The 57,671-nt window shown below is 62.9% G+C and carries 49 protein-coding genes and 2 pseudogenes; 29 read left to right on the top strand and 22 right to left on the bottom strand.

Translation table 11 applies throughout. The features are described 5' to 3' along the window. The first annotated feature begins 616 nt into the window (after window positions 1-616). From recF to N5D45_RS09040, 13 genes and pseudogenes are all read left to right on the top strand, one after another. Window positions 617-1,711, top strand: a complete 1,095-nt coding sequence (recF, locus tag N5D45_RS09100) for a DNA replication/repair protein RecF (RefSeq protein WP_134959427.1) — start codon at window positions 617-619, stop codon at window positions 1,709-1,711. A 112-nt stretch (window positions 1,712-1,823) separates the two neighbouring features. Continuing rightward, a complete protein-coding gene (gyrB, locus tag N5D45_RS09095) occupies window positions 1,824-4,283 on the top strand; it encodes a DNA topoisomerase (ATP-hydrolyzing) subunit B (protein WP_010487426.1) in 2,460 nt (819 codons plus the stop codon). A gap of 67 nt (window positions 4,284-4,350) precedes the next feature. Beyond that, complete coding sequence (locus N5D45_RS09090) at window positions 4,351-5,196, top strand: CPBP family intramembrane glutamic endopeptidase (RefSeq protein ID WP_010487423.1); 846 nt, start codon at window positions 4,351-4,353, stop codon at window positions 5,194-5,196. Between the two features lie 71 nt (window positions 5,197-5,267). Further along, a complete protein-coding gene (locus N5D45_RS09085; protein ID WP_010487422.1) occupies window positions 5,268-6,074 on the top strand; it encodes a M48 family metallopeptidase in 807 nt (268 codons plus the stop codon). 132 nt (window positions 6,075-6,206) lie between these two features. After that, complete coding sequence (locus tag N5D45_RS09080) at window positions 6,207-7,394, top strand: tetratricopeptide repeat protein (RefSeq protein WP_010487420.1); 1,188 nt, start codon at window positions 6,207-6,209, stop codon at window positions 7,392-7,394. 254 nt (window positions 7,395-7,648) lie between these two features. Next, window positions 7,649-8,206, top strand: a complete 558-nt coding sequence (locus tag N5D45_RS09075; RefSeq protein WP_026346893.1) for an energy transducer TonB — start codon at window positions 7,649-7,651, stop codon at window positions 8,204-8,206. A gap of 93 nt (window positions 8,207-8,299) precedes the next feature. After that, a complete protein-coding gene (exbB, locus tag N5D45_RS09070) occupies window positions 8,300-9,061 on the top strand; it encodes a TonB-system energizer ExbB (RefSeq protein ID WP_004132614.1) in 762 nt (253 codons plus the stop codon). Between the two features lie 62 nt (window positions 9,062-9,123). Then, the gene (locus tag N5D45_RS09065; RefSeq protein ID WP_005411739.1) at window positions 9,124-9,549 is read left to right on the top strand and encodes a biopolymer transporter ExbD; all 426 of its coding nucleotides are present in this window, start codon (window positions 9,124-9,126) and stop codon (window positions 9,547-9,549) included. Between the two features lie 3 nt (window positions 9,550-9,552). Continuing rightward, window positions 9,553-9,966: a biopolymer transporter ExbD gene (locus N5D45_RS09060; protein WP_005411740.1), complete on the top strand. Its 414-nt coding sequence runs from the start codon at window positions 9,553-9,555 to the stop codon at window positions 9,964-9,966. Window positions 9,967-10,124: 158 nt separating this feature from the next. Continuing rightward, window positions 10,125-11,585 (top strand): cardiolipin synthase, encoded by a 1,461-nt coding sequence (cls, locus tag N5D45_RS09055; protein WP_279938791.1) that lies wholly within the window; start codon window positions 10,125-10,127, stop codon window positions 11,583-11,585. Window positions 11,586-11,626: 41 nt separating this feature from the next. After that, the gene (locus N5D45_RS09050; RefSeq protein ID WP_279938790.1) at window positions 11,627-11,896 is read left to right on the top strand and encodes a hypothetical protein; all 270 of its coding nucleotides are present in this window, start codon (window positions 11,627-11,629) and stop codon (window positions 11,894-11,896) included. Between the two features lie 9 nt (window positions 11,897-11,905). After that, complete coding sequence (locus N5D45_RS09045) at window positions 11,906-12,649, top strand: pyridoxine 5'-phosphate synthase (RefSeq protein ID WP_197650262.1); 744 nt, start codon at window positions 11,906-11,908, stop codon at window positions 12,647-12,649. A 145-nt stretch (window positions 12,650-12,794) separates the two neighbouring features. Further along, window positions 12,795-13,031: pseudogene (locus N5D45_RS09040) on the top strand (radical SAM protein); the annotation flags it as partial. Window positions 13,032-13,189: 158 nt separating this feature from the next. Here N5D45_RS09040 and N5D45_RS09035 read toward each other — a convergent pair. Beyond that, window positions 13,190-13,414 (bottom strand): helix-turn-helix transcriptional regulator, encoded by a 225-nt coding sequence (locus N5D45_RS09035; RefSeq protein ID WP_012478633.1) that lies wholly within the window; start codon window positions 13,412-13,414, stop codon window positions 13,190-13,192. Window positions 13,415-13,494: 80 nt separating this feature from the next. Between N5D45_RS09035 and N5D45_RS09030 the strand changes: the two genes are divergently transcribed. The 7 genes from N5D45_RS09030 (at window position 13,495) to N5D45_RS09000 (ending at window position 22,714) form a co-directional block, all read left to right on the top strand. Further along, complete coding sequence (locus N5D45_RS09030; protein ID WP_012478634.1) at window positions 13,495-13,830, top strand: hypothetical protein; 336 nt, start codon at window positions 13,495-13,497, stop codon at window positions 13,828-13,830. A 150-nt stretch (window positions 13,831-13,980) separates the two neighbouring features. After that, window positions 13,981-15,072 carry a PA0069 family radical SAM protein gene (locus N5D45_RS09025; RefSeq protein WP_279938789.1) on the top strand — a complete coding sequence of 364 codons (1,092 nt, stop codon included), beginning with the start codon at window positions 13,981-13,983 and terminating at the stop codon, window positions 15,070-15,072. Window positions 15,073-15,485: 413 nt separating this feature from the next. Next, complete coding sequence (locus tag N5D45_RS09020) at window positions 15,486-16,160, top strand: hypothetical protein (protein ID WP_279938788.1); 675 nt, start codon at window positions 15,486-15,488, stop codon at window positions 16,158-16,160. Window positions 16,161-16,276: 116 nt separating this feature from the next. Continuing rightward, entirely contained in the window at window positions 16,277-16,750 is a 474-nt protein-coding gene (locus tag N5D45_RS09015; RefSeq protein ID WP_279938787.1) for an NIF family HAD-type phosphatase, read from the top strand. A gap of 619 nt (window positions 16,751-17,369) precedes the next feature. Then, entirely contained in the window at window positions 17,370-18,671 is a 1,302-nt protein-coding gene (locus tag N5D45_RS09010; RefSeq protein WP_279938786.1) for a tyrosine-type recombinase/integrase, read from the top strand. Between the two features lie 90 nt (window positions 18,672-18,761). Next, complete coding sequence (locus N5D45_RS09005; protein WP_279938785.1) at window positions 18,762-20,603, top strand: hypothetical protein; 1,842 nt, start codon at window positions 18,762-18,764, stop codon at window positions 20,601-20,603. Window positions 20,604-20,647: 44 nt separating this feature from the next. Beyond that, window positions 20,648-22,714, top strand: a complete 2,067-nt coding sequence (locus N5D45_RS09000) for an integrase (RefSeq protein WP_279938783.1) — start codon at window positions 20,648-20,650, stop codon at window positions 22,712-22,714. On the opposite strand, the gene N5D45_RS08995 is transcribed toward N5D45_RS09000, so the two are convergent. The 11 genes from N5D45_RS08995 to N5D45_RS08945 form a co-directional block, all read right to left on the bottom strand. Continuing rightward, window positions 22,677-23,102: a hypothetical protein gene (locus N5D45_RS08995; RefSeq protein WP_279938782.1), complete on the bottom strand. Its 426-nt coding sequence runs from the start codon at window positions 23,100-23,102 to the stop codon at window positions 22,677-22,679. The two genes, N5D45_RS09000 and N5D45_RS08995, sit on opposite strands and share 38 nt — an antisense overlap. A gap of 245 nt (window positions 23,103-23,347) precedes the next feature. Beyond that, window positions 23,348-24,769: a UvrD-helicase domain-containing protein gene (locus tag N5D45_RS08990; protein ID WP_279938781.1), complete on the bottom strand. Its 1,422-nt coding sequence runs from the start codon at window positions 24,767-24,769 to the stop codon at window positions 23,348-23,350. After that, a complete protein-coding gene (locus N5D45_RS08985; protein WP_279938780.1) occupies window positions 24,759-26,486 on the bottom strand; it encodes an ATP-binding protein in 1,728 nt (575 codons plus the stop codon). Before N5D45_RS08985 ends, N5D45_RS08990 begins: the two co-directional genes overlap by 11 nt. A gap of 686 nt (window positions 26,487-27,172) precedes the next feature. After that, window positions 27,173-28,507: an MFS transporter gene (locus N5D45_RS08980; protein ID WP_279938779.1), complete on the bottom strand. Its 1,335-nt coding sequence runs from the start codon at window positions 28,505-28,507 to the stop codon at window positions 27,173-27,175. A 165-nt stretch (window positions 28,508-28,672) separates the two neighbouring features. Then, window positions 28,673-28,912 carry a hypothetical protein gene (locus N5D45_RS08975; protein WP_279938778.1) on the bottom strand — a complete coding sequence of 80 codons (240 nt, stop codon included), beginning with the start codon at window positions 28,910-28,912 and terminating at the stop codon, window positions 28,673-28,675. Window positions 28,913-28,951: 39 nt separating this feature from the next. Further along, the gene (locus tag N5D45_RS08970; protein WP_279938776.1) at window positions 28,952-29,590 is read right to left on the bottom strand and encodes a hypothetical protein; all 639 of its coding nucleotides are present in this window, start codon (window positions 29,588-29,590) and stop codon (window positions 28,952-28,954) included. A gap of 19 nt (window positions 29,591-29,609) precedes the next feature. Continuing rightward, entirely contained in the window at window positions 29,610-30,341 is a 732-nt protein-coding gene (locus N5D45_RS08965; protein ID WP_279938775.1) for a HupE/UreJ family protein, read from the bottom strand. After that, window positions 30,338-33,475 carry a CusA/CzcA family heavy metal efflux RND transporter gene (locus N5D45_RS08960; protein ID WP_279938774.1) on the bottom strand — a complete coding sequence of 1,046 codons (3,138 nt, stop codon included), beginning with the start codon at window positions 33,473-33,475 and terminating at the stop codon, window positions 30,338-30,340. The genes N5D45_RS08965 and N5D45_RS08960 overlap by 4 nt, the downstream gene beginning before the upstream one ends. A 9-nt stretch (window positions 33,476-33,484) precedes the next feature. After that, window positions 33,485-34,720 (bottom strand): efflux RND transporter periplasmic adaptor subunit, encoded by a 1,236-nt coding sequence (locus N5D45_RS08955; RefSeq protein WP_279938772.1) that lies wholly within the window; start codon window positions 34,718-34,720, stop codon window positions 33,485-33,487. After that, the gene (locus N5D45_RS08950; protein WP_279938770.1) at window positions 34,717-35,967 is read right to left on the bottom strand and encodes a TolC family protein; all 1,251 of its coding nucleotides are present in this window, start codon (window positions 35,965-35,967) and stop codon (window positions 34,717-34,719) included. Before N5D45_RS08950 ends, N5D45_RS08955 begins: the two co-directional genes overlap by 4 nt. A gap of 90 nt (window positions 35,968-36,057) precedes the next feature. After that, window positions 36,058-36,450, bottom strand: coding sequence for a hypothetical protein (locus N5D45_RS08945; RefSeq protein ID WP_229298500.1), 393 nt, complete (start codon window positions 36,448-36,450; stop codon window positions 36,058-36,060). 398 nt (window positions 36,451-36,848) lie between these two features. On the opposite strand from N5D45_RS08945, the gene N5D45_RS08940 reads away from it, so the two are divergent. Together N5D45_RS08940 and N5D45_RS08935 are read left to right on the top strand one after the other, a co-directional pair. Then, window positions 36,849-37,436, top strand: coding sequence for a cyclin-dependent kinase inhibitor 3 family protein (locus N5D45_RS08940; protein ID WP_279938768.1), 588 nt, complete (start codon window positions 36,849-36,851; stop codon window positions 37,434-37,436). A gap of 120 nt (window positions 37,437-37,556) precedes the next feature. Further along, window positions 37,557-38,411: pseudogene (locus N5D45_RS08935) on the top strand (PA0069 family radical SAM protein); the annotation flags it as partial. A gap of 56 nt (window positions 38,412-38,467) precedes the next feature. Here N5D45_RS08935 and N5D45_RS08930 read toward each other — a convergent pair. The 3 genes from N5D45_RS08930 to N5D45_RS08920 all read right to left on the bottom strand — a co-directional run bounded on the left by N5D45_RS08930 (window position 38,468) and on the right by N5D45_RS08920 (window position 41,842). Beyond that, the gene (locus tag N5D45_RS08930; protein WP_019337497.1) at window positions 38,468-39,175 is read right to left on the bottom strand and encodes a 2OG-Fe(II) oxygenase; all 708 of its coding nucleotides are present in this window, start codon (window positions 39,173-39,175) and stop codon (window positions 38,468-38,470) included. 108 nt (window positions 39,176-39,283) lie between these two features. Beyond that, complete coding sequence (locus tag N5D45_RS08925; protein WP_014035428.1) at window positions 39,284-40,300, bottom strand: class 1 fructose-bisphosphatase; 1,017 nt, start codon at window positions 40,298-40,300, stop codon at window positions 39,284-39,286. Window positions 40,301-40,639: 339 nt separating this feature from the next. Then, window positions 40,640-41,842, bottom strand: a complete 1,203-nt coding sequence (locus tag N5D45_RS08920) for an amino acid aminotransferase (RefSeq protein ID WP_049453882.1) — start codon at window positions 41,840-41,842, stop codon at window positions 40,640-40,642. Window positions 41,843-42,013: 171 nt separating this feature from the next. Here N5D45_RS08920 and N5D45_RS08915 point away from each other — a divergent pair, with 171 nt between their 5' ends. Beyond that, window positions 42,014-44,104 (top strand): TonB-dependent receptor, encoded by a 2,091-nt coding sequence (locus N5D45_RS08915; protein ID WP_279938767.1) that lies wholly within the window; start codon window positions 42,014-42,016, stop codon window positions 44,102-44,104. A 42-nt stretch (window positions 44,105-44,146) separates the two neighbouring features. Here N5D45_RS08915 and N5D45_RS08910 read toward each other — a convergent pair whose 3' ends face one another. Continuing rightward, on the bottom strand, window positions 44,147-44,491 hold the full coding sequence (locus tag N5D45_RS08910) for a hypothetical protein (RefSeq protein ID WP_029380149.1): 345 nt from the start codon (window positions 44,489-44,491) through the stop codon (window positions 44,147-44,149). A 145-nt stretch (window positions 44,492-44,636) separates the two neighbouring features. Between N5D45_RS08910 and N5D45_RS08905 the strand changes: the two genes are divergently transcribed. The 3 genes from N5D45_RS08905 (at window position 44,637) to ligD (ending at window position 48,570) form a co-directional block, all read left to right on the top strand. Next, complete coding sequence (locus N5D45_RS08905) at window positions 44,637-45,035, top strand: hypothetical protein (RefSeq protein ID WP_279938765.1); 399 nt, start codon at window positions 44,637-44,639, stop codon at window positions 45,033-45,035. A gap of 139 nt (window positions 45,036-45,174) precedes the next feature. After that, entirely contained in the window at window positions 45,175-46,080 is a 906-nt protein-coding gene (locus N5D45_RS08900) for a Ku protein (RefSeq protein ID WP_019338571.1), read from the top strand. Window positions 46,081-46,083: 3 nt separating this feature from the next. Beyond that, window positions 46,084-48,570: a DNA ligase D gene (gene ligD, locus N5D45_RS08895; protein ID WP_279938762.1), complete on the top strand. Its 2,487-nt coding sequence runs from the start codon at window positions 46,084-46,086 to the stop codon at window positions 48,568-48,570. Between the two features lie 34 nt (window positions 48,571-48,604). On the opposite strand, the gene N5D45_RS08890 is transcribed toward ligD, so the two are convergent. The 4 genes from N5D45_RS08890 to N5D45_RS08875 form a co-directional block, all read right to left on the bottom strand. Next, window positions 48,605-48,997: a hypothetical protein gene (locus N5D45_RS08890; protein WP_043397740.1), complete on the bottom strand. Its 393-nt coding sequence runs from the start codon at window positions 48,995-48,997 to the stop codon at window positions 48,605-48,607. 127 nt (window positions 48,998-49,124) lie between these two features. Continuing rightward, entirely contained in the window at window positions 49,125-50,153 is a 1,029-nt protein-coding gene (gene adhP, locus N5D45_RS08885) for an alcohol dehydrogenase AdhP (RefSeq protein WP_010487377.1), read from the bottom strand. 96 nt (window positions 50,154-50,249) lie between these two features. Continuing rightward, complete coding sequence (eda, locus tag N5D45_RS08880; protein WP_197656838.1) at window positions 50,250-50,888, bottom strand: bifunctional 4-hydroxy-2-oxoglutarate aldolase/2-dehydro-3-deoxy-phosphogluconate aldolase; 639 nt, start codon at window positions 50,886-50,888, stop codon at window positions 50,250-50,252. A gap of 117 nt (window positions 50,889-51,005) precedes the next feature. After that, entirely contained in the window at window positions 51,006-51,596 is a 591-nt protein-coding gene (locus N5D45_RS08875; RefSeq protein ID WP_010487374.1) for a cysteine dioxygenase family protein, read from the bottom strand. A 239-nt stretch (window positions 51,597-51,835) separates the two neighbouring features. Between N5D45_RS08875 and N5D45_RS08870 the strand changes: the two genes are divergently transcribed. Next, window positions 51,836-52,891 carry a LacI family DNA-binding transcriptional regulator gene (locus tag N5D45_RS08870; RefSeq protein ID WP_197578837.1) on the top strand — a complete coding sequence of 352 codons (1,056 nt, stop codon included), beginning with the start codon at window positions 51,836-51,838 and terminating at the stop codon, window positions 52,889-52,891. A gap of 104 nt (window positions 52,892-52,995) precedes the next feature. On the opposite strand, the gene phhA is transcribed toward N5D45_RS08870, so the two are convergent. Continuing rightward, on the bottom strand, window positions 52,996-53,889 hold the full coding sequence (phhA, locus tag N5D45_RS08865; protein WP_057502268.1) for a phenylalanine 4-monooxygenase: 894 nt from the start codon (window positions 53,887-53,889) through the stop codon (window positions 52,996-52,998). 125 nt (window positions 53,890-54,014) lie between these two features. Here phhA and N5D45_RS08860 point away from each other — a divergent pair, with 125 nt between their 5' ends. Both N5D45_RS08860 and N5D45_RS08855 read left to right on the top strand, forming a co-directional pair. Beyond that, on the top strand, window positions 54,015-54,497 hold the full coding sequence (locus N5D45_RS08860) for an Lrp/AsnC family transcriptional regulator (RefSeq protein ID WP_004153377.1): 483 nt from the start codon (window positions 54,015-54,017) through the stop codon (window positions 54,495-54,497). Window positions 54,498-54,582: 85 nt separating this feature from the next. Further along, the gene (locus N5D45_RS08855; RefSeq protein ID WP_197656837.1) at window positions 54,583-56,583 is read left to right on the top strand and encodes a hypothetical protein; all 2,001 of its coding nucleotides are present in this window, start codon (window positions 54,583-54,585) and stop codon (window positions 56,581-56,583) included. A 41-nt stretch (window positions 56,584-56,624) separates the two neighbouring features. On the opposite strand, the gene N5D45_RS08850 is transcribed toward N5D45_RS08855, so the two are convergent. Further along, entirely contained in the window at window positions 56,625-57,617 is a 993-nt protein-coding gene (locus N5D45_RS08850; RefSeq protein WP_197656836.1) for a patatin-like phospholipase family protein, read from the bottom strand. Between the last annotated feature and the right edge of the window lie 54 nt (window positions 57,618-57,671).

The raw sequence follows: 57,671 nt of genomic DNA, 5'->3' as shown, positions 1-57,671 counted from the left end.
CCTAGCTTCTAAATCTGGGTATAAATCTAAAGCATGGTGGTGATGGTAGAGCCAGATTTCGTGGAGAAATGTATTATCTGTTTGTTTTTAAAGGGATTTATGAGCCTGAAACCCCCTGTATAGAGGGCCCTCGGCCTGGGGGGGAACCTGTGGATAGTTTTCAGCGCTGAGCAAAAGGGCTTTTTTATCCACAGATTGCCCATACCTTGTGTATAAGTCATACATGCCTCCTGTGGACAGTGTGGAACTAGCGTCCTGGATTTCTTGAAATCTGTGGAACCCTCCAAGGCATCGGATCGCAGATTTGAAGGAATCGGCGGGGTCATCCGTCGGAACCACCCGCGAGGTGTCCCGCGATGGCCCTGCAGTGCTCATGAAATCGGCGAAATCTGAGGGCCTGGACTCTGGAACCCCGCGCAGATTTGAAGAAATTTCGGGCCGTTCCTGCCCGGAACGGGCGCGTCACCCGCATTCCACGTGGAACGCGTCCATCGATGGGTGCAGAAGCTGCACCTTCGGCTCGACCGGCCTGCCAGCGCGCCCGGCTTGACCGATGCAGTAAGCTGATGGATTCCCTGCCCCTCTACCGCCTCGTGCGGATGGTCTTTCGCGCCCCATGCAGATCCGCCGCCTCGCCTTGCATCAACTGCGTCGCTTCAGTGCGGTGGACCTGTCGCCCCAGCCAGGATTGAACCTGCTGACCGGCGACAACGGTGCCGGCAAGACCAGCGTGCTCGAAGCCCTGCACCTGATGGCCTATGGGCGCAGCTTCCGTGGTCGAGTGCGCGACGGTCTGGTGCGTCAGGGCCAGGAAGCGCTGGAAATCTTCGTGGAATGGGACGAACAGCGTGCCAATCAGCCGCCGCACCGCCGAAAAGCCGGGCTGCGCCACAGTGGCCAGGACTGGAAGGGGCGATTGGACGGCGAAGATGTCGCGCAGCTGGGTAATCTCTGCGCAGCACTGGCCGTGGTGACGTTCGAGCCCGGGAGCCATGCACTGGTCAGTGGTGGTGGCGAACCCCGCCGCCGCTTCCTCGATTGGGGCTTGTTCCACGTGGAACCGGATTTTCTGTCCTTGTGGCGCCGCTACTCCCGGGCGCTGAAGCAGCGCAACGCCCTGCTCAAGCAGGGCGGGCCGTCGCGGATGCTCGATACCTGGGATCACGAGCTGGCCGAGGCCGGAGAACCGCTGACCAGCCGCCGCCAGCACTACCTGGAGCGTCTGCAGCAGCGCACTGTGGCTTTGGCCGCCAGCCTGGCGCCGCAACTGGGCATCCACGGACTGGACCTGAGTCCTGGATGGCGGCGGCATGAGCTCCCATTGGCCGATGCCTTGCTTCTGGCCCGGGAACGTGACCGGCAGGCCGGGTATACCTCGGTCGGCCCGCACCGGGCGGACTGGAGTGTGGATTTCCACAGCATTCCGGGGCGTGATGCACTGTCCCGCGGCCAGGCCAAGCTGACGGCATTGGCGTGCCTGCTGGCACAGGCCGAGGACTATGCGGAACAGCGCGGCGAATGGCCGGTGATCGCGCTGGATGATCTGGCTTCGGAACTGGATCGCACCCACCAGGCGCGGGTATTGGAGCGCCTGCTCAATGGCCCGGCACAGATCTTCATCACCGCCACCGAAACCCCGGCGGCGCTGCAGGAACTGACCCACATCGCCCGGTTCCACGTGGAACATGCACAGATCGTGGCTGTGCCATAGTGGGCACACCAGGGCCGCTCGACCCCGGCTGGTATAATTCGGGTTGGAATCCTTTCATTCTCGGCGCATCGCCCCAAGCGGTGGCCGACCTGCGGAGCCTACGGCAAGCGCAATGAGCGACGAACAGAACACCCCGGCAAACAACGGCAATTACGACGCCAACAGCATTACCGCCCTGGAAGGCCTGGAGGCTGTCCGCAAGCGTCCAGGCATGTACATCGGCGACGTGCATGACGGTACCGGTCTGCACCACATGGTGTTCGAGGTCGTCGACAACTCGATCGACGAAGCGCTGGCCGGCCACGCCGACCATGTTGCAGTGACGATCCACGCCGACGGCTCGGTCTCGGTGTCCGACAACGGCCGCGGCATTCCGACCGGCAAGCACGAGCAGATGAGCGCCAAGCTCGGCCGCGAAGTGTCTGCGGCCGAAGTGGTCATGACCGTCCTGCACGCGGGCGGCAAGTTCGACGACAACAGCTACAAGGTTTCGGGCGGCCTGCACGGCGTCGGCGTCAGCGTGGTCAACGCGCTGTCGCAGAAGCTGCTGGTGGACGTGTTCCAGAACGGCTCCCATTACCAGCAGGAATTCAGCAACGGCGCAGCCGTGACCGCGCTGGCCAAGCTGGAAGCCACCACCAAGCGTGGCACCACCGTGCGTTTCTGGCCGTCCACCGTCGCCTTCCACGACAACGTGGAGTTCCACTACGACATCCTGGCCCGCCGCCTGCGCGAGCTATCGTTCCTGAACTCCGGCGTCAAGATCGTCCTTGCCGACGAGCGTGGTGATGGCCGTCGCGATGATTTCCACTACGAGGGCGGCATCCGCAGCTTCGTGGAGCATCTGGCCCAGCTGAAGACTCCGCTGCACCCGAACGTCATCTCGGTCACCGGCGAGCACAACGGCATCGTGGTGGACGTGGCGCTGCAGTGGACCGACTCCTATCAGGAGACGATGTACTGCTTCACCAACAACATTCCGCAGAAGGACGGCGGTACCCACCTGGCCGGTTTCCGCGGTGCGTTGACCCGGGTGCTCAACAACTACATCGAGCAGAACGGCATCGCCAAGCAGGCCAAGATCAACCTGACCGGCGACGACATGCGCGAAGGCATGATCGCGGTGCTGTCGGTGAAGGTGCCGGACCCGAGCTTCTCCAGCCAGACCAAGGAAAAGCTGGTCAGCTCCGACGTGCGTCCGGCGGTGGAAAATGCCTTCGGTGCGCGCCTGGAAGAGTTCCTGCAGGAAAACCCGAACGAAGCCAAGGCGATCGCCGGCAAGATCGTCGATGCCGCCCGTGCACGTGAAGCTGCGCGCAAGGCCCGCGACCTGACCCGCCGCAAGGGTGCGCTGGATATCGCTGGCCTGCCGGGCAAGCTGGCCGACTGCCAGGAAAAGGATCCGGCACTGTCCGAACTGTTCATCGTCGAGGGTGACTCGGCAGGTGGCTCGGCCAAGCAGGGCCGCAACCGCAAGAACCAGGCGGTGCTGCCGCTGCGCGGCAAGATCCTCAACGTGGAACGCGCGCGCTTCGACCGCATGCTGTCCTCCGACCAGGTCGGTACGCTGATCACCGCGCTGGGCACCGGCATCGGCCGTGACGAGTACAACCCGGACAAGCTGCGGTACCACAAGATCATCATCATGACCGACGCCGACGTCGACGGCGCCCACATCCGCACCCTGCTGCTGACGTTCTTCTACCGTCAGATGCCGGAGCTGATCGAGCGCGGTTACGTCTACATCGGCCTGCCGCCGCTGTACAAGATCAAGCAGGGCAAGCAGGAGCTGTACCTGAAGGACGACCCGGCGCTGGACAGCTACCTGGCCAGCAGCGCAGTGGAAAACGCTGCACTGGTGCCGGCCACCGGCGAGCCCGGCATCGAAGGCCTTGCGCTGGAGAAGCTGCTGCTGGCCTACGCGGCCGCGCTGGATTCGATCGAGCGCAACGCACATCGCTACGACCGCAACCTGCTTGAAGCGCTGGTCGATTTCGTACCGATGGACCTGGAAAGCCTGCGCGCTGCCGGTGAAGGCGAGGGCCTGGATGCACTGGCCAAGCGCCTCAACCAGGGCAGCCTGGGCAGCCCGCGCTTCACGCTGGAACTGCAGGAAGCCAACGACGAGCGCCCGGCCGCTGTGCTGGTGACCCGTCGCCACATGGGTGAACAGCACATCCAGGTGCTGCCGATGTCGGCCTTCGAAAGCGGCGAACTGCGCGCAATCCACCAGGCATCGAAGCTGCTGCACGGTCTGGTCCGCGAAGGCGCGACCATTTCCCGCGGTGCCAAGTCGATCGAAGTCGACAGCTTTGCCAAGGCACAGAACTGGCTGCTCGAGGAGGCCAAGCGCGGCCGCCAGATCCAGCGATTCAAGGGCCTGGGTGAAATGAATCCGGAGCAGCTGTGGGACACCACGGTGAATCCGGAAACCCGTCGACTGCTGCAGGTGCGCATCGAAGACGCTGTCGCTGCTGACCAGATCTTCAGCACGCTGATGGGCGATGTCGTCGAACCGCGTCGCGACTTCATCGAAGACAACGCGCTGAAGGTCGCAAACCTGGATATCTGACACAATCGGGACACGGCCGGTGCGCGGGGAGGCGCGCCGGCCTTCGACTCTTGAACACAGGTACCTGATGTCCGCATCCGCCCCGGTTTCCGCTCCGCCCCCGGTTCCGCCGGCTTCTGCCGCGCCGCGTGCCGTTTCGCCGTTGGCGGGGTTCTTCATCGACCTGGGTATCGCCGCCGTCACTCTGTTCGGCCTGAGCCTGATCAGCGGCCTGCTGTGGGGCCTGTACCGTGGCGTGGTGGTCGGTTACGCGAACGCACAGGCCGGCGCTGGCGCACCCGAGGCCAGTTCGGTAGCGGCGTCACTGGGCCAGCCCGGCGCGCTTGCGCAGATTCTCATGGCGCTGTTTGCCACCGGCGGCGCCGCGCTGCTGCTGTACTTCTGGCGACGTCCGGCCAACACGGCCGAGCGCCACGCGTCGCGCCAGGCGCTGCGCCGTCCCTCCACCTGGGGCTGGACCCTGCTGGTGGCGACCCTGATCGTGCTCGGCAGCAATGGCATCGCCTTCCTGGCCAAGCAGTTCGGTATCGAGCCGGTTCCCACCAACCTGGCGCTGATGCAGAGCGCGATCGCGCGCTTCCCCTTGTTCCTGGTGCTGTTCGCGGTGGTACTGGCACCGGCCTACGAGGAGCTGCTGTTCCGCCGCGTGCTGTTTGGCCGCCTGTGGAAGGCCGGGCGTCCGTGGCTGGGCGTGGTACTGAGCAGCCTTGCTTTTGCCCTCATCCATGAAATCCCTGGCACCAGCGCCAACGGCCCGGCCGAGATCGCGCAGCTGTGGCTGGTCTATGGCGGCATGGGTGCTGCGTTCTGCTGGTTATACCAGCGCACCGGTACGCTCTGGGCCGCGATCGCCGCGCACGCGCTGAACAACGGTGTGGCGCTTGCCGCACTTGTGTTCTTCGGGGCAACGTAACGCCGTGTCCGCTTGACGAAAGATTAAGCCGCTACGCTACACACTGCGCATATGAACACGGGGGGGGATCCATGAAACAACTGCTGCTGGCCCTTGTCATCACCACCCTGGTCAGCGCCTGCGCGACCACGACCTCCCCTACCGGCCGCCGGCAGATGGTGGGCGGGGTGTCGCAGGCGCAGCTGGATCAGCTCGGCGCTCAGGCGTTCGCCGAAACCAAGCAGAAGGAAAAGATCAGCACCGATGGCCGCCAGAACGGTTACGTGCAGTGCGTGGTCAATGCCCTGGTCGCGCAGTTGCCGCCTCAATACCGTGGCGTACGGTGGGAGACGGCGGTGTTCGTCGACAAGGAGCCCAACGCCTTCGCCCTGCCCGGCGGCAAGGTCGGCGTGAACACTGGCATCTTCACCGTCGCCAAGAACCAGGATCAGCTGGCTGCCGTAATCGGCCATGAAATCGGCCACGTCATCGCCCGCCACCACGAGGAGCGCATCACCCGGCAGATGGGCGCGCAGACCGGGCTGGCCGTGCTCGGTGCGCTGGCCGGCGCGGCCTACGGCGAAGGCGCTGCCAGCACCGTCAACCAGCTTGGTGGCATGGGCGCGCAGACCGCCTTCCTGCTGCCCGGTTCACGCACCCAGGAAAGCGAGGCCGACGTGATCGGCCAGCGATTGATGGCCCAGGCCGGCTTCAACCCGGCGCAGGCGGTCGACCTGTGGCAGAACATGATGGCTGCCAGTGGCGGTCGCAGCCCACAATGGCTGTCCACCCACCCCGACCCAGCCAACCGGATCCAGGAACTGCGACGCGATGCACCGGCTCTGACGCCGGTCTATCAGCAGGCGCAGGCGGCCGGGCTGCGGCCAAAGTGCGGATGAGTGCGCATTTCTATGCTGTATTGCAGCACATAAAACGATTTCTCACGCCATCTGTTTCTGATACGTTTGGCGGCTCAGATTTTTCTGACAGTCCGACTTTGCCGCTAACCGGCGGTTCGATCGAGGTGAACGATGATTTTCCGTAACCACAAAGCTGTGCTTTCCGTCCTCGTCGCGACCGCCCTGACCGGCGCCGTGGTCACCGATGCCTTCGCGCAGTCCTCGCGTTCCTCCGAGCGTGGCAACCGCGGCGGCAAGCAGGCCAAGGCCGAAGCGCTGTACCCGAACGCGACCCGCGAGGAGCCGACCGTCAAGGCATCGGCCAAGCTGGGCAGCAAGCTGCAGAAGATGATCGACAGCTACAACAAGGAAAAGTTCCCGGAGACGCGCACGCAGGCCGACGCGATCCTCGCTGACAGCGCCGCGAACGAGTACGACAAGTCGCTGGCCGCGCAGCTGGCCTCGCAGGCCGCCTACCAGACCGACGACACGCCGGCTGCCGTTGCCTACCTGAAGCAGGTCCTGCAGTTCAACGGCCTGGACAACAACGGCCACTTCCAGTCGATGCTGATGCTGGGCCAGCTGCAGCTGCAGGAAGACCAGACCGCCGAAGGCCTGGCGACCCTGGACAAGTACTTCGCCGAGAGCAAGTCGACCAAGCCGGAAGAACTGATCGCCAAGGGCCAGGCGCTGTACCAGCTGGAGCGCTACCAGGAAGCGATCCCGGTGCTCAAGCAGGCCATCGCCGGTGCCACCGAACCGAAGGACAACTGGAACCAGCTGCTGATGGCGGCCCTCGCCGAAGCCGGCCAGTCCGGCGAAGCGGTGAAGGAAGCCGAGGCCCTGGCCGCCAAGAACCCGAACGACAAGAAGGCCCAGCTGAACCTGGCCAGCATGTACATGCAGGCCGACCAGATGGAAAAGGCTGCCGCGGTGATGGACAAGCTGCGCAGCAGCGGCCAGCTCACCGAAGAGCGCGAGTACAAGCAGCTGTACTCGATCTATGCCAACACCGAACACAAGGAAAAGGACGTCATCGCGGTCATCAACGAAGGGTTGCAGAAGGGCATCCTGAAGCCGGATTACCAGGTCTACCTGGCGCTGGCCCAGTCCTACTACTACTCCGACCAGGTGCCGCAGGCGATCGATGCGTGGCAGAAGGCTGCCCCGCTGTCCAAGGACGGTGAGACCTACCTGAACCTGGCACGCGTCCTGCATGCCGAAGGTCGCATCCCGGAGGCCAAGCAGGCCGCCCAGCAGGCGCTGGCGAAGGGTGTGAAGAACCAGGCTGATGCCAAAAAAATCATCAACCTGAAGTAAGTAGGAATAACGCCTGAATGCCTGCACAGTTGATGCGCAGGCGCTCAGGATTGGTATAAGCTTGGAGGTTCCTGCGGTGTCATGCACCGCTGATCAGGGATTCCGCCCCCGGCATCCCGGCCCCACTATTGAGCTCTTGGCGCATGACGGAACAACTAGTCGTTCACCGGTACGAACAACCCGATGACAAGGGGCTGAGCTGGCCTCGCATCGTCGGCATCGCGTTTGTAATTGCCCTGCATCTGGCCGCGTTCATGATGCTCCTGATCCCCGCCGTGGCTCCCAAGGCCGTGGCTGAGAAGGAGCGCAACGTCATGGTGACGATCGTCGACGCCCCGCCGCCGCCGCCCCCGCCGCCGCCGCCGCCGCCGCCGACCGATACTCCGCCGCCGCCGGTGAAGAATCTGTCGCCGCCGAAGCCGTCGCCGGTCCCGCCGCCGCCGCAGGCGCCGGTCGTGGACGTGCCGGAACCGCGCCCGAACGACATCGTCACCCCGCCGTCGCCTCCGGCGCCGCCGGCACCGCCGACCTCGATCGAGGCCAGCGTGGACATCTCGTCGAAGGCCATGAATCCGCCGCGCTACCCGCCGGCAGCCTTCCGCGCGGGTATCCAGGGCGAAGTGATCCTGATCATTGATGTCGATGCCAGCGGCAACGTCACCAATGTCACGGTGGAAAAGTCCAGCCGTAACCGCGACCTGGACCGTGCTGCGATGGAAGCGGCTCGCAAGTGGCGCTTCAACGCCGCTGAAGCAGGCGGTAAGAAGACGGCAGGTCGCGTTCGCGTTCCGGTCAACTTTGCGCTGAACTGATGCGCCCGGGTGGCCGCCGGCCACCCCCGCTCCCGGTTCGATTGTTTAGCTTAGCTACACCCTTTATCACCACACACAACAAAGGTAAGCGTCATGCTGCAGGAAATTTTCATCGCCGCTGCTGCCGGGGGCAATCCGTCCAACGCCCTGTCGCAGATGGGCTTCGAGCACCTGATCCACGAAATGACCACCAAGCCGGGTGATTTCGCGGTTTCCTGGGTCGTGCTGCTGACCCTGGTCGTCATGTCGGCCATGTCTTGGTACTGGACCGTCATCAACATCTTCCGTGCTACCCGCCTGAAGAGCGCCGCCGATCGCGTCGTCAGCCTGTTCTGGGACACCCCGAACGCGCAGGACGCCATCCGTGCGATGGAAGAACAGCCGGCTTCCGAGCCGTTCTCGAAGATCGCCCTGGACGCTGCCCAGGCGGCTGCCCACCACCAGCGCGCTGAAGGCGGCGCCACCGGCGGCGTGGGTGAGAACCTGAGCCGTTCGGAGTTCGTCGACCGCGCCCTGCGTCAGGCCGTGACCCGCGAAAGCAACAAGCTGCAGTCGGGCATGACCCTGCTGGCCACCGTCGGTGCAACCGCTCCGTTCGTCGGTCTGCTGGGTACCGTGTGGGGCATCTACGGCGCGCTGATCAAGATCGGTGCCACCGGCTCCGCTTCGATCGACGCCGTTGCCGGCCCGGTGGGTGAAGCGCTGATCATGACCGCGATCGGTCTGTTCGTCGCGATCCCGGCCGTGTTCGCCTTCAACTTCTTCAGCAAGATCAACAGCGCGACCATCAGCAAGTTCGATACCTTCGCGCACGACCTGCACGACTTCTTCGCCACCGGCTCGCGCGTCCGCTAATTGCGGCGCGCGTCACCCAGCGACGAACGTAAGTAGTCACCAAGATCTAGACGGAGCCCGTTATGGCTTTCAGTAGTGGTAACAGCGGCGGCCCCATGGCCGACATCAACGTTACGCCCCTCGTGGACGTGATGCTGGTGCTGCTGATCATCTTCATCATCACGGCGCCCCTGATGTCCCACAAGGTCAAGGTGGATCTGCCGGAAGCCAACCTGATCCAGAAGCCGGAAGACGCTGAAAAGCGTTCCGGACCGATCACCCTGGCAGTCAAGGAAGACGGCTCGATCTACTGGAACGACGAAGAAATCAACAAGCAGACTCTCGAGTCGCGCTTGGCGACCGCCGCCCAGCAGACCCCGCAGCCGCCGCTGAACCTGCGTGGTGACCGCACCACCAAGATGCGTGTCATCAACGACCTGACCAAGGTCGCGCAGGAGCAGGGCATGCTTGACGTCGGCTTCGTCGCGACCAAAGAAAAGGGGCAATAAGCCATGGCATTCAGTAGTGGTGGTGGCAAGGGCCCCATGGCAGACATCAACGTCACGCCCCTCGTGGACGTGATGCTGGTTCTGCTGATCATCTTCATCGTGACCGCGCCGATCATGACGTACCCGATCGCCGTGGACCTGCCGCAGCGCGTGCTCAACCCACCGCCGCAGCTGGTCGAACCGCCGCCGCCGATCGAACTGAAGATCGACGCCAGCAACCAGGTCTCGTGGAACAACAGCCCGATCAATACCAGCGAGCTGCAGCAGCGGATGGAGCAGGAGGTCCAGCGTGACCCGACCAACCAGCCGGAACTGCGCATCGACGCCAGCCCGGATTCCGAGTACGACGTGATGGCCAAGGTTCTGGCCGCCGCGAAGAACGCTCAGATGAAGAAGATCGGTTTTGTGCAGCAGTAATCGCTACACCGCAACACAACAGTCATGACGCGACTGCAGACGCCCCTGGAGACAGGGGCGTCTTTTTTTATGCCCGCGGGGGCTCGTCGGGGTCAGCTCCCTTTCGCGCAGGAAGGGATCTGACCCCATCAGGTTGCACGCGCCGCTATGATCGGCGGATGCTCGCCCTCTTCGACTCCCTGCGCCACTGGCTCGACGGCATCGCCCACCTCGGCACGATCCTGGCGGTAGCCTATCTGCTGTACCTGCTCGCGCTGACCGGCTGGATCATGCTGCAGAAGCGTGAGCCGGTGGCCACGCTGAGCTGGATCCTGTCGCTGGCGCTGCTGCCCTACCTGGGTCTCTTCATCTATTACCTGCTGGGCCCGCAGAAGGTGAAGCGGCAGCGCCTGCGCCGTGGCCGCGCGCGGTCGGGCATGGAGCACTACAGCGACGTCTGCCCACCCGACGCCGACTGCACCGAGCTGGCCAAGATCGCCCAGGCCACGACCGGGCTTGCGCCGAGCAGCGCCACCGAAGTGACCTGGCTGGTGGACGGCGCGGCGACCTACGCGGCGCTGCTTGAGGCCGTCGCACAGGCACGCGACCACGTGCATCTGGAGTACTACATCTTCAACCCGGACCATGCCGGAACCGCCCTGCGTGACGCGCTGGTGGAACGTGCACAGGCCGGCGTGCAGGTGCGCCTGCTGCTCGATGCCGTAGGCTCTTCCGCCCTGCCCCGCCGCTTCCTGCAGCCGCTGCTCGACGCCGGTGGCGAAGCGATCTGGTTCCACCCACGGCAGCTGCTGAAGCCGTTCAAGCGCCCGTGGTTGAACCTGCGTACCCACCGCAAGCTGGTGATCGTCGATGGGCGCCTCGCCTTCACCGGTGGCATCAACATCACCGACGACGAGGACGAAAGCCGCAGGGCGGATGCCTACCGCGACCTGCACATGCGCATCCGCGGCCACGTGGTGCGCAGCCTGCAGCTGGTGTTTGCCGAGGACTGGCTCTACGCAAGTGGGCAGGATCCCTCGCGCATGGACATCGCCCGTCTGTGGCCGGCCGACATGCCGCTGCGCGGCGATGCTGCGATCAACGCCCAGGTGCTGGTCTCCGGTCCGGACTCGGGCTGGGAAACGATCCATCGCCTGCACGTGGCGGCGATCCAGGAAGCGCATGAGCGTGTCTGGCTGGTCACGCCCTACTTCGTGCCGGGCGAAGCGGCGCGGATGGCGTTGACCTCGGCCGCGCTGGGCGGCCTGGACGTGCGCCTGCTGGTGCCGAAGATGAGCGATTCCTGGTTCGTCACCCAGGCCGCCCGCTCCTACTTCGACGAGCTGCTGCATGCCGGGGTGAAGATCTACGAGTACGGCCCGCGCATGCTGCATACCAAGGCCTTCATCGCCGATGACGACGTCTGCATCGTTGGCAGTGCCAACTTCGATCACCGCAGCTTCCGGCTGAACTTCGAGCTGTCGATGATGATCAGCGACCGTGACCGGGTGGCTGCCCTGGCCGAACTGCTGCAGGGCGAATTCGACCGTTCCACGCGGGTGCACGACCAGGCCGGCCGTTCGCTGTGGCTGCACCGCCTGCCCGAGGCCTTTGCCCGGCTGGCCTCGCCGCTGCTGTAACGCAGCGCTACACTGCGGCGATCACCCGGGGGAGCCCGACTATGTATTGGTTGTACCTGCTGCTGGCGCTGGGCTGCTTCGCCTTCGCCCTGAAGACCCCCAGCCCCGGGCTGATGACCCTCTGCCTGCTGGCCGCCCTGGCCTTCCTGCTGGCCTGGGTGCGGGGCCGATACGTCGCCCGCTTCGGCGACCTGCAGCGCGACCCCGCCACCCTGGTCGACGCCGAGGAGCTGCGCCGCCTGCGCGAGCAGGCCCAGGCACGTCGCAGCGCCGCCCCCGATGAGCATGATCCGTCCCCTCTTTCCAAGTAGTTCCGTTCCATGACCCAGCTCAGCGTCAACGTCAACAAGATCGCCGTCCTGCGCAATTCGCGCGGCGGCGCCGAACCGGACGTGGTGCGCGCCGCCCAGGCCTGCCTGGATGCCGGCGCGCATGGCATCACCGTGCATCCGCGACCGGACCGCCGCCATATCACCGCCGAGGACGTGCTTGCGCTGTCCACACTGACCCGCGCGCGCGGTGTCGAGTTCAACATCGAAGGCAACCCGTTCGCGCCGCCGCGCGAGGGCTACCCGGGGCTGCTGCCGCTGTGCGAACAGACCCGCCCGGCGCAGGCCACGCTGGTGCCGGATGGCGATGGGCAGATCACGTCCGATCATGGTTTCGACTTCGAGCGTGATGGCGAGCGGCTGCGACCATTGGTAGCCGAACTGAAGGCGATGGGTTGCCGGGTCAGCCTGTTTGTCGACGCCGGTAATCCGCTGCTCGAGCGGGCGGCCGAAGTCGGCGCCGATCGCATCGAGCTGTACACCGGCCCCTACGCCGAAGCGCACGCCGCTGGCGATGCCGAGGCGATGCTGGCGCTGTTCGCCACCGCCGCACGCCGCGCACAGGCGGTTGGGCTGGGCGTCAATGCCGGCCACGACCTGTCGCAGGACAACCTGCGTGACTTCCTGGCGCACGTGCCGGACGTGCTGGAAGTGTCCATCGGCCACGCGCTGATCGGCGAAGCGCTGTATGACGGGCTGGATGCCACGGTGCGGGGCTATCTGGCGCTGCTGTGACCGATGGGTGCAGCCGAGCATGGGCTCGGCTCTATAAGGCACCCGCATCCACTGTAGAGCCGAGCCCACGCTCGGCTCAGGCTTGCCCTGAACCCTTCAGGCGGCCGTCGCAGCCACTGAGACAGGCGCGGCGTACCCTGCGGGCATGGGTATCGCGATCAAGGGCCGAGGTTCCACGTCCCACCTTGCCGGGCGCTTTGAAAGCACCGTCAGCGAGGCGGTGGACGACGGCTGGGCGGTCGACGAGAGCGAGGAGTTCCTTGCCCCGCGCCTGCGCACCGAAGTGCGCGCCGAAACCGCGCGCAGCATCATCACCCGCAACAACTCGCCCGACGTCGGCTTCAGTCAATCGGTGAATCCCTACCGCGGTTGCGAGCACGGTATCAATACCCCCTGATTGTTCACTAGATAAATACTTATATATCAGCAGCTTGGGTAAGAATTAGTAAACACATTGCTATCGGCACCATCCCCCACGTAGTGCCGGCCAACGCGCCCATCCTGGAGATGTTGGCCAACCTTCGTGGTCTGCAAAGAATGTTAGAGCCCTGCGGCGCGCAGCAGGGCCGACATCGAGGTACCCATGCCTTTAGCAACTCGCTCCAAGGTAGCGAGAGTGAGGTTCTTTTCGCCACGCTCGATCTTGCTGTAGTAGGCGCGGTGCATCTGGATGTGGTCAGCAAAGGCTTCTTGGCTGACACCCAGATCAATACGATGCGCGCGGATCACATCTGCAAGTTTCGCTTGGTTCGTATGCTCGACCATGCGAAGCAGCTTGTGGTTCCAGTACTTTAAAGACTACGCCTCTAAAGGTAGTCTACTTATAAGTACTAATTGCATCTCCCATGAACTTTTACCTCGTATGTCCGGAACTGGAGTTCACTCTTGAGCTTCCCTTTTCTCCCATGGGCAGGGAGCAAGTCGCTATGCAAATGCGTCGAATGCAAGAAGAGGAGGGGCAAGCAAGGGGCTTTGAGTACCGCCTGGCAGAAGAGCTCTCAAAGCTCATCCCCCAGCTAACGGATTGGGACATCAAGCCGCCCACGGGTGCACAGATGGCATACGCGACTTCGCTCTGCGCACAGTTGGGCATTCCACTGCCTGCAGCCACACGTCGATCGCGGGCATTGATGCAGATCTTTCTGGCGGAAGCCAAGGCGCTCCATGGCCAACGCAGCTGACAAAGGCCTTGCCAGCCGAAGCTGTGGATAAGCCTGGGCAGAACCTACTCGCCAAATGACCGTATGGCCTACAGCTAACTGAATTTCACGGTGTTGCGGCGCCTGTGGTTAGCAATAATACTAACGGCCCGACCTTCCCAAGTTGTCGCCATGGAACAGGATGCTCGAAAGGCCCAAGTTCCTCTCAAAGGTAGAGGGGCCGCATCGCGTGTCCCAAGCCGTTTCGATACCACTGCAACAGTGGGAGTCGACGACGGCTGGGAGTCGGTCTACCAGGAGATGGAAGACGCGCCACGGCTGAGAACTCAGGTGCAGGAAGAGCGAGCGCGCACAGTGATCAGCCACAACTCATCCCCTGACGTTGGCTTTAGCGCGTCGGTCAACCCGTACCGCGGCTGCGAGCATGGCTGTGTTTACTGTTTTGCTCGCCCTTCTCACTCCTACTTGAGCCTCTCACCAGGCTTAGACTTCGAGACGCGCCTGTTTGCAAAGACAAATGCCCCGGAGCGCCTCAGAGCAGAAATTAGCAAGTCGAACTACAAGTGCACCCCGATTGCGTTGGGGATAAACACAGACGGCTATCAGCCGATTGAAAGGAATTACCAAATTACACGCCAATGCCTTGAGGTGCTTGCTGATGCCAAGCATCCGGTGAGCTTCGTCACCAAGAGTGCCTTGATCACCAGGGACGTCGAACTGCTGGCGTCGATGGCCAAGGATCGGTTGGTTACGGTCTACTTCTCGGTCACCACGCTCGACAGGAAGCTATCTGCAAAACTGGAACCACGAGCTGCTGCGCCCCACGCAAGGCTGCGAGCAATGAATCAGCTGCAGGAGGCAGGAGTACCGGTAGGGGTTTTGATCGCGCCGGTCATTCCCATGATCACCGACCATGACCTAGAAGCCATCCTTGAGGCTGCTCACGAACACGGCGCTCGGGCAGCAGGCTACGTGCTTCTCAGGCTACCCAACGAGATTAAGGACATTTGGAGAGAATGGCTCGAGCTGCACTATCCGGACCGCGCTGCGCATGTGCTTAGCTTGATGCGACAGATGCATGGTGGAAAGGAGTATGACGCCAGCTTTGGCACCAGGATGTCCGGAACTGGCCCTGTAGCGGACTTGATCCGGAAGCGCTTTGAAAAGAAGCATCGTGAGCTCGGTTTCACTAGACTGCCAGCGCTGGCCACTCATCTTTTTCAACCTCCCCAAGAAAAGTCGCCACAGGGGCAACTTTTCTAGCCGAACGGAAAAAGAGGCTAGCATCAGTACAAAGCTATGGATGCAGTCCGAGCGGCGCCTACAGGGACAGGGCGTCCTAGGTTTCTGAGCACTGATACCATCTCCCCGAAAACGAAATAGCATCTCCTCCGCAGCGAGCTTAGACGGCTTTCCAAACATATTTGGTTATCCCGCTTCCTCATGAAAAGGACCCGCGTATGCCCAAGCAAGTGAGAGGTCTATCAGTCTACCGAAGTACGATTGAGCGGCTGCCACAGTTTCGTCTTCTTAGCGGCCCACTCACAGAACACCAAGCGGCGATGCTGGGATTCGACCACCTTCCGCTCGCAGGCGCTTCCATTGTGCCAAGCGCCGAAGGACCCGCGACGTTATTCAATGCCCGAGGCAAAGAGATCATCCGAAAGGACCTACCGATGGTCACCAAGTCTCGATTAATCAATACCTCGTGGAAGGACTGGCACGGGCACACTCACCATGGTACTCAGACAAGATCCTATGAGACCTATCCCAGGGAGTACGTTGCACCACCTGGTGAATTCCTCACTGCTGTAGATACAGACAGTGGTATCGCAATGGCTACTAGGATCATTGACCGGACGGAGCCAGAAGAGAGCATTGCAAACCTCCTCAACATCTATCTGGAATGCTTCCAAGACTTCGAAATCGTTGACCCGGACCTCGCGGTGCCGGTCAGGGTCGAGAAGATCAACTGGCGCATTCTCCCTCCGGGGAAGTTCCCGTTCGATAGAGCGATGCAGGAATTGGATAGCTATCTGAAGCAGTTGCCCGACAGCGACCGCGCAGTCGCTAAGCAGCGCATCCGGACCATCACTCGTCACGAGCCCGACTTCATGGCAGTCGGACTAGGCGGTTTCAGTGAGTACATCGTTTTTGGGTTCACGGGACGGAATCGATACGTGTTCGAGAGTCCCGAGTCAGGCAATGCCACTTACATCTTCAGGAACGAGTGGGAGGAGGTGTCTCAGCTCACCAAACGCCAGATCCTTCAAGAGCAGCTGCAGGAGACCAGGATCATCCACACCTCGCGTTGGCCCGTAGAGGTCTCAGAAGCAATCCAACGGAAGTGAAGTGGTTGGGCAAAGTTTCAGAGGGGCGTAGCCCGAACCGGTACCATGTCCCACGCCATGGATAGCTACCTACCGATGCGTTTACTCATGCTTAGAAGCTTAGATAGGAACTCCCAATGAAGCCAACCATCCTGGCACTGGACCTCGAAGGTACGCTCATCTCCAACGCAGTCAGTCAGATTCCTCGCCCTGGGCTTCACCGGTTCCTAGAGGATGTCCGATCACAGTTCGAGGAACTTGTACTGTTCACTACGGTTCCCGAGGCACTTGCAAGAAGAATTGCCGGACTCCTGGCTAGGGAAGGCAGTGTTCCGGCATGGTTTGTCGAACTTCGATACATCCACTGGTCTGGAAGGACAAAGGATCTTTCCTATGTCTCCCCCCGCGTGGGTGAAGCCCTTCTCTTGGATGACCATGGCCCCTATGTGCATGATGGGCAGGAGAAACTGTGGGTCGAGATCCCGCTGTTCGGCTCCCCGTACTCGTCAGACGATGACGGGTTGCAGATCGCAGCTGAACGCCTGACTGATCGCATCATGGAACTGCAGAGTGCATCCAACCTGGGCCACATGATCGCCGATCATGGCTGAGCAGCGCGTTGTCTCGATGGCTCGTTGAAAGAGCGCGCATGCAGCGGCCGTCCTCTCGCACATTCGGCACAGTTAGGGATCAGCACGCGGGCAGCACTCGAGAAATTCTTTGATACCGTCGCTCCGGAGAACCCGGAGGCGGCCAACCAAATGTTGCCAGCAATCAAAAGTGGTGCAGTGGCGTTGCGGCAACCTTACCTTTGCCGGCAGCAATTGAATCGGTAGCTCCAGGCGCACCCACTGCCCAACCAACACGCTTCCCTAAAGAACGCGCAGTAGCAACCGCGGAGTCTCCCAATTGGTGATGTCAACTCACTGCCAGCCTTGGGTAGCCATTGACCGCGCGCTATCGATTGCCGCGCCGAGCAGACACGAACATTGGTACTGAAGGAGCGAATCCAGCCTGCGCGACGAACGAGCCCACCTCTCTATTGCGCACTTCCCCCGTACCAGCGAGCAGGCCTTCCTTCATACCGAGCGTACCAGTAGGGTCACGATCACGCGTAAATATATGAATCAAAAGAAGTAAAAAGTTGGCATGATTCTCATTTCAGTTGTTAAAGTACCGTAAGGCTCACAGCAAAAAAAACTTTCCGCATACCTGATAGCTTTCGGCGCCATGGCCTATGACGTCGAAATATGCACCGCACGTACAATCGCTTCGGAAGCGACAGGAATCACGCGTGCGCGAGGCGTACCCTTACCCGAGGGCTTCTGCTTTTTGGTCAGCAGGTTTGATGGAACAATCGTTCAGCCCGCTTTTGAGTTCTTTGCAGATGCCCATCTAACGCTCGGTCCAAAGCCAAAGCTTGCCTGCAGCAAGAACACAACCGCAGCTATCGCGGCTGACCTCACCGACTTCCATCACTTTCTTGACGCAAGAAAAAAGCTCGTTTCCGACGTAGATGAGGATCTCCTCAGATCCTATGCGGACACCTTGACTGACCTGGACTCTGCGGTGACCTTGGATAAGCTCGCCGCCGCGACTATTCATCGAAGATGGTCGACCGTGACCAAGCTAATCGCATTCTGCGTGAAGCGGGGATACCTGAGGAAGGCACCAGCGCTGCTGAGCAAGCAGACGAAGCGAGGAACTGTTCAAGTTCTCGACGTTGGCGTCGATCTTCCCGGGCTGAACGACGCTGACGAACTCATCACTGCGCTCCATCCCGAGACCGTCGTCGGTATTCTTGACGAACTAGGTCCCAAACCTGTGCTCGAGCGAAATGGTCTGATTGAACTGGCATACGCGACCACGGCGCAGCGATTGATGGCTGAGCTTTGCTATCAAGCAGGACTGAGGCGGGCGGAAGTGTGCGATCTCAAAGCGAACACCATCCTTCAGGCCCGTACGGAAGGGCGCGATCCTCTCACTGCAGTCGCCATCCCCGTCCTCGGGAAAGGTGACAAGAAGCGCAATGTTCCCGTTCCAGTCTGGCTACTCAACGCATTGAAGCGCTATGCCAAAGGTGTTCGGCAGCGCCTCGTTGACCTACGACTGGAATACCACAAGCTCGAGGATCACGGCGTCCTATTCGTCCTCGACGCAAACAACCGCAAGCATGCGGGCAATCCGATAACCCCGCAGATCTTCGACCGGCATTTCGCCCAGGCCAAGGACAGGCTGCTCAAACGGCTCTCCAAAGAGCGTGACCTGGCTCGCTACGAATCCACGCAGCGCGAGCGAATAACCATTCACGCCCTTCGACACACCTTCGCCTTGTACACGTACATGGAGAAGCGCGCAAACGGTGACATGGATGCGATCAAGTATGTTCAGTCGGTACTGGGACACAGTCTCAGGGATACGACTGAGTCCATCTACCTGCGAAGCGCGAACGCATTCGAGAGCGAAACCAGGGAATCGATCAGGCTGCACCTTGAAGGTCAACCCTTTATGCGAATGGACGTCGAGGCCTGACGAGTTGGAGCTCACACAGCTCCACGGCCGGCATACGCACCACTCCTCGCATGTGACCGACTCACCATATCAAATCAGATTGAACACGGATTGGAGCGTTACGTGGCAGGAAGAAGGTCCGCCCACCTGCGGCACGCCGTAGTAGTTGAGGAAAAGGTGGGCAACACAAAGAAATGGGATGTACGCGAGAGCGCTGGTCGCCTGGAAGTCGCGTTCAGGCGCGCCGGAGACCTGCGCGACAACATCGTCAATCTCAGCCGGTGGAAGGGCATAGGTGCAGCGGCACCGCTCTTCGCCGAGGCGTTCTGCCGAGCTAACAAGAACAGCAGGGAGACGACTAGATCCTCTTCAGCTAACAACATCGTAAGTGGCCTGGTGCAGTACCTAACCGCAAAAGGGGTAAAGATAAGCGGCCCAGACGACACTCCGATGAATCTCGGCGAGTCATTTCTAACGTATCTGAAAGGTAGGGATACCACGCACCCGACAGCTCTCTCGGTGCAGACCCAGCGCCACTATTACGGGACATTCAAGAAGGTCATTCTTGCGCTGCACGAGATGGATCCACGGTGGAAGGTGATCCGTATTCCGCCAAAGCCATTCGCAGGACTGCCACGGAAGAGCAAGCCGAAAGAGCTGGACCGTGCGGCTTGGGCCAACGTCATGAAGGCAGCTGTCGAAGAATGCATATCGACGATGGATGAAGTGTGGCCACTTCTAGATAGGGTTCACAGTGCCCTCGCTCAGAAGAAGAAGGGCGACGCTGTATCGCTAAGCGACCCGGCAGAGGCAATTGCTCAAATCTTGGCAAACTTTGACGGTCATCTTCCTCGCCAAGGCGCGGTTCACAAGCTCCCAGGCGTAGGAAAGATCAGCGAAAGCGAGTACTTCCGTCTGAGGAGACTAGCGCACCCCATCGGCGGCGATCTGATCCCATTCTTTCTCGTACTAGCCATGCACTCGGGCTTCAACGAGCAGCCACTTAGAACACTAACCCTGAATGGCATATCGGAGCACTACCCGCTTGGACAAAAGCGAACGGTGATCAAGTCCTCCAAGCGCAGGGCTGGAAGTTCCGCTCAGGGCGCGACACAGCGAGCAGCCTTCCCCGCTAGCGATCACCCGCTAGCGCCGGAAAGATTGATCAGTTTCGTCATTGCTTGGACCAAACGAATCAGAGACTACGCTGCTGGTGAGCTTGCCAATGACTTCTTCCTCCACGCAGTTTCCGAAGGCGGGCGGCACAAGCGCCGAGGAATGCACATCGACTCCTACTCAGCCAGAACCGACGACGTGACCACGCGGGTGACCGGTTACATCACGTTGTTCTGCAAACGAAGGGGGCTTAAGTACTCTGGCTCCCAAGCAAACAGGCTTGCGTTCTCCGAAGCGGTTGATGGGCTGACCGACGGCGACGTCTTCGAGCTCCGAGCAATGCTAGGCCATCGGCTACTGTCAACTGGTCAAGACAGTTACCAGACAACCACGATGCAGCGTCGGCAAAAGGAGCAGCTGGCGGGAGCCATGACCGCACAGGAGCGCTGGGTGACTTCAAATGGAAAGATCGACACACGTTCCGCCCGAAGTGACCGCGAGCAAACGGCAGCCACGCAGGGCTTCTGCTGTGCAGATCCATTCCAAAGTCCTCAACCAGGGCAGCGCCATGGAAAGCTCTGCACCAGCTATGGATCCTGTCCTGCATGCCCGCTCGCCGCAGCTGATCCAAATGAAGCCTACGCGCTCGCGCGCTTTCTTCAACTGCAGGAGCTATACGAAGAAGCCAGGGCAGAGCTCGGCAGCGAGATCTGGAGGCGAAAGTTCGAGAATGCCTACCTCGCTCTCCGCGATTCATGGATCCCAGCAGTGAGCACAACTGCGAATCAACGATCAGCGGCGATGATCATGCTGACGACCCTGCCCGGACTTGAATAGCTGGGCGCTAACGCCAGTAGCGCGTCCATTCTAGAGAGAAGGCCATGCCCGCAGTAAGAAAGTTCGAAAAAGCACAGGCAGAGAATCTGCATCCTTCATTCCAAGTGGACCATGACAGTGATGTCTGGACCTTTGCCCAGACCACGGTCGGCCAACAGAAGGAGTTCGTCACAGTTGACTGGGCAATCCCGATGGCGCGTGGGGAATTGCTCACAGACCAGAAACACAGAGGACTGCTAGCTGAGCTGAAGTGTTACCTCAAGACCGCCATCATCGAGGACACCGTACGTATGACGGTTGGGTCTATCCCTGGCACTTACATGGGCATGAGGGAGCTGGTGAAGTTCATGGGAGAGCGGGAGATCCACTCCCTCTTCGATATCACCACGGCGATGAGCTGGGACTACGTCGAAGGTCTCGAAGAGCAGTACATGACGGCCCGAAGTGATGCCGGTCGAGACAGGGCGTGGACGCATGCGACCGCCTACAAACTCATCCATCCACTTACACAGATCTACGAGATGGCGGACAGATTGCGCGCTAGAGGCGGGCAAGCACCGTGCGAAGCGCCCTTTGACGGAAGAAGGACCTACGACGTCGTGACAGAGCCGCTCGGGCTCGCTCGAACGGGTGGATTGATGCCTGTCCCGGACGAGATCTCGGTACCGATCCTTTCCTACGCATGTGAATGGATTGAGTACGGCTCGGAGGATGTGATCAGACTTCAGGCTGAGGTCATCCCGATGCTGATCGACGCAAGAAGTGCCACGGGACCAAGACGAATCGCCTGTTTTCGTCAGATCAAACGGCACATCGAGGAGTTCCAGATGAGTCCGATCCCAGGGACACTAAAACCCTGGCATGAGCCATTGGCCACCAGAGATCGGATTGATGACGCTGGTGACGAGCGCGAGATTAGCGGAACTCAGGGCCTAAGACGCCTAATACTGATGACTCAAAGCGCATGCAGTGTCTTGCTGCAGGGATGCACCGGGATTCGAGCTCATGAGCTGATCGGCCTCTCCCTGGACCACGATCCGACGCTACAGCACGGTGTGGTCAAGTCAGTGACGTCGCTAGACGGACTAATGGAGGTGTTCTCCATCTGTGGTATTTCCGCCAAAAGGGAAGCGACTCGCCATGAGTGGACTGCCGGACTGCGCCCGTTGGGCACGAATCACCTGCCGATCGTATTGAAATCCATCGAAGTGCTGGTGCGGCTAATGGAGCCTTGGCGAGCTCTATCGGGCACTAAGTCACTGATGCTCAGCTTCTCCCACGCCAAGTCCCTTCCATCAGGTCCCGATGGGATCGGCCGAATGACAGCCTCCAGAAATTCTCTGCTGCAACGTGAGTTTGCCGTCGAAGCCCTCACGAAGAAGCGTGGCATCGAAACGACGCAAGCTGTGTACGAGGTGAGATACCTGCGCCCGCAGCGATGGAGGATCACCTTTGCGCACTATGTGTTCCGATCCAAGCCGGAACTAATGCCAGCGCTACGGACGCACTTCCGTCACATGAGTGAGCAGATCACGGATCAAGGGTACATTGGAAACGATGCGGCTCTGCTCGAGAACTTGGAAGGAGAGAGAGTCATGGAGACTTCTCGGTTCCTCGTTCAAATCACCCTTGGCAGGCCGATCGGAGGTGGACCGGCGCAGCGGCTTCTCATGCAGCATGCCGAATCAATGACCGAGGCACTGTCCGAGATGGACGGAGAGACGATGATCGATAAGGCCGTGGCATACGTGAAACTTACCGACCTACGGATATGGACAGGGACCTACGCAAGTTGCCTGATTGATATGTTGCCTGACCGTTCCAGCTGCAACCCACAAGCAAGCCTCCTCACTGTTCGCGCCTCGCCGAACTTCGGCCTACGGTCGCCCGGGCTGTGCGCGGGGTGCAAGTCCTGCATCATCCTGCCAGAGCACAAGGACTTTTGGGAGGATCGCCTTCTGAAAAATCAGGCCATTGTCCAGATGGAGCGGACCAACTCTGGGTATCAGTCTTCCAAGATTGCTATGAGCCGTGTTGTTCAGAGTCGAGCAGTGCTGAGGATGATATCCAACGCTACCGGGGACGCTTCCGATCGTTCCGGCGAAAGTTGACGACATTTGCTCCATCGGCTCTCTTGGTACTTTGCCTCTGAAGCCGGGACACTGCGAGTTGGAGAGATGCGTTGTGAATGTTGGTCTTGTAAAGCAGAGCCTTCAACCTTGCATTCTCAGCCTTAATCCTGGCGAGCTCTTCAGCCACTGAGCCTCGCTTCTCCTCTTCAGCCAGCTCCTGAATTTTAAGCCAGACGTGCCCAAGTCGAGCGTGCCTTGATCCAAAGCTTCCCCTATTTACCCCTGCCTCGGCCGCGACCGAGGTAGGCGTGATGATCCGATGACCTGCGGCCATCTTTGCCTTCAGCAGTTCATTGGTCGGGCGTCGCTTCACCAGGCGGTCAAGAGCGGCCAATGCCTTGTCCTCTACTGAGTTGGGTCTGCTCATTCTGCTGTCCGCCGACGCGTCGTTAGTCAGTAGATAGCCTACGCCACCTTCGCCGCTCAATCATCTAGGTGGAACAAGGAGAACCTTGGAATCAATCCTGACGCAACAGCTGCACAGCGAGAGTCACTCTTCTTCAGACCCATATGTTCAGCAACGACTTTGGGACAAGGTCTACCGTGACCATCGCAATGATGAAGCGCCGCAAAGCTTCGTGCCTGATAGGGCGCAGAATGGTTGGGTAAGGGCTATGGGGTCGGGGTCAGCGTTGGGATGCTGGAGCAGATCACCAGCCCTTTCGCACCACGCGTGAGGGCTACATAGAGGTTCTGCACGCTCATGCTCTCCGGATAGAGGACCACGGCAATGTCTGCCTCGAGACCTTTCAGCAGGAGAGTGCTGCCGACAGCTCTGCGCGGAATGGGACGGCTGAGGTGACGATTTCGCTCGCGGGCTTGAAGCGCGGCTCCTAATAGATCTTGCTCTCCATGGATAACGCTTCGCATGGCTGATCGACAGCAGTGCAGAATCTCGGGCCGATAGACCCGAGTGCCTGTCTGTTCGGCCAAAGCGTCCACCAGACGCAAGGCGCGCGCCATGGTGCGCGCGGACTCAAAGGCGACTGCCTCGGCTTCTACAGGAGTTGGAGGCGTCCTGGCTCTCCCTCTACGAATGGTGCCGACACGCGTCACTAGATTCGGTGTGCCGACGCCCGTCATCATGAGAGCGGAAAAGGTGGCCAAGTCTTGCAGCGCACTAGGAGCCTGAAGATTGAATTGCCTGGCGAAATTGATGAGGTCTCGCATGTCCACGGCTTCTACTGCCATTGCCCCAGGCGTTTGGCTGGTGAGTTGGTGGCGGCCTTGAACATTCATGGACTCGCCAATTACCAGAACCGTTCCTTGGCTACCAGGCGCGTTGGTTCGTGCCGCAGTCAATCTTTGCTGCACCTCACTACCGGCAACCAGCTGGATCCAACGAACGGATGACGGAGCCGTAGTCAGATCAATGGGTAGGCCGGCCGTAAGAGCATGCCTTTGGGAGAGCAGCCACTGGCCCAACTCTTCGTTACCTGCAATTTGCCAGCGCCAAGGAGTTCGAAGGCTACCCGCGGCTGGGAAGGATGATTGAACGTCCTGTTCCCAGTGAACCAGCCGATTTCCGCCAAATCCGAAGACGGCCTGTAAAGGGTCTCCGAGGACGCAAGTGGGCAAAAGGGCAGCGAGGGCGGACACGATGGAGTGTTGGACGGTGCTGCAATCCTGATACTCGTCAACCAACAGCCGGGCGTAGGTGGCTGCGATGGGTTGAGCGATATGCCCCGACTCCAAGAGTCTTCGGACTGATTCACGGATCGCGGGATAGTCGCTACTCGCGTTGTTGAGCTCCAAGAGTTCGGGATGATGGCCACTGCGCGTCGGGAACTTGGCGATGAGACGCATAGCGAATCCATCAATCGTCGACAGCCGATAGGCAGAGCTGGGCACCCCCGCGCGTTTCAAGCGTGTCCTCAACGCGGTGACGCCAGCATTTGTGTGAGTCAGAACAAGGACCGGCCTGTCCCCAGAGTGGGATGCCAGCGCGTCGGCAATCAGCTGGGTTTTGCCGCATCCTGCTGGGGCGGTGATCGATCCGCGTTGGATAGCTAGCAGATCGATTTCAGGCGGCACGGGTAAAGGCCCAGAGTTGGTCTACTACTGCCTTAAAGCTGGCGTCCGCATTTGCGTAGCCCCGAGAGACGATATCCAGGACGATTGACTGGTAAGTCGTAAGCGACTTGAACCAGCTGTTCTTTTTGGTGCGCGAGACCTCGCCAAGCAGTACGCGAATGTCCGGCGGATAGGGCGACTTCGGCCTCACTGCTTCGATGGACGCCAAGCTTGTTAGACCGTTCGATTTGGCAACCAGCTGTTGGTTCATAAGATCTTCGCCAACACGTTCTTTAGCCTTTAGCAGAAGGGCATCAATCGATGTGTCGGGAAGGCAGAGGAACAGCTCGTCCTCCAACGTCATTCCTGCCCGCCAAGTCACAAGGCTGCCACCTGATTGAAGATATGCCTCTGCAACACCTGGCGCGGCGGGCTTGTCAGCGTCGATGAAGACGAGGACTCGGTAACCCAGCTTCATAAGCGCAGTCGCACGGGCAAAAGCATTGTCCGGAGTGCCCCCGCCTGCATTGACGTATGCACCACCTAAAGCCAAAAATGATGGCTCTTTGCTGGCTACTCCCCATAGATCGAGGCCACGCACAAACCCCACCTCGCTTGCACCCTCGCACACAATCACAGACTTCGCCAAGAATGCTTCCGGGTCAGTGCGCAGCGTGCTTTGAATTTCGTCAGTTGAGCCAGCGGAAATGACGACATGGCCAGCCGGTCGTGGCCGAACTACAAGCAGCTGTTCACCTGAAAGCTCACGAAGTGCCACAGGGGAGTGTGTTGTAAGAAACGCTTGGAGAGGCGGGGGCGTCTCCTTGGCTCCCAAAGAATCCAGCAGCCGCATGAGCCGATGGGGCTCTAACCCATATTCCACCTCATCCACCAAGGCAATCGGCGCTGACTCCGCCGCGGCCCGTTGAAGTCCCGTCACCAAGAGTCGAGAAGAACCCGTACCAAGGGACCGAAGGGGGATGCCTGCCTCGCTGTGAAGCGCGATGGCGCCTTCGCCGATGGACACGGAGTGCGAGTCGAGTAAGGCCTGCGGCATCGATCCGACGTCAACTCCAAGGCTCTGAGCAGTTGTCCGGACGATTCCGAGTGTCTGACTCAGGTGGGGCGATGCTTGAGCGCCAAAGTTGGCGCGTGCCTGACGCGCTGCGAGAGCGAGCTGGGCTCCCAATTCTGCGCGTTCGTCTGTTAGCCGGTTGAGCACCGACCCGCGGCTCCAAGATAAGTTAGAGCTTGTAAAGCTGCCGATGCGTGCCGGAGCCAACGCGATGCGTTCTTTCCAAGGCAGGCTTCGTTCCAAGCCTTGTTGAAGCGACCTATCGGAAACCAGCGTCCAGCTGGGCTCAAGGTCCGCCCCGACTTGAAGCAGCAGCGTAAGCACTGTCTCCAACCCCGCGGCGGGTTCGTCTTCCAGGGTGTCAAATACCGCATCGAACCCTCGCAAGAAGTCCCCATAGACATCAATGTCCATCAGCGATGCCGGCAGTTCCCCGAACGTCACGGCAATACGAATGGGCTCTGAAACATCGAGGTCAAAGAAGTCCATGTCGCCGAAGGAAATGCTTCGTCGAGCACCCAGGCACAGGTCGATGGCATCGAGGATGGTGGACTTGCCACTATCGCCAGGACCAATCAAACAGTTGATGCCCGGGGCGGGCGACCAGTCAAGCGCCTTGATGGATCGAAAGTTCCGAATGGCCAAACGGCGAATTCGAGGCATGGGGCGTCCTGTAAGAGGCTTGGTCAACGGTCTGTGTAGGACGCAGACTGACACCAACTCCTACTACGCCCCTGAGGCAATCCTAGCTCTAAAGCGTTCTGCCAGTCATTGGCTCATTGGTGGAACTTGTTGCCAAGCCGAGCCGCTTCGCGAACTTCCCCAACCTGTAGCGCGGCAACACTGAAAGAGCGGTTCCAGGTCGCTTCTTCCGTGGTCACCTGCCCGGCTGCAGGCGACGGAGGTCCGTTCATCGCCGACAGCGGACTTCCCTGAGCGAAGGAAATTGGTTCGCGAAGCTGAATAGGCTTGAGCTCGTGTCCGCCCTGCGCACGGCGGTGCTAGGATTCGGCCATGGACATCGGTCGGACAACCTTAACCGTCGGCGTCGCCATAGTCGCGGTTTCTTGCGGCGGGTCCCAGGGGCGCTGGACTGCCTTTGTCTATCCGCGCGGCGCATCCACTCAGGAAGTCCGTCACGCTGTTTATGGCGATTACGAGACCTTCGAGCATTGCCAAGCGGCTGCAATAGCCGCCCTGAGAGATAGCCCTCCACTGCCAGGGGCGCAGGAAGTGGGATCTTACGAATGTGGGCGCGCGTGTCGATATGACGTCGACATGGACTTGTACGTCTGCGACCAAACTCGCAAGTAGGTAGCCCCGTGCTCGCCGCCCGCCTGGCGCCTTGGTCAGCCTGGCCAGCGTGTGTGAAGTTGATCGATGACAAACCGGTGACGGTGCGTGCCATCCACGTCTCGGTGTGCCAAGAGGTGCGGGTCGTCCTCAGCAAGATGTTCGTGCTTATGCGCTATCTCCTCTGGATCGTGCGCCGGCCATCTGCGCCACGCGGCGACCAAACCGAGTGCGGCCAGAATCCCCAAGGCGGCCAAGGCAACATGCAGGCCGTAGCGCGCACCAACCCAGCCGGCCAGTGGATAGGCGATCAACCAGCAAACATGCGATAGGGAAAATTGGGCAGCGAAGAGGAATGGTAGATCGGCGGACTCAGCCGAACGCCGCAGCAGACGCCCGCCGGGGGTAACCAAGCCGGCATACGCCATGCCCAGCAGCGTCCAGGCCGGAATGACCGCCGTCCACCCGGGATGTCCCTTCAGGGCAAACCAGACGCCAAGGAAGGTGACCAGGACAACTGACATGAACAGTCCTGCAGCCAACATTACTGCCCTGTCCGAAATGCGGTCGAGAACCTTCGGAAGAAGAAGTGCGACCAGCATGGACCCGCCTCCGAAGGCCGCCAGCGCCCATGCAACCTGTTCCTCCGCCCCGCCCAGAATGGTGCGGACCATAACCACCGTATTGACGAATACCATCGCGCCGCCGGCTGCGGCGCAGAGGTTCAACGCGAGCAGGCCCTGCAATCGCGGTGTGCGGAGGTAGATTCGCATTCCACGGATGGCTCGGGCATAGGGACCGTCCTTGGAAGAGACCGCAGCGAGGGCCGGGAAGGTGGTGGACGCGACCAGCAGCGCCGAGAGGATGAAACCTACCGAGGTACCAGCGAACAGCCCGTGGAAGCTGATGATCGTCAGCAGTGCGGCAGCAAGCGCCGGGCTCAGCAGGCTTTCAAGGTCATATGCCAATCGGGAAAGTGAGAGCGCGCGGGTGTAATCGCGCTCTTCTTGAAGAATTTCGGGGATGGTGGATTGAAATAGCGGCGTGAAACATGCCGATGCCGACTGCAGCACAGCGATGAGGACATACACCTGCCAGATCTCGGTGACGAAGGGCAGGCAGACCGCCACAACGGCACGAACCAGATCGAGTGCGATCAGCACCCGCTTGCGCAGCCGTGCCGGGACCAACGCTCCTGAAACGGGCGCCAAAGTCACGTACACGACCATCTTGATCGCCAGCGCGGTGCCCAACACCGCTCCCGCTTGGCTACCGGCGAGGTCGTAGGCCAGGAGGGCAAGGGCGACAGTCGCCAAGCCGGTTCCGACCAGGGCGACTATTTGCGCACCAAACAGGCGCCGAAACGCCTGGTGACTCAGTACTTCGAGCATGGGATTGTCCTGGTAGCAACGTTCTGACGGCACCAACCCGTGTGCGCCCTTCTGCCCGGATTCAGGGCAAAGGCGGCAGACAGGCGGAGTGTACGCCCACCACTGTTCGGGTCGAGGTGACGACCCCGCCGGAATGGCAGGGTCGTTGGCTAAATCCGAGTGGATTTACTTCTTCTTCGGAGCTGCCTGTGCGTCGCAACGTTCCTTCAGCGCCTTGGTCTGGGCATCATTGAGGTCCACCTTGTACTTCGAACGGTCGGCAAGCTGTTCGCAAGTTGTCGGCTTGGCCTTGGGAGCAGCCGGGGGAGCCGGATCGGCATGGAGGGCAGGATCATGGGCGGATGCCGTGGTGAAAAGGGACATGCTGAGAAGCAGGCCGGCAATTACTGCGCTATGAGTTTTCATGTTGTTTCTCCTCGGGTTGGATCGGCGAAGTGCCGGGTGTTACGGCTGATAGATGTCGGCTTGGTAGCCCACAAGTTCGATGCTCACGGTCACCGGCTTGTCGCCTCGGTTCTGCCAGTACCACCCATGAGTTCCTTCAAATGGCGCGACGAAGGTGCCGTGCGCCTCCCGCTGCGCACCTTCGACGGCGTAGCTGGTCCATGCACCTTTCACGTCGGGCCGCTCACCATGCATATCGACTGCTACATCACCGGTCGCCTTCCAGCTGAACAGCATTCCCGCGCCAGCAGCCATGTGGGATTTGACCTCTTTGCCTTTCCCCGGCTCCAGCGTGATCGTTATCGCGTCCTGGCGAAGCTCACCGTTGGTGAGCGATACCGCAGCTGGATCAAGCGATTGCCCCTTGTTCGCCCCGAACGCAGCCGCGGCCTTTTCCGCCAAGGTGGTCGCTGCGTCCGATGCTGTCGAGGACGTCGGCGTGGCCGGGTCTGCGGCGGTGCTTCCGCCGTCTGCCAGGGCAGTCAGGCCCAGCGCTCGGCCGATCCCGGTGGGATCAATGCCGTACTCCGCCGGCAGAACGGCCGTAACGAGAAGCGCGCCGGCAATGGCGGCAGCGACAAGGGTCGACTTCAGCAGGCGGCCAGTCGTGGGAAGTGGTTGATTGATAGTGATTGACATAATGGGTCTCGGTCAGAAATCAGGAAGCGAAGTAGCCGGTGAGCTGCATGCCGATGAGCACGAAGCCGGCGGTCATCAAGATGGTGTTCACGCCGTAGGCTTGGCGGCTGAAGGAAGGCAGCCGACGCCAGAAGCCCATCACGATCAGGATGCCGGCAAGCGCCAGAAGTTGGCCGAGCTCGACGCCCACGTTGAACGCAAGCATGTTGGGGACCAGCCCGTCCGGCGATAGCGAGAAGTCCTGGAGCTTCGTGGCCAGGCCGAAGCCGTGGAAGAAGCCGAAGACAAGGACCGCAATCTTGGTGTTGGGTTCCACGCCGAACCACCGCTTGAACGCGCCCATGTTGTCCAAGGCCTTGTAGACCACCGAGAGACCGATGATCGCGTCGACCAGATAGGCGTCGACGTGAAGGCCGCCGAGCACGCCGAGCAGCAGCGTCGTGCTGTGGCCAATGGCAAATAAGGTGACGTAGATGCTCACGTCCCGCATGCGGTATAGGAAGAAGATCACCCCGAACAGGAATAGAAGGTGGTCGTATCCAGTCACCATGTGCTTGGCGCCAAGGTAGGTAAACGCGATCAGCTGCCTACCGGTGCTTTCTTCAAGGAAGGCCTGGTCTCCCTCGCTTACACCGTGCGCGAACGCCGCAAACGGCAGGAGTACTGCGGCAAGCATCGAAAGCCAAGCAAATAGCTTGTTGGAAGAAGTCAAAGACAAGTTCCTTGTGCGGAAAGGGGATGGGTGGTTCATGAGGAGTGACTTTCCAGAACAGAATCTTCGCGGTGAACCAATCGATACAGCGCCGGCAGCACGAGAAGTGTCAGCAGCGTTGAAGAGATGATTCCGCCGATAACCACAGTGGCGAGCGGGCGCTGAACTTCCGCGCCAGCACCGACGTTCAGGGCCATAGGAAGGAAGCCCAGACTCGCCACCAAGGCTGTCATCAGCACCGGCCGGAGGCGGGTAAGAGCACCTTCGGTGACAGCCTTGTGCAGGGGGACGCCCTCTTCCCGCAGGTTCTTGATGAAGCTGATCATTACCAGGCCATTGAGCACGGCAACGCCCGAAAGAGCGATGAAGCCCACACCTGCGGAGATGGACATGGGGATGTCGCGAAGCCACAGCGCCACCACGCCCCCGGTCAGTGCAAGCGGCACGCCACTGAATACGATCGCAGCGTCCTTCCCTGAGCCGAATGCCATGAACAACAATCCGAAGATCATCACCAGAACCACTGGCACGACGACGGATAGCCGCTTGCTTGCCGAGATCAACTGCTCAAACGTGCCGCCGTACTCGATCCAGTACCCTTCCGGCAGCTGGACCTCCTGTCCGACCTTGGTGCGCAACTCCTCGACAAAGGACCCTAAGTCGCGCCCGCGCACATTGCTTGTGATCACGACCCTGCGTTTACCATTCTCACGGCTGATCTGGTTTGGACCAGGCGCGATCTCGACCTTGGCCAACTGGCCCAGCGGCACGAAGCTGCGCTCTTGGCCTGTGCTCACCCCGGGCGCGACGGCCACAGGTAGTGACGCCAGTGTCCGGACGTCCTGGCGAAGGTTCTCCGGCAGACGAACCACGATATCGAAGCGGCGATCGCCTTCGAACACCTGGCCAACCGATTCACCTCCTAGCGCTACCGAGATGGTCTTCTGCACGTCGTCAATGGCTACGCCGTATCGTGCAAGTGCATCGAGGTCGGGCGTGATCGTCATCAATGGCAGACCGGTGATCTGCTCAAGTTTCACGTCGGCCGCTCCTTGGATCTCACTGGCAACGTTCTCTACCTGACTGCCGATGGTTGCCAGTTGCTCCAGGTCGTCGCCGTACAGCTTGACAGCAACCTCAGCCCGAACGCCCGCAATGAGCTCGTTCATCCGCATTTGCACCGGCTGGGTGAACTCATAGTTGTTGCCAGGAATGGCGCGAACCACTTTCTCGAGCTCGGCAACAAGCTGTGCCTTCGGCTTGCGCGGATCCGGCCATTGGTCCCGATCTTTGAGCATGATGAAGGTGTCGGCTACGGAGGGGGGCATGGGATCGGTGGCCACCTCGGCAGTGCCGATCTTTGCGACGACTTCATCTACCTCGGGGAACTGTTTGATCGCCGCTTCCAGCTGACGTTGCATGCCGATCGCCTGGGTCAAGCTGGTCCCTGGAATTCGAAGCGCATGCAAGGCGATATCGCCCTCATCCAGGTTCGGAATGAACTCGGTGCCGAGGCGACTTGCAAGCAGGCCCGCCAGGACGGTGAGCACCGCGGCAGAGGCCACCACTACCTTGCGTGCATTGACGGCACGCTCAAGCATCGGGCCATACACTTTAGTGACTCCACGCATGGCCTTGGTTTCCTTCTCCGAAACCTTTCCCGTTACGAACTGAGCCACAGCGGCAGGCACGAATGTCAAGGACAGTGCCATGGCACCGGTAAGCGCGATGACCACGGTAAGCGCCATCGGGTGGAACATCTTCCCTTCCACGCCGGAGAGGGCAAAGATCGGGATGTAGACCGCCGCGATGATGAAAAGGCCGAACAGGCTTGGCTTGATCACCTCTGCACTGGCACTTGCCGCCAAGGAGAATCGTTCTTCCCGAGTCAACAAGCGGCCCAGAAGGTGTTGCCGCTCGCCAAAGCGACGGAGGCAGTTCTCTACGATGATGACTGCCCCATCGACGATCAAGCCAAAATCCAGTGCGCCCAGGCTCATCAGATTCGCAGAGACGCGATTCTGGACCATGCCTGTGATCGTCAGCAGCATCGTCAATGGAATGACCGCCGCAGTGATCAGTGCCGCACGAAGATTGCCCAAAAGCAGGAAGAGGACCGCGATGACGAGCAAGGCGCCTTCGAGAAGGTTCTTCTTCACCGTCTCGATGGTCCGATCCACCAGTTCGGTTCTGTCATACACAGGATGCGCCCGAACTCCGTCAGGCAGGGTGGCGTCGATGTCCTTGAGCTTGGCCGCGGTTCGCTGAGCCACGTCTCGGCTGTTTTCGCCGATGAGCATGAACGCCGTACCAAGTACCACTTCGTTGCCATCCTTGGTTGCCGCGCCTGTACGAAGTTCGGTGCCTTCTACAACTTCTGCCAGATCGCCAACACGCAATGGCATGCCATCACGGTTAGCCACTACGATCTTGCGCAAACCCGCCATGTCGGCCACTTGGCCCGGCACGCGTACCAAGTACTGCTCACCGCTTTTCTCGATGTAGCCGGCACCCACGTTAGCGTTGCTGCGGGCCACGGCTTCGAGCACATCCTGCAGCGTCAGTCCGTATGCTTGGAGCTTCTTCGGGTCCGGCGTGATGTGAAACTGGCGAACATAGCCTCCGACGGTGTTGACCTCAGTTACGCCTTTCAAGTGGCGCATCTGCGGTCGGATCACCCAGTCCTGCAGCGTACGAAGCGCCATTGGTGTCCACGTCTCTTCAGCACCGGACTCCGCTTCCACGGTGTACATGAAGATCTCACCCAGGCCCGTCGCTACCGGTCCAAGGCTTGGCTTTAGTCCCACGGGCAATTGGGATCCCGCTTGCTGAAGTCTCTCTGCAACCTGCTGACGGGCGAAGTAGATATCCGTGCCATCTTCAAACACGACCGTGACCTGAGACAGGCCGTAGCGTGAGATGGAACGGGTGTATTCCAGCTTTGCCAACCCGGCCAACGCTGTTTCGACCGGGAAGGTGACCCGTTGCTCGGCCTCCAGCGGTGAGTAGCCCGGAGCTTCGGTGTTGATCTGCACCTGGACATTGGTAATGTCAGGAACGGCGTCGATGGGAAGCTTGCTGTAGTTCCAGATCCCAAGGCCTGAGAGGGCCAGGACCAGAAGGAGCACAAGCCATCTGTGCGCGATAGACGCGCGAATGATTCGCTCTAGCATGGTGCGTCCTTAGTGGTCGTGGCTTGCGCCGGACTTTTCGATGTCGGCACGAATCAGGTAGCTCTGCTCGGAAACGTACCGGGTTCCCGGCTTAAGCCCTTTCAGTACCTCCACGCGATCGCCATCGCGCCTACCCAGTTCAAGCATCCGCACCTCATAGCTGTCGCCCACTTGGGCGAATACCACGGTGAAGTCCCGAAAACGCTGCAGGCCCGATTCCTTTACTGTTAATGGAACCTCCGTTTCCGCGATGACGACTTCGGCGGATACGGCCATTCCTGGTCGCCACCTGCCCTCGCTGTTGGTAAGGGCCACACGTGCCACCACGGCCTGGCCAGCGCTGGCCAACGGAAGGATGCCCTGCAGCTTTCCCGTTGCTTCCAAACCGCCTGTTGCCGAGCGAATGGTCACCATCTGGCCTGGCGACAGTCGCTCGGCATCGCTTCCCAGCGCTCGCAGGTCCACCCAGACCTCCGAAAGGTCGGCAATTTCAAACAGCGTGTTGTCGGCAGCGACATCGCCTACCGACGTGTTGCGTGCGAGTACGACTCCGCTGAAAGGTGCCGTGACGGAGTAGGTCCGCATGCTGTCATTGCCCTCAACTGTGGCCAACGTCTGACCAGCCGAGACGCGTTGTCCCATCTCGACCGCCACACTGCGGACCACGCCAGGGAAGCGTGCCTTGACCGCAGCAAATCGGCCGGTGTCGACCGCGACGTTACCCATGAGGGAAACGGTGTCCCGGATGGTCCCCGGTTCGGCGGACTCGACCACGACACCTGCGGCGGCAGCGGCTTTTGGATCTATCGTGGTGCGCCCTTCATAGGAGGCGTATGACCAGGCGTAGTTCTTTCCACCCACCACCGCATCGGCTTTGACATCAAAGGAATGCGGCTCGACCACCTCCCCGCTACCGACCAGGTAGTCCTTCTCTGGAACAAAGCTGAAGCTGTTGACTTCGCCGTCCAGACGCTTGAGTTGTATCGTCGCTTTGACTTCTCCAGGTGCCAGCGGTTTGTCGTTACGATAGGCATACAGCCGGAAATGAGGCGGGGTATTGGTTTCGTAAACAGTTACTTCAAGGGCGAAGTCGCCGTCGCGAAGCATGCGACCGCGATGCGGCCCTCGCTCATAGTCGCTTGCGGTCGCAGCAGTGTCCTCTGGCTTTGCTCGTTGCGACGATTCGTTGCCACCGCACGCAGCGAGGGCAATTGGAAGCAGGACCAGGAATACGTATCGGTTCATGGGTGAATGTCCAAGGCAGAAGCGGTGAGGCGGTCGGCCTCGACCAGGAGACGGAGATAGCGTGCGGCGGCTTCGACTTCCCGTTCGCGAAGATCGAAGAGCCTTTGCTGAGCCTGGCTGAGTACCAGGAAGGAGAAGCGTCCTTCCTCAAAGCCCCTGCGGCTCTGATCAAAGGCCTGCTGGGCCTTTGGCAACTGACGCCGGCGCACTGACTCCACTTCCGATTGCGCTTGCTTGAGCTGTTGGTAGATGCCAAACAGCTCCTGACGCATTTCCAACATCTGCGCCTGGCGCCGGTATTTGAGAGAGGTGAGTTCGTAGTCCGCTTCAGCCACGGAGAAGTCCGATCGCCGACGGCTCCCCAACGGCACGGAGACGGACATCACCAGGCCGCTGTCCTTGGTGGCTTCCAGTCGGCGAATCCCGAGGCCAACGCTGACATCCGGTTTGGCGCTAGCGCGGGCGATCTCCCTCCTTGCATCTATAACTCCGGCTTGAGCGTCCAAGGCGCGCTGTTGTGGTGTCGTGGCGAGGCGCCGGCTCAGATCATCAAAATCATCCAGAGGGGGAAGGACCGCGGTATCCCCTGCAACCGAGCCGAAATCCGGACTAGGCGCCCCCCACGTGGCAGCCAGCGACATTCGCGCGCTCTCCAGAGCCTGCAATGCCTGCTCCCGCTTCAGCTCGGCATCGAGCAGGGCGATCTCGGCGGATCTCAGGTCCGAGTCGGGATTGCGGGCGGCCGCCACCCAACGAGCCACTTCACGGCGCATGGCGCTGGCCATTTTGATGCGCTCTTCGGCGTGCTCGACATGCTCCTGGGCGGCCAGCACATCGACGAAACGCCCTGCGGCCAAAGTTGCGATAGCGATACGGGTGACGTCCGCTTCGCTTCGGGCGGCGTCCACCTCGGCGCCGCCGAGCGCTTGGCGCGCAGCCCGCTTCCCACCCAGTTCTAGAACCTTGGAGATGCGGAAGGTGGATTCGGCGGCATCTAGGCCGCTCAGGCCGCCTGAGCCAGCCACGTTTTCAAGCTCGCCGCCCAGTACGAGCGGCGTAGGCAATGCCTCCCGGCCCGCACGGCTTCTGACAGCTTCCAGTCGAGCGGTGTCTGCCTGGACGCTGGGATGGGTGCCGAGGGCGCGGGCGACCACATCCTCCAAGCGCAGCACTTCAGCGGCATGGCCAGGCACGGCCACACCGTAGGCGCCGGCTATGGCGAGCGCCCACAAACTACGTAATTTCACGGAAAATCTCCGACGATGGTCATGACGACGCGCTGCCGGCCACCATTGGGTGGACAGCGCGCTCAGGCCGCTACAGCGCGGCAGGTGTCGTCAGACGATCGGAGGTCTGAATGGCGAGCCGCGATGACCAGAGGGCTCATCGACGGAGTGCAGGCCGGGCAGTAAAGATGCCGGCGGAACAGTTGCTAGGTTCAGATTCGAAGACACCAGCATGCCGGCAAAGCTCACATCGGCCTGGTGAAGGACGCTGTGGACGCCCGATGCATGCTTCGGATCTACGTTGTCGCCAGTTCCAGGACCGTGTGAGTGCCCGTGCTCTGCCGTTGCAGCGATGTCGTGCTCGGCAGTATGGAGCTCGCCCTGTTGGATCACGATCGGCCGAACAACGACGCTCAACAGCATCAGCACGAAAAGGCTGAACCGGATGAGTCGACGGTGGCGGGCCGAGAAGGCGGACATGAAAGGAAGAATAGAGGCAGTCAAGCTGAGTTGTCGAGAGCCCTGAGTTGGAGCCCGCCCCTGATCCAGTTATGGCTTGGCGCTCGAGGGAGGGCGTCGCTTAAGCCCACTCCGATCAGATCGCATTGCCTCAGGTATCGCCGCGCCTGCTGCCGCTTCTGGCCGATAGCGGCCGCCCAGTAAGGATGGTGCCGGCCAGAGGCTGGAACTGGGCCTCACTTCTCTCTGGAACCGCGTCCTGCAGGCTCGTTCCAACGTCGAATGGGGCCTGGCCCCTCTCCCAGGCGTTGGGCGATTCTGCGCTGCTTATGGGATTCAGCAAGACCATATCCGTACCACTAGGCTCACCGTTGGACTTTCAGGTTAAAAGGGCGCAGCGTTCGCTTCTCGCCCGAAAGGGCCATTGATTTCGGAGAGCGCAGGTGAGCAGAACAAGTAACTCTCATCCACTGCAGATTGCGACGCTGCCTATCGGCGTGAATGGCGGTGCGATCGGCGTCACCTTTGCGCCGGGAAAATATCAGGACGTCGCAATGACGGGGTCTTGGGCCCGAGACTTGGATATCGATCTGGCGTCGATAGTCGCGTGGGGAGCACAGCATCTGATCACGTTGATTGAGCCATGGGAGTTCGAAGAGCTACGAATTACCTCCTTGGCAGAGCGTGCCAAAGCGCATGGCTTGATGTGGCACGGCCTACCGATTAAGGATGGTGCGGCTCCTGATGCGCGGCTGCTTCTGCCATGGCAATCCACAGGACCCCAGTTCGCAGCCGAGCTCTTGTCCGGAAGCAGGATCGTGGTGCACTGCAAAGGAGGCCTAGGGCGAGCAGGGACCGTGGCGTCGATGCTTCTCATTGACACGGCCTGCGCTTCAGACGGCATCGATGCGATCGCTAAGGTGCGCTCGGTGCGCCCTGGTGCAGTGGAGACTGCGGAGCAGGAAGAATTCATCCTGAATTGGCCTGCTCGCGGAGCCTCAAGTCTGGGGGTAGTCGCAATGCCCCGCTAACCTACCCTTTACCGCCCTGGGCTGGAATACAAGAGGACGGAACTCCGCAGGTAGTCTGTAGGGAAGCCGCCGCAGGGGACGCAGTGCTGAACACTTTTCCTCGAACACATATAGTGTTGCTGCTCCTACTGCTTCGCGCGCCCCTCGCATGCCTATCTGAACCTGTCGCCGGGCCTGGATTTCGAGACCAAGCTGTTCGCCAAGACCAATGCGCCGCAACTGCTGCGCAAGGAGCTGTCGAAGCCGGGTTACGTGCCGCAGCCGATCGCGCTGGGCATCAACACCGATGCGTACCAGCCGATCGAACGCAAGTTCAAGCTGACCCGCCAGCTGATCGAAGTGATGCTGGAAACGAAGCATCCGTTCTCGTTGATCACCAAGAACGCGCTGGTCGAGCGCGATATCGATCTGCTCGCACCGCTGGCGGCGGAGAACCTGGTCAGCGTGCACTTCTCGGTGACCTCGCTGGACCCGCATCTTTCCGCAAAGCTGGAACCGCGCGCATCGGCGCCGCATGCACGGCTGCGCGCGATGAAGCGTCTGCATGAAGCGGGCATTCCGGTCGGTGTGATGGTGGCGCCGGTGATCCCATGGATCAACGACAGCGAGCTGGAGGCCGTGCTGGAGGCTGCGCACGACGCTGGCGCCAGTACCGCTGGTTACGTGCTGCTGCGCTTGCCGCTTGAAGTGGCGCCGTTGTTCCGCGACTGGCTGGACACCCATCATCCCGATCGTGCCGCGCATGTGATGAGCACCATCCAGCAGCTGCGTGGCGGCAAGGACTACGACAGCCAGTTCGGTACGCGCATGCGCGGCCAGGGTGTGTATGCGGATCTGTTGAACAACCGCTTCAAGCTGGCGCGCAAGCGTCTGGGTTTCAATGCGCAGAACAGCCATTGGCCGAAGCTGGATTGCAGCCGGTTCCAGAAGCCGTTGCCGCCGAAGAAGGATTCGCCGCAGGGGTCGTTGTTCTGAGTCCATCCGTCGAGCATGGCTCGACTCTACATCCGAGGCCGACGAGCCGCTCGGCGTCACCCCCCGAACAACTTCTGCGCACTCTGGAACAGGATCCAGCTGGTCGCGATGAACTTGTCCCCACCCTGCGGGCGATTGCCACGATGGGTATGAGTGAACGCCGTCGGCGCAATCAGCAGGCTGCCGGTACGAGGTGCAATCTTCCGCCCCTGGAACAGGAACTCGGTCTCGCCTTCGTCAAAGTCGTCGTTGAGGTACAGCGTCCACAGCACGTGCCGGTGCAGAGTCTCGGCCTGCGCATCCTTCGGGTACAGCTCGCAGTGCCAGTACGGGTAGCCACCCTCGCCTGCCGCATACCACTGCAGGTTGATCGCACCCGGGCGCAGGCAGGTGCGGGCCAGATCGGCCAGCTGCTGCGGCGGCATGTCGGGGAAGTCCTCGGCAGACAGGCGTCGCGGTTGGCCGTTGCTGTCCTGGATCTGCAACATCAGCGGGGCGATCAATGCCTGTGGATAACGGCGTAGATAAGTCAGCAGGCCATTGAACACCGCGATCTGCAGCTGCTGGTCGACATCCTGCCAGCCGTCCAGGCCACTGATACGCAGATCCTTGCTGTGCTTGAGTTCCGGGAACACGCCACTGCCCACGGCACCGGGCTGCAGGCCACGCGTGGCGCGCAGGCGTTCAACGATGGCCGCGCAGACCTCGCTGGGGACGGCGTTGTGGATGACTTCGATGAAATCGACCGGGCCCTGCTCGTGCATGCGTGCATTCCTTAGGCGGCAACGGCTTGATGGTGCCGTTTGCCGCCCTCGGTGTCACCCCACGGTCATGTCATCGATCTGCCATGACCGCTGTCAGGCGATAGGCCGTCAGCCCTGTGCGTCGTCGTGCGCGTGGTGGTAGCGCACGGCTTCAGCCACTTCCTCGCGCGAACCGAGGAACACCGGCACGCGCTGGTGCAGCTGGTCGGGCTGGATGTCGAGGATGCGCTCGCGGCCGGTCCAAGCAGCACCGCCGGCCTGTTCGACCAGCAGGCCCATCGGGTTGGCTTCGTACATCAGGCGCAGCTTGCCGGCCTTGGACGGATCCTTCTTGTCCCACGGGTAGATGAAGATGCCGCCGCGGGTCAGGATGCGATGCACGTCGGCCACCATGCTGGCGATCCAGCGCATGTTGAAGTTCTTGCCGCGCGCGCCTTCCTTGCCCGCCAGCAGGTCGCCGACGTAGGCCTGCATCGGCGCTTCCCAGTGACGCTGGTTGGACATGTTGATGGCGAATTCCTGGGTGGCCGCCGGGATCTGCATGTTCTCGGTGGTCAGTACGAACTCGCCCTTCTCGCGATCGAGGGTGAAGGCGTGGGTACCGTGGCCGACGGTCAGCACCAGCTGGGTGCTGGGCCCGTAGATGCAGTAGCCGGCGGCGATCTGCTTGCTGCCCGGCTGCAGGAAGGCGTCGTCGCCCGGCAGCTCGACGTTGGTCGGGCAGCGCAGCACCGAGAAGATGGTGCCGACCGAGACGTTGACGTCGATGTTGGAGCTGCCATCGAGGGGATCGAACAGCAGCAGGAAATCACCGCGCGGGTAGATGTCCGGCACCGGCTGGCTGTGGTCCATTTCTTCGGAGGCGCACGCGGCGAGGTGGCCACCCCAGGCGTTGGCTTCAAGCAGGATCTCGTTGCTGATCACATCCAGTTTCTTCTGCGCTTCGCCCTGCACGTTGCCGGTACCGGCGTCGCCGAGCACGCCACCGAGGGCGCCCTTGCTGACGGCGATGGAGATGCTGGTGCAGGCGCGGGCGACCACGGCGATCAGCTGGCGCAGGTCGGCATTGATGCGGCCGGCGTGCTGTTCCTGGATCAGGAAGCGGGTCAACGAAGTACGGGACATGGTCGGGCAAGTCTCGGCAGCGGGAAAACGCCTATTGTCGCCCGTATGGCGGGGCCGTGCGTGAGCGCGGGAAGGCGTAATCGTTTCCAGATGCGTTGCGCTCGTGGCGCCTTCCTTCATGGAGGCGCAGGGCGAGGCACACCGTGGCCAGGACACGCCGTAAACCCATCCATGGGGGCTCGATCGGCGCATCCATGCGCCTCACGGTCCTGGCCACGGTGTGCCTCGCCCTGCGCTTCAGGGTTCGCCGCGAGCGCGGAGAGTGTGGCAAAGGCAAAGCAGGAGCAAAAACAAAGGCGCCTTTCGGCGCCTTTGTCTTCAAGCCACTGGAGCGTTGCTTCAGCCCTTGGCGACGGTGGCCACGGCCTTGGCGACGTACTCCAGATTGTTCTGGTTCAGCGCGGCCACGCAGATGCGGCCGGTGCCGACGGCGTAGATGCCGAACTCGTCGCGCAGGCGTTCGACCTGCTCGCGGCTCAGGCCGGAGTAGGAGAACATGCCGGCCTGTTCGTTGATGAAACCGAACTGCGGTGCGCCAGCGGCAGCCAGCTTCTCGACCAGGCCCTGGCGCAGGGCGTGGATGCGCTCGCGCATCTCGGTCAGCTCCTGCTCCCACATCGCACGCAGTTCCGGGTTGGTCAGCACGCCGGCCACCAGCGCAGCACCGTGGGTGGACGGGCTGGAGTAGATGGTGCGGATCACGCGCTTGACCTGCGACTGCACGGCCTTGGCGTCAACGGCGGTCGGCGCCACCATCGACAGCGCACCCACGCGCTCGCCGTACAGCGAGAACGACTTGGAGTACGAGTTGGCGACGATGAAGCTGTCGATGCCTGCTTCGGCGATGATGCGCACCGCGGCGCCGTCCTGTTCGATGCCCTTGTCGAAGCCCTGGTAGGCCATGTCGATGAAGGGGAACAGCTGGCGGTCCTTCAGCAGCTGCGCGACCTGCTTCCACTGGCTGACCGTGAGGTCGGCACCGGTGGGGTTGTGGCAGCAGGCATGCAGCAGCACCACGGTGCCGGCTTCCAGCTTGCCCAGGTCGGCCAGCATGCCGTCGAAATCAACCCCATGGGTGGTCGGGTCGAAGTAGGTGTAGTCCAGCACCTCGAAACCGGCCGCGCTGAACACGGCGCGGTGGTTTTCCCAGCTCGGGTTGCTCAGCGCAACGGTGGCGTGCGGCAGCAGCTTCTTCAGCACGTCGGCGCCGACGCGCAGCGCACCGCTGCCACCAACGGTCTGTGCGGTGGTGACGCGGCCGGCGGCCAGCAGCGGCGAGTCCTTGCCGAACACCAGCTCACGCGTGGCCTGCGTATACGCCGGCAGGCCATCGATCGGCAGATAGCCGCGCGGTTTGGCTTCAGCGGCGAGCTGCTGCTCGATCTGCTTGACGGCGCGCAGCAGCGGAATGCGGCCGCTCTCGTCGTAGTAGATGCCCACACCCAGGTTGACCTTGGTCGGGCGGCTGTCGGCGTTGTACGCCTCGGTCAGGCCCAGGATCGGGTCGCCTGGGACCAGTTCCACGTTTGCAAAGAAGGACACGGCGGTACTCGTTCGGTAGACGGAAAGGGGGAGGAATTGCGCCACGCGGTTCGCGGCTTTTCGGCCGGAAACAGCCCATCGTAACAAAGCCTGCCGGGGCTGGCCGCCGCCATCGTCATCCGCGGCCCCGTACCATGGCGTGCGTTGCCGCCCGATCCATCAACCTGAATCATGAATCCCGCCGCACGACGCTGTTGCCTGCCGCTGTCTGCCCTGCTGCTGTCGCCCTGGACGGCGGCGGCCGAGCCTGCGCCCACCGCCCTGCCTGCGGTGCAGGTACAGGCCGCACGGGTGCCGGGCATCGACCCGTTCGCGCTGCCGGCCAGCCAGGATACGGTCTGGATCAATGCCAGCCGCGCGGGCACCGGCGCGCAGCTGTCCGAGGCGCTGGCCGGGGTACCGGGGCTGCTGGCGCGCGACCGGCAGAACTTCGCGCAGGACACGCAGCTGTCGATCCGTGGCTTCGGCGCGCGCTCGACCTTCGGTGTGCGCGGGGTGCGGGTGTTGATCGACGGCGTGCCGGCCACCATGCCCGATGGCCAGGGCCAGCTGTCACACGCCAGCCTGCTGGGCGCCGAGCGCATCGACGTGCTGCGCGGGCCGTTCTCGGCGCTGTACGGCAACTCCTCCGGTGGCGTGCTGCAGGTCTGGAGCGCGCAGGGCCAGGCCGGCGACCCGTGGCGGTTGCGGCTCAACGCTGGCGCCGACAACACGCTCAGTGTCGGCGCGCAGCTGAAGGGTGCCGGCCAACTGCTGGACTACAACATCGCCGCCAATCACCTCCGCACCGATGGCTGGCGGGACCACAGCCGTGCGCGCCGTGAATCGCTCAACGCACGCATCGGTGGTGCGCTGGGCGGTGGGCGGCTGGAGCTGTTGCTCAATGCGCTCGATGCCCCCGATGCACAGGATCCGCTGGGCCTGACCCGTGCCCAGGTGGCGGCTGATCCGCGCCAGGCCACGGCGGTGGCGCACCCGTACAACACCCGCAAATCGGTGCGCCAGCAGCAGGCCGGCCTGCGCTGGACCCGTGAAACGGGAGCGCAGCGCTGGCAGTTGATGGGCTACGCCGGGCAGCGCGCGGTGACCCAGTTCCTGCCCATTCCGCCCACGGCGCAGGCCAATCCGCTGCATGCCGGCGGCGTGATCGATCTGGACGCCGGCTACGGCGGGCTGGACGCGCGCTGGGGCTGGCACGGCGATCTGGCCGGGCGGCCGCTGGACCTGGTGGCCGGGCTCAGCGCCGACCGCCAGCGCCAGCATCGGACCGGCTACGAGAACTTCATCGGCAGCACGCTGGGCGTACGTGGGCGCCTGCGCAGAGACCAGATCGACACCGTGCATAACGTCGATCAGTTCGCGCAGGCGTGGTGGCAGTGGAGTCCACGCTGGTCATTGCTGGCTGGCCTGCGCCACAGCACCGTGCGCTTCGAATCCGACGACCGCTACATCATCGGCCGCAACCCGGATGACAGTGGCCGCCGGCGCTACCAGGCCACCACGCCGGTGGCCGGGATCAGCTTTGAGGCCAGCCCCCAGTGGCGGCTGCATGCTGCGATCGGCCGCGGTTTCGAAACCCCCACCTTCAACGAACTGGGCTATCGCGCCGACGGGCAGGCGGGATTGGCACTGGATCTGGTGGCCGCCCGCAGCCGCAATCTGGAGATTGGCAGCAAGTGGCACGCGCAGGGCGGAATCCAGCTCGATATCAGCCTGTTCCGTGCAGATACCGACGATGAGCTGGCCGTTGCCAGCAACACCGGAGGGCGCAGCACCTATCGCAACATTGGCCGCACCCGCCGCCAGGGCCTGGAACTGCAGTACCGACAGCCGCTGGCCGAGCAATTGGAACTGCAGTTGGCCTGGACCTGGCTGCAGGCGCAGGTGCGCTCGCCTTACCTGACCTCGAACAACGTGGTCGCGGCGGGCAGTCGCTTGCCGGGTGTGCCGCGCCAGCAGGCGTTCGCACGCCTGCAGTGGAGTCCCGCCGACTGGCAATGGGCACTGGAGGCCACGGCCAGCAGCGATACCGTGGTCAACGACGTCGCCACCGAGCGGGCGCCGGGCTTTGCCCTGTTGCACGTGGAGGGCGGACGCCGCTGGACCCTGCCCGGCGGTGAACTGCGTGCTTTCGCGCGGCTGGAGAACGTGCTGGACCAGGCCTACATCGGCTCGGTGATCGTCAACGATGGCAATGGCCGCTACTACGAGCCCGGGCCGGGACGGCGGGCCAGCGTGGGTGTGCAGTGGTCGTGGCGCTAGCACGGGACCGCTGCGCGCGCCGGGCAGGGCCCGGCGCTACCGTCAATCGGGGGCCTTGGCCGGTACGAACGGCGAGGTCGGGTCGCTGGCGGGGAAGGTTTCCTCCAGCGCCTCGTCCTGGTTGTCGCTGGCGCGCTGCTTGCGCTCGCGGCGCTTGAGCGGACTCTCTTGGCCACCGCGATGGCGGTCACCGCCATCCTTGCGGTCCTGGGCCGCCTGTTCAGCCACATGTCTCACCGGCAGATGGTCGTCACCGTGCTCGGCATCGAAGAACGGCGCACCGGTGCCGCGGTAGTCGGCGTTGTCGGCATCGCGCTTGCCGCGCTGTTCACCGGGAAGGGGCGGGTGGTTTTCCCGCATCGGGTCTCGTGAGGTCTCTCGGCTCATGGTCTGGTACCTGCACTCGGGGCTCCCACTACACCGCCCTGCAGGTAAAGCCACTGCGAACCTGGCGTCATGAACATCTCGCTCACCCCCCGGTAACGGCACCGCGCGTATTCCTGCCCACCCGCCCCCGCTGCAGGAGCCGGCCATGCCCCGTCTTGAACGACCCGCACCGTCCGTGTTCAACGCCCTGCTCGATCCGCTTGGCCAGCGCACCGCGCAGCGCCGCACGCGCCGCCAGGAAGATCCGCAGGCGGTGGCACAGGATTACCTGCAGTACATGCTCAGCGATTACGAGGAGAGGCGTGGCCAGAGCCACCGCAACTGGCGTGATCTGTGCCCGGTGTATGCCTTCGCGCTGACCACCCATGCCGCGGATTGGCCACGTGGTGATGCCGCCGATACCTGCGAGGAACTGGCCGAGCACTGGGAGCAGATGCGCGGGCAGTCGCGGTTGAGCTGGTCGCAGGCACGGCTGGTGGTGGAGGACGCCTGGCGCGCACTGGACCATATTCCGGCGGCGGCGGTGAGGCCGTTGCTGCAGTAGTGGCGGGCACTTGAAGCAGCCGAGCGTGGGCTCGGCTCTACAGCCAAGTGGTCGCGCCACCTGACGTGCACGGCACGGACACGGTTGGTTTACGCCCTCCGGCCCACGCTGGGCACCCTGCCCCGCCAAAGGTACGCCCATGGCCCGCCCGATCTGGACCGGCACGCTGTCGTTTGGCCTGCTCAATGTGCCCGTGTCGCTGATGTCCGGCGAACGCAAGGTCGATCTGCAGTTCCGCATGCTCGACTCCCGCGATCGCAAGCCGATCCGTTTCGAACGGGTCAACGCCGACACCGGCGAGGAAGTGCCCTGGAAGGACATCGTCAAAGCCTACGAGTACGACAAGGGCAGCTATGTCGTGCTGGAGGAAGGCGACATCCGCTCGGCCGCACCGGAGAGCCACGAAGCGGTGGAAGTGGAATCGTTCGTGGATGCGGCGCAGATCGACCCGCGTTACTACGAGAAACCCTATCTGCTGGTACCTGGCAAGAAGGCCGAAAAGGGCTACGTGCTGCTGCGCGAGACATTGCGCAGTACCGGCAAGGTGGGCATCGCACGGGTAGTGGTGCGCACACGGGAATACCTGTGTGCGGTGATGCCGCATGAGGACGCGCTGGTGCTGATGATCCTGCGCTATCCGCAGGAACTGGTGGATCCCGAGGATTACAAGCTGCCCACCGGGAAGCTCGCCGACTACCGCATCACCAGCAAGGAAACGGCGATGGCCGAGCAGTTGATTGAGTCGATGTCCGGTGACTGGGACCCGTCGCAGTACCACGATGAATTCCGCGAGCGCCTGCAGCAGGTGCTGAACAAGCGCATCAAGTCCAAGGGCGGCACCACGCGGGTGGACGATGAGCCGGCACCGCGCGAGGACGCCAGTACCAACGTGGTCGATTTCATGGCGCTGCTGCAGAAGAGCCTGGATGCGAACACGCGCACGCCGGCGAAGAAGACGGCGACGCGCAAGGCACCGGCGAAGAAGGCTGCGAAGAAGACCGCCAAAAAGGCCGTGAAGAAAACCACCCGGCGCAAGGCAGGTTGAACCATGTCGCTGCACCAGTACCGGCGCAAACGCCGACTTGGCGGTGGCGCCGGGCAGACACCGGAGCCTGACGACACGCGCGTCCGCGGTGATCCGAGGTGGCGGCCGACCTTCGTCATCCAGCTGCACCATGCCAGCTCGCGCCACTACGACTTCCGCCTTGAGATGGACGGCGTGCTGAAGAGCTGGGCGGTGCCCAAGGGTCCTTCGCTTCGCGTCGGTGAGAAGCGGTTGGCCGTGGAAGTGGAAGATCACCCGCTGTCCTACGCCACTTTCGAGGGAGACATTCCCGAAGGCCACTATGGTGCGGGCCACGTCGAGGTGTTTGATCAGGGTACCTGGGCCTGCGAAGGTGATCCTCTGCGGGCACTGGCGGCAGGAAAGATCGACTTCGTGCTGCATGGGCAACGCTTGGCCGGTGGCTGGAAGCTGGTGCGCACCGCGATGAAAGGACGCCAGGTGCAATGGCTGCTGATCAAGCGCGACGATGGTGAAGCGCGCGACGCCGAGGCGGATGACCTGCTGACGGCACCGATGCCGAAACGAGCACCTGCGGCGAAGAAGCGTTCCGCAGGGAAGGCGGTGCGCTCGGTCCCCGCCGCACGGACGACCACACGCAAGGCCGATGCGCGCTGGCATGCATGCGCACTGCAGCTGCACGGCGCACGTGATACGCCCTATCCCCGCGGGTTCAAACCGCAGTTGACCGATCATCGCGACAGTGCCCCGGACGGCGAGCGCTGGCTGCATGAGATCAAGTGGGATGGCTATCGGCTGCTGGCCGACCTGCACGATGGCGAGGTGAAACTCCGCTCGCGCAACGGCCTGGACTGGACGGCCGATTTTCCCGAGGTCGTGCAGGCCGTGCGGGCGCTGCCGGTGCGTGATGCGCGACTGGACGGTGAGCTGGTGGTGCTGGACAAGGAAGGACGCAGTGACTTCGCAGCGTTGCAGCGCGTGATCGACGGCAGTTCGAAACAACCACTGCGCTACATCGTGTTCGATCTTCCGGGTGTGGCCGGCGTGGACATCAGTCGTGCACCGCTGGTGGAGCGCAAGGCGCTGCTGAAGGACCTCATCGGGCCAGCGCCCGGCACCCTGGCCTTCAGCGAACACGTGATCGACCATGGGCCGCAGGTATTCGATGCCAGCGGCGAGGCCGGCTTTGAAGGCATCGTGAGCAAGCAGGTGGATGCGCCGTACGTGAATACCCGCGCGCGCAGCTGGGTGAAGGTGAAGCACGAAGACACCGACGAGTTCGTGATTGTCGGCTACACGGCACCCAAGGGTTCCCGGGTGGGATTCGGTTCGCTGCTTCTGGCCACGCCGGACAAGGCTGGCCTGCGCTATGTCGGCCGCGTTGGCACCGGCTTCGACGATGAAAGCCTGCGTGCGCTGCTCAAGGCACTGCGGCCATTGGCAGTGAAGACGCCCGTGCTGCAGCTGCCGGCGCATGTGCCGTTCCGCGCTGCCAGCGTACGCTGGGTGACACCAGTGGCGGTGGCGGAGGTGGCGTTCCGTGGCTGGGGCAAGGAAGGCCTGTTGCGCCAGGCCAGTTTCAAGCGGCTGCGCAGCGACAAGCAGAAGGAGGACCTGGGAATGAGCACCGCAGATGCCGAAGCCGGAGGTGAGGTCCAGATCACTCATCCGGAGCGGGTGGTGTTTCCAAAGCAGAAACTGCGCAAGGGCGACGTGGCCGACTACTATCAGCGCATGGCGCGCTGGATCCTGCCCGAAATCGCCGGACGTCCACTGTCACTGCTGCGCTGCCCGGACGGCGTAGGCAAGGCTTGTTTCTTCCAGAAGCACCATGGTCCCGGCCTGGGCGATGCGGTACATGCGGTGCCCCTGCAGCAGAAGAGCGGCCGCGAGGATTACGTCTACATCGACGACACGCGCGGCCTGCTGCAGCTGGTGCAGATGAACACCCTGGAGCTGCATCCCTGGGGCGCGACCGTGGCCGATCCCGAACATCCGGATCGTCTGGTGTTCGATCTCGACCCCGGCGAAGGTGTCAACTGGGCACAGGTGAAAGCCGGTGCACGCGATGTGCGTGACCGCCTGCAGCAGGTGGGCCTGAAGAGCTTCGTACGCCTGTCCGGTGGCAAGGGCGTGCACGTGGTGGTGCCGCTGCAGCCCAAGGCAGGCTGGGACGAGGCGAAGGCGTTCTGCGAGGCGTTCGCGCAGGCAATGGCGCTGGAGCAGCCTGATCGCTACGTGGCGACGATGAGCAAGGCCAAGCGCGGCGGGGTGATCTTCATCGACTGGCTGCGCAACACACGGGGTGCTACCAGCGCGTGCTCGTGGTCGCTGCGTGCACGCGACAGCGCCGGCGTGGCAGTGCCGCTGCGATGGGAAGAGCTTGCACGCGTCAGTGCGGCCGACGCGTTTCCGATGGCCAAGGCACTGGCGCGCGCGAAGCGGCTGAAGGGTGACCCATGGCAGGGCATCGCGCGGTTGAAGCAGACGCTGCCGCGCATGGACCTGTAGAGCCGAGCATGGGCCCGGCTCTACAGGGGCGGCGTTACCTTGCGTCGCGCGACGCGCGGCGGCCGAACCACCAGCCGGCCAGCAGCTGCAACGGCAGCGATGCCAGCAGCGAAATGACGAACCAGAGCGGGAAATCAGCGCCTGCGGCCCACACCGCGTAGCCGCAGCCCAGCGCGATCAGTGACCAGATGGAAAAACCATGCGAGCGAGGCCAGCAGGGCGCGTAGTAGGTGGCGAAGGAAATGCCGGCGATGCCACCGAGCACGCTGAAGGCCAGATCCCACCCCAGTTGCACGCTGTTGTTGTCCGGCGACATGCCCACCAGCGGGGGCAGCCAGCTGGCGACGCTGCTGACCAGCGCAAGCGACAGCACGCCGCCGATCAGGGCGACGAAGGACAGGAACAGGGTCTTGAGCAGGGCGGGCATGCGCGCATTGTAAGGCTGCGCGAAGTGCCTGGGGTTGCTGGCCTGCGGCCGGTACTACCGATGGATCGGCATGGCCGCCGCGTCCGTGGGAGAGGGGGACGGAGCGACGGCGGCCATGCACAAGCGGTCAGGCGGCGAAGTCGAGCACCACGCGGCCTTCGATGGTGCCCGCGTGCATGCGCGCGAACACCTCGTTGATGTTTTCCAGGCGATCGGTGCTGACCGTGGCGGCAACCTTGCCTTCGGCAGCGAACTGCAACGACTCCTGCAGGTCCAGCCGGGTGCCGACGATCGAGCCGCGCACGGTGATGCCGTTGAGCACCATGCCGAAGATGTCCAGCGGGAAGTTGCCCGGCGGCAGACCGTTGAGCGAAACGGTACCGCCACGGCGGACCATGCCCAGCGCCTGCTCGAACGCCTTCGGCGACACCGCCGTGACCAGGGCGCCGTGCGCGCCGCCGATTTCCTTCTTCAGGAAGGCAGCGGGGTCGGTGGTGCGCGCGTTGACGGTGATCTGCGCGCCGAGCTGCCGGGCCAACGCCAGCTTGTTGTCGTCCACGTCCACCGCCGCCACGTTCAGGCCCATTGCGCGGGCGTACTGCACGGCCATGTGGCCCAGGCCGCCGATGCCGGAAATCACCACCCAGTCCCCTGGCTTGGTGTCGGTCACCTTCAGGCCCTTGTAGACGGTCACGCCGGCGCACAGCACCGGCGCGATCTCGACAAAGCCCACGTCCTTCGGAAGCAGGCCGACATAGTTGGCATCGGCCAGTGCGTACTCGGCGAAGCCGCCGTTGACCGAGTAGCCGGTGTTGCGCTGCGTCTCGCACAGCGTTTCCCAGCCGCCCAGGCAGTGTTCGCAATGGCCACACGCCGAGTACAACCAGGGGATGCCGACCCTGTCGCCTTCCTTGACGTGCCCTACCCCGCCTCCCACGGCCACGATGTGCCCCACGCCCTCGTGACCGGGGATGAATGGCGGGTTCGGTTTCACCGGCCAGTCGCCCTCGGCGGCGTGCAGGTCGGTGTGGCAGACGCCACAGGCCTCGATCTTGACCAGTACTTCGCCCGCCCCCGGGCGTGGTACCGAGACTTCCTCGATCACCAGTGGCTTGCCGAACTCACGCACGACAGCGGCCTTCATGGTCGAATTCATGTTCGGATCTCCGTAGTGCGCTTGCCCACAGAATGACGCCGGCTCGAGGCCGGCGCTTTGATCACGATCAAACCTTTGACGATTCGTGCAGCAGGTTCAGCTGGCCAGCACCGACGCCTCGCGGGCGAGGCGCTCGATGGCGTCCCAGTCACGGGTCTGCAGCAGTGCCGGTGTGGTCAGCCACGAGCCGCCCACGCACAGCACGTTGGGCAGGTGCAGGAACTGCGGCGCGGTCTGCGCGCTGATGCCACCGGTCGGGCAGAAGCGTACATCGGCGAACGGGCCGTGCCAGGCCGCCAGCAGTGCGGCGCCACCGGCCTGCACCGCCGGGAAGAACTTGAAGGTGTCGTGGCCGTGCTCCAGGCCCAGGATGAGGTCCGAGGCGGTGGCGGCACCGGGCAGGTACGGCAGGCCGGCATCGCGCGCGGCCGCATACAGCGCCGGCGTGGCGCCCGGGGAAACGGCAAAGCGCGCACCGGCCTGCTTTGCCGCCTGCATCTGTGCGGCGTTGAGCACGGTGCCGGCGCCGATCACCGCATCGGGCACGGCCTCGACCATGGCCTTGATCGCATCCAGTGCCTGCGGCGTGCGCAGCGTCACTTCGATCACCGGCAGGCCGCCGCGGAACAGCGCCTGGGCCACTTCGATCGCTTCATTTACATCTTCGGGGGTGTACACCGGGATCACCGGTGCCAGCTTCAACAGCGCGCGCAGGCGCGGATCAGCGCTGGACATGGTTTTGCTCCTTGCCCGACGGGGCATCGCGGATCGCCGCCGGGTCCGGCAGCGCAGCGGCGCATGATGCCACGTGGCTCACGAAGGTGCTGGTGGCGCACCGCCCTGCCCCCCGGTTCAGGCCGGGTCGGCCTGCAATGCCTGGATGCGGCGCTGGTACCAGTCACCACCAAGCGGATCGAACACCGCCGAGCGCTCCATCTGCGCCTCGTACACGTGTACCGAGATCGCCAGCGCTTCGTCGCTGGCGTTGCGCAGGGTGTGGTACTCGTGCGGCGGAATCAGGCTGCCGGCACTGCCGCAGCCCCCGCGCAGCACGGCATGGCGGCGGAAGCGCCAGCGCTCGCCGGCACACTCCAGCAGTTCATACCGGGTGATCTCCAGCTCGCCTGACCACACTCCCTCCACACACCACATGGCATCGTGGTCGTGCAGCGGCGTGCCCTGCCCTGGGCCCCAGCTCATGGCAATCACGCTGTAGCCGTGTTCGCGGCTGTGATACAGCGGGCGTCGCGCGTAATGATCACTGACCGGACGGTGTACGCACTCGGGCAACTCGATGCGGCTGTCCGCGATGGCGTCCTGCAGCGCCAGCTGCAGGTCGGCGGTGATGCGCTCGGGGTCACCGGAGGTCATCGCTGCGTCGACCGCGGCGATCAACCGGTCGCGGCCACGGAACACCGGAAACGGAGAAGTCTGCAGGTCCATGCCCCGACTGTAGCGGAGCCTGGTTAAGGGAATGTTGGCGTTCGCGCGCGTCGCGCCCGCATTCAAGGTGAACACGCGCGGAAGAACGGTTCAGATGCACATCAAGTAGAGCAATCACAATGGAACCTCGCGCAGCAGAAGTGGTCGAACACGACGCGATCCCTCTTCGCTGCGACATTCCGCAACTTCGCGCCCCACGGGCGCAAGGCTAGAATTCTCCGACTTACCTGGTTCTATACATGTCAGTGCGAATTATTAGCGATGCCGCGTTGCCGGCATCGAAGGGCAAGGCTGCCACGATCAACGACATCGCACGACTGTCGGGAGTTTCCAAGAAAACGGTTTCAAGAATCATCAACAACTCGCCGCTGGTGCGCAAAGACACCCGCGACAAGGTCGAGGCGTTGATGCGCGAGGTCGGTTACGTGCCCGACCCCTTGGCGCGCGGTCTCGCGTTCCGCCGCTCCTTCCTGATCGGCCTGGTGTATGACGACCCGGGCGCCCAATGCATTGTCGACCTGCAGCACGGCGCGCTGGAAGCGCTGCGCGGAACCGGCTATGAGCTGGTCGTGCATCCCTGCGACAGCCAGTCTCCGGACTGCGCGCACGGCGTGCGCCGCTTCGTGCAGCAGCAGAAGCTGCATGGCGTGATCCTGGGCCCGCGCGCCTCCGAGTCGACAGCGTTGACGGAGATGCTCGACGGCATCGAATGCCGCTACGTCCGCATCAACGCGCATGTGTCCGATGACGAGGCACAGGCGGTGGTCACCCACGATCGCGACGGTGCCGCCGCCGCTGCGGGCTACCTGCTCTCGCTCGGCCACCGCGACATCGCGGTGATTGCCGGTCCGGGCGATCGCCGTACCGCACGCGAGCGCACCCATGGCTTCCTTGACCGGTTGGCCCAGGTGGGCCTGACCCTGCCGGGTGAGCGGGTGCTGGAAGCGGGCGATACCTTCGAGTCCGGCGTGCATGCCGCAGAGCGGCTGCTGATGGGCGGACAACGCCCCAGTGCGATCTTTGCCGGGAACGATGAAATGGCTGCCGGCGTGTACCAGGTGGCATTGCGTGCGGGCATCGCGGTGCCGCAGCAGTTGTCGATCGTCAGCTACGACGACAGCCCGCTGGCGTCGCGGCTGTGGCCGCCGCTGACCTCGGTGCGTCGCCATGTGTCCGATATCGGCCGCGTGGCTGCGGCGATGCTGGTGCAGGCCGACGTGCCGGATGCGCCGACCGCAACCAGCGTGCATCCGCAACTGATGGTGCGCGGTTCCTGCCGGGCCGTGGACGCCTGACTGCCCTGCCCTCGCCTGCGCCGCTGCAATGGCGCAGGCAGGCAACAACGAAAACGGCGCACCGAGGTGCGCCGTTTCAGTGCAACGCCGTGCGCGTTGTGTGCTTACACGTCGCCGCCGTCGGCCCAGCCTTCGCCGGTGCCCTTCTGGAACACGCGGTCGTCGCCCTGCACTTCACCGGCCGGCAGATGCGCCTGGTTGGCCAGTGCCGCGTAGATCGGGGTGAAGTCCGGCGAGGTCGCCTGCATCAGCTGTTCGAAGCTGTCGATGACGAAGTAGGTCTTCTGGAAGGTGTCGATGCGGTACTTCGTACGCATGATCCGCTGCAGGTCGAAACCGATGCGGTTCGGCGCGGCCGATTCCAGCGAGTACAGCGATTCGCCCTTCGACGACACGATGCCGGCGCCGTAGATGCGCAGGCCGTCGGGCGTGTCGATCAGGCCGAACTCCACCGTGTACCAGTACAGGCGGGTCAGGTTCTGCAGCGCATCCGGGCCGATCGCGTGGGCTTTGACGCCGCCACGGCCGTACGCCTCCATGTAATCGGCGAACACCGGGTTCATCAGCAGCGGCACGTGGCCGAACAGATCGTGGAACAGGTCCGGTTCGGCGATGTAGTCGATCTGGTCCGGGCGACGGATCCACCAGGTCACCGGAAAACGGCGGTTGGCCAGGTGGTCGAAGAAATCCAGTTCCGGCAGCAGGCCTTCGACGCCGACCAGGGTCCAGCCGGTGGCCGCGCCCAGCACTTCGTTGAGCTGGTCGAAGCGCGGAATCATGTGCGCGTTCATGCCCATCTCGTCCTGTGCATCCAGGAATTCCTGGCAGGCGCGGCCGACCAGCAGTTCGCGCTGGCGCTGGTACAGCGTGCTCCAAGTGGCGTGGTCGTCGGCGCTGTAGGTGTCCCACGGCTGCTCGACGAGCGCGGTGGTATACACCGGCACGTAGCCCTTGTCGGTCTGCTGGTGTTCGACGCGGCGGGGCTGGGCGAGGTCCATGGGGCACTCCTGGATGGGATACCCACGATGCTAGGGCAGGGTGCGCGCAACAGGGTTGCAAAAGTTGCGCCGATTGGCCTTGTTGGCGCAATATCCTTGCGTACTCACCATGTTGCGGGGCAACAATGGCCGGAGAAGTCCAGTTCGATCGCACGGATATACGCCTGCTGGCTGAAATCCAGCGGGATGGGCGCGCCACCAACGCCGAGCTGGCGACGCGAGTGAACCTCTCACCCTCGGCCTGCCTGCGCCGCCTGCAGCGGCTGGAAAGCGAGGGTGTGATCGTCGGCTATGGCGCGCGGCTGGAGCCACGGCAGCTGCGGCTGGGCCTGCAGGCCTTCGTGCGCGTGCAGCTGGAAAAGCACGACCAGGCCGCGATCGGCCACTTCGTGGACAGCGTGCAGGGCTGGGATGAAGTGGTGGCCTGCCATGCACTGACCGGCGACATGGACTATCTGCTGCACGTCTACGTGCGCGACCTGGAGCACTTCTCGCACTTCCTGCTGGACCGGCTGCTCAACGCCGGTGGCGTGGCCGATGCCAATTCCAGCTTCGTGCTGCGCACGGTCAAGGGATTCCAGGCATTGCCGCTTTCACAGCTGGAATAAGCGCCGCCGCGATTTGACGCAGCCGGGCGGGTAGCTGAGCATCACCGCCCTGCGCCCGCCGCAGCGTACCTTTCCGGTTCCACGCATGTCCGAACTCCAGCACCCGGTGCTTACCACCACCTTCCTGCCGCTGCAGCGCAAGTCGCTGGCGCGCTTCATCGCCCATGGCACGCCGCCGCAGACCGCGCTGGAACAGGCCGGGTTGATGGCTGCGCAGCTGTGCCGCGCGCGCCTGCACACACCAGCGGAAATCGAGCGCCTGCTGCACGAAGCCTGCGCGCTGTTCGCCAGCCATGACGGCGTGGCCGCGCAGCTTGCAGGCGCCGGCGGCGGTGGCCAGCCGGAACTCGATGCCTGGCTGGCCGCGCTGGCCGCCCATGGCGTGCTGCTGGCACCGGCGGAGATCCTGCAGGACTTCATCGTGCAGTCGCCCAGCGAGTACCCCGGCCTGGCCCTGCAGCAGGCCTGTCAGGAAACCCTGGCCGAACACGAGATCCGCTTCCCGCCCGCCTTCGCCAGCGACGATGAGGACGACGACCAGGACGAGGCCGTTGCCAGCGACGCGCGTGCGGTCGAACACCATGGCCTGTACACCTCCGAGCAGGCCCGCGTGCTGCGCGCCATCGCCGCCAACCCCGATGAGCTGATCGACCTCGATGGCTATGCCGGCACCGGCAAGGGCCACCTGGTGCTGGCGCTGATGGAGGCGCGACCCGGCCGCTACACCTACGTGGCGCCCTCGCGTGGGCAGGTGGAAGCCTTCCGCAGCCGCGTGCCGGCCAGCACCGCGGTGCGCCTGCTGACCCAGATCGAGTTCGCCAACCGCGTGGCGCAGCATGCCGCGCGCAGCGGCCACACCGGTGGCTTCGTTGCCAGCTACCGGCGCAGCACCCGTACGCCGCGCGAGATTGCCGGCCGCATCGGCCTGCAGGGCATCGGTGGGCGCAGCCCGGAGCAGGTGCTGCTGACTGCGTTCGAGGCCATCAACCGTTGGTGCGCGTCGTCGGCACCGGGCTTGGCGTTCCAGCATTTCGACCGTTCGGTGCCCGCCGCGATGCTCGACGTGTCGCCGTACATGGCGGCCGCCGAGCACGTCTGGCGCTGCATGTTCGACGCCGACCTGCAGCGGGGCACGCTGCTGAGCCTCAGCCCGGCGCACATCGGCAAGTGGCTGGCGCTGCGCGGCGTCACCCCGCCGCCGGACATGGGCATGCTGCTGGTGGACGAGGCGCATGACCTGAGCCCGTCGTGGAAGCAGTTGCTGGCCGGCCATGCGCCTGGCGTGGTCAGCCTGGGTGATCCGCACCAGTGCCTGACGGGTACGGTGCCGCGCTGGACCGCGTCGAAGGTGCTGGAAATGCACCAGTCGGTGCGCCAGGGCAACCAGGTCGAGGGCCTGGTCAACCAGACCCTGGCACTGGATGGACTGGGGCAGGACAGTGGGCCGTTCGTCGGTGCCGCCGACCGCGCCACCGGTGTGCTGCATTACCGCCACTGGGCGCAGGTGCCGAGCGAGGGCCTGCGCATCCATGGCAGCGTCGCCGATCTGGCCCTGGATGCGGCGCAGCTGCACGCGCTCGGGCTGCGGCCCTATCTGCATCCGGCATCGCTGCGCGCGCTGCGCAGCGTGCTGCAGCGGCCGCTGGATGCGTGGCGCCGGCGCCGCGACAGCGCCTCGGACCCGGCACAGGAGCGCTTCCTGGCCACGCACGCCGACGAAGGGCAGGGCGCGCTGGTCGAACTGTTTGCGTCTGCCGATCGGGTGCAGTCACTGCTGCAGGCGCTCGACGACCAGGACACGCCTGCTGAAGGGCGGGTGGCGCTGTGCCTGGCCGAACACGCGAAGAACCTGCAGTTCGACGTGGTCTCGCTGTCGCCTGGTTGCTTCCGTGCGGGGCAGGGCGGGCGCATCTGGCACAACCCGGTGCGCGCGGTCTATCTGGCACTCACCCGTGCGCGACGCCAGCTGCATGTGCCGGCCGATGGCATGGAACAGCTGCAGCACACGGCGACACTGCAGGAGCAGGCCCGTCAGGCGCGCAGGCGCGAGCGGCAGCAGGCCAGCGGTTACCGGCCTGCGCGCTAGAACGCGCGCGTCGCTGTCTGGCAGCGACACGCTGGCTCAGGTCAGCATTTGTCCTTGCGGCCCATCAGCTTGCCCAGGCGAGAGGCTTGCTCGCACTTCGGCGCGGCCACGGGTGCCGGTGCGGCGGCCGCGGCACGTGCACGCTGCAGCTGCTGGATCTTCGCGCGGATCTGCGGCATCGCGGCCATTGCGGCCTTTTCGCCCTCCAGGATCGCGGTGCCACGCTGGCTGAAATCGGCGGCGCCGATGTCCAGCACCTTCGGGCGGATGACGATGTCGGCGCGTGCCAGTTCCTGCTCGCCCAGGCGCTGGCCCATGATCGAGATGGACTGGTTGACGATGCCCAGCATGTCGGTCGGCGCCTTGCCGCTGGCCTTGCTGGAGATGTCCACGGCAATCACGAAGTCGGCGCCGAGCTGGCGTGCGGCGTCCACCGGCACCGGACTGACCACGCCGCCGTCGATGTAGTTGCGGCCACCGATCTTCACCGGCTCGAACACACCGGGGATGCTGCTCGACGCGCGCACCGCCTGGCCGACGTTGCCGCGCACGAAGATCGCGCGCTCACCGGTTTCCAGCTGGGTGGCGACGGCGGCGAACGGCTTCTTCAGGCGCTCGGCGGGGCGGTTGGCGACCTGCTCGTTGACGTAGTCCTGCAGCTTCTGGCCCTGCACCAGGCCACCGGAGAACAGGCGCACGTCGCGGATGCTGGCTTCATCCAGCGCCACTGCCTTGCTCTGCATCTGGAACGCATCCATGCCGCTGGCATACAGCGCGCCCACCACGCTGCCGGCACTGGTGCCGGACACCACGGCCGGTTCGAAGCCATTGGCTTCCAGCATCTTGATCACGCCGATGTGGGCGAAGCCCTTGGCTGCACCACCACCGAGGGCGATACCGATCTTCACCGGCTTGGCCTGCGGCACCACGGTCGGTGCCGGCGGCGGCGTGGGGCGGACCGGGTCGCCACCGCAGCCGGCCAGCAGGCCGATCAGGGCGACGGACAGCAGCATGCGGGGGCGGAACAGGCTCATCGGCAGTGCGCTCGCGGCGCCGGATTCGGGAAAGGGCGCCAGCATACCGAAGCG

This window comes from Stenotrophomonas sp. GD03819 (genome assembly GCF_029841665.1).
GTDB lineage: Bacteria > Pseudomonadota > Gammaproteobacteria > Xanthomonadales > Xanthomonadaceae > Stenotrophomonas > Stenotrophomonas geniculata.
The sequence above is the reverse complement of the archived record's forward strand: the minus strand, read 5'-3'. Positions and strand labels throughout refer to the sequence as shown.

Excerpts from the sequence above, each read along its gene's own strand:
- recF (WP_134959427.1), top strand. The coding sequence starts at position 617 with ATGCAGATCCGCCGCCTCGCCTTGCATCAACTGCGTCGCTTCAGTGCG.
- gyrB (WP_010487426.1), top strand. The coding sequence starts at position 1,824 with ATGAGCGACGAACAGAACACCCCGGCAAACAACGGCAATTACGACGCC.
- N5D45_RS09090 (WP_010487423.1), top strand. The coding sequence starts at position 4,351 with ATGTCCGCATCCGCCCCGGTTTCCGCTCCGCCCCCGGTTCCGCCGGCT.
- N5D45_RS09085 (WP_010487422.1), top strand. The coding sequence starts at position 5,268 with ATGAAACAACTGCTGCTGGCCCTTGTCATCACCACCCTGGTCAGCGCC.
- N5D45_RS09080 (WP_010487420.1), top strand. The coding sequence starts at position 6,207 with ATGATTTTCCGTAACCACAAAGCTGTGCTTTCCGTCCTCGTCGCGACC.
- N5D45_RS09075 (WP_026346893.1), top strand. The coding sequence starts at position 7,649 with ATGATGCTCCTGATCCCCGCCGTGGCTCCCAAGGCCGTGGCTGAGAAG.
- exbB (WP_004132614.1), top strand. The coding sequence starts at position 8,300 with ATGCTGCAGGAAATTTTCATCGCCGCTGCTGCCGGGGGCAATCCGTCC.
- N5D45_RS09065 (WP_005411739.1), top strand. The coding sequence starts at position 9,124 with ATGGCTTTCAGTAGTGGTAACAGCGGCGGCCCCATGGCCGACATCAAC.
- N5D45_RS09060 (WP_005411740.1), top strand. The coding sequence starts at position 9,553 with ATGGCATTCAGTAGTGGTGGTGGCAAGGGCCCCATGGCAGACATCAAC.
- cls (WP_279938791.1), top strand. The coding sequence starts at position 10,125 with ATGCTCGCCCTCTTCGACTCCCTGCGCCACTGGCTCGACGGCATCGCC.
- N5D45_RS09050 (WP_279938790.1), top strand. The coding sequence starts at position 11,627 with ATGTATTGGTTGTACCTGCTGCTGGCGCTGGGCTGCTTCGCCTTCGCC.
- N5D45_RS09045 (WP_197650262.1), top strand. The coding sequence starts at position 11,906 with ATGACCCAGCTCAGCGTCAACGTCAACAAGATCGCCGTCCTGCGCAAT.
- N5D45_RS09035 (WP_012478633.1), bottom strand. The coding sequence starts at position 13,414 with ATGGTCGAGCATACGAACCAAGCGAAACTTGCAGATGTGATCCGCGCG.
- N5D45_RS09030 (WP_012478634.1), top strand. The coding sequence starts at position 13,495 with ATGAACTTTTACCTCGTATGTCCGGAACTGGAGTTCACTCTTGAGCTT.
- N5D45_RS09025 (WP_279938789.1), top strand. The coding sequence starts at position 13,981 with ATGGAACAGGATGCTCGAAAGGCCCAAGTTCCTCTCAAAGGTAGAGGG.
- N5D45_RS09020 (WP_279938788.1), top strand. The coding sequence starts at position 15,486 with ATGGTCACCAAGTCTCGATTAATCAATACCTCGTGGAAGGACTGGCAC.
- N5D45_RS09015 (WP_279938787.1), top strand. The coding sequence starts at position 16,277 with ATGAAGCCAACCATCCTGGCACTGGACCTCGAAGGTACGCTCATCTCC.
- N5D45_RS09010 (WP_279938786.1), top strand. The coding sequence starts at position 17,370 with ATGGCCTATGACGTCGAAATATGCACCGCACGTACAATCGCTTCGGAA.
- N5D45_RS09000 (WP_279938783.1), top strand. The coding sequence starts at position 20,648 with ATGCCCGCAGTAAGAAAGTTCGAAAAAGCACAGGCAGAGAATCTGCAT.
- N5D45_RS08995 (WP_279938782.1), bottom strand. The coding sequence starts at position 23,102 with ATGAGCAGACCCAACTCAGTAGAGGACAAGGCATTGGCCGCTCTTGAC.
- N5D45_RS08985 (WP_279938780.1), bottom strand. The coding sequence starts at position 26,486 with ATGCCTCGAATTCGCCGTTTGGCCATTCGGAACTTTCGATCCATCAAG.
- N5D45_RS08980 (WP_279938779.1), bottom strand. The coding sequence starts at position 28,507 with ATGCTCGAAGTACTGAGTCACCAGGCGTTTCGGCGCCTGTTTGGTGCG.
- N5D45_RS08975 (WP_279938778.1), bottom strand. The coding sequence starts at position 28,912 with ATGAAAACTCATAGCGCAGTAATTGCCGGCCTGCTTCTCAGCATGTCC.
- N5D45_RS08970 (WP_279938776.1), bottom strand. The coding sequence starts at position 29,590 with ATGTCAATCACTATCAATCAACCACTTCCCACGACTGGCCGCCTGCTG.
- N5D45_RS08965 (WP_279938775.1), bottom strand. The coding sequence starts at position 30,341 with ATGAACCACCCATCCCCTTTCCGCACAAGGAACTTGTCTTTGACTTCT.
- N5D45_RS08960 (WP_279938774.1), bottom strand. The coding sequence starts at position 33,475 with ATGCTAGAGCGAATCATTCGCGCGTCTATCGCGCACAGATGGCTTGTG.
- N5D45_RS08955 (WP_279938772.1), bottom strand. The coding sequence starts at position 34,720 with ATGAACCGATACGTATTCCTGGTCCTGCTTCCAATTGCCCTCGCTGCG.
- N5D45_RS08930 (WP_019337497.1), bottom strand. The coding sequence starts at position 39,175 with ATGCACGAGCAGGGCCCGGTCGATTTCATCGAAGTCATCCACAACGCC.
- N5D45_RS08925 (WP_014035428.1), bottom strand. The coding sequence starts at position 40,300 with ATGTCCCGTACTTCGTTGACCCGCTTCCTGATCCAGGAACAGCACGCC.
- N5D45_RS08915 (WP_279938767.1), top strand. The coding sequence starts at position 42,014 with ATGAATCCCGCCGCACGACGCTGTTGCCTGCCGCTGTCTGCCCTGCTG.
- N5D45_RS08910 (WP_029380149.1), bottom strand. The coding sequence starts at position 44,491 with ATGAGCCGAGAGACCTCACGAGACCCGATGCGGGAAAACCACCCGCCC.
- N5D45_RS08905 (WP_279938765.1), top strand. The coding sequence starts at position 44,637 with ATGCCCCGTCTTGAACGACCCGCACCGTCCGTGTTCAACGCCCTGCTC.
- N5D45_RS08900 (WP_019338571.1), top strand. The coding sequence starts at position 45,175 with ATGGCCCGCCCGATCTGGACCGGCACGCTGTCGTTTGGCCTGCTCAAT.
- ligD (WP_279938762.1), top strand. The coding sequence starts at position 46,084 with ATGTCGCTGCACCAGTACCGGCGCAAACGCCGACTTGGCGGTGGCGCC.
- N5D45_RS08890 (WP_043397740.1), bottom strand. The coding sequence starts at position 48,997 with ATGCCCGCCCTGCTCAAGACCCTGTTCCTGTCCTTCGTCGCCCTGATC.
- adhP (WP_010487377.1), bottom strand. The coding sequence starts at position 50,153 with ATGAATTCGACCATGAAGGCCGCTGTCGTGCGTGAGTTCGGCAAGCCA.
- eda (WP_197656838.1), bottom strand. The coding sequence starts at position 50,888 with ATGTCCAGCGCTGATCCGCGCCTGCGCGCGCTGTTGAAGCTGGCACCG.
- N5D45_RS08875 (WP_010487374.1), bottom strand. The coding sequence starts at position 51,596 with ATGGACCTGCAGACTTCTCCGTTTCCGGTGTTCCGTGGCCGCGACCGG.
- N5D45_RS08870 (WP_197578837.1), top strand. The coding sequence starts at position 51,836 with ATGTCAGTGCGAATTATTAGCGATGCCGCGTTGCCGGCATCGAAGGGC.
- phhA (WP_057502268.1), bottom strand. The coding sequence starts at position 53,889 with ATGGACCTCGCCCAGCCCCGCCGCGTCGAACACCAGCAGACCGACAAG.
- N5D45_RS08860 (WP_004153377.1), top strand. The coding sequence starts at position 54,015 with ATGGCCGGAGAAGTCCAGTTCGATCGCACGGATATACGCCTGCTGGCT.
- N5D45_RS08855 (WP_197656837.1), top strand. The coding sequence starts at position 54,583 with ATGTCCGAACTCCAGCACCCGGTGCTTACCACCACCTTCCTGCCGCTG.
- N5D45_RS08850 (WP_197656836.1), bottom strand. The coding sequence starts at position 57,617 with ATGAGCCTGTTCCGCCCCCGCATGCTGCTGTCCGTCGCCCTGATCGGC.